Below are 55,401 nucleotides of genomic sequence, written 5' to 3' on the forward strand. Positions count from 1 at the left end.
GCTGCTGGGTCTCAGGGGGATCAGCGAAGTCGGACCGGCTGCGGCGTTTCTTGCAGAGGTAAGTGACTACCCGCTCGTGATTGCGACCCTGCACCCTGACGGTGCCGAGCAGGCCATTGTCACTCTCGAGGGATGGGAGCCACCGAGCCGTCGCGAGGAGATCCATCGCCGCATACTCCTCATTCATTACTACCAAGCCACCGGACGAATCGACGACGCCATCACGATGGCCAAGAACACCGCGACCGAGTTTGACTCCACCGCTGCTGCCCTCCTTGCCGTACAGGCGCTAATGGCCAGGCACATGATGAACCGGAGCGCCGGTCATCGTTCCGACCTGTCCAGTGCCCTCGTACTCGTTGTCGACACCCGAGCCAAGCGTCGCCGCTGGGGGCTTCAGTCCGGCCAGGCGCTCGCCACTGAGATCCGGGTCCGACGTCTCCTCGCCGATCACCGCGGCGCGCTCGACATCGCCAATGGCGTGGGCGAAGTTCCCGCGACCCCGGAGGAGCTTCGGCACCCGACGGTGATCGCGGAATCGGCGCTTGTGCATGCTCAGCGCGGTGATTTGGAGATAGCGAAACGCCTGGTCGCCGATGCCCCGGCGAGTGAGCGCCCGCACATTGAGGCGGTGATCGCTGACCGCGAAGACCGAAGCGAGGACGCCATCCTGTTCTGGCAGGCCGCTATCGACGCGAATGAGGAGTGGGGTGAGAAGGCCGACCTAGCTCTACAGCTGGCGTTCCGCGGCGTGCGATCGCCGTTCCTTGACCAGCTGCGCACATCCAACGCCGACCTGGCCGACGAGATCTCGCAAGTTGCGGATCTGTACAGTCATCAGCCGGGCGCGCTAGAGGCGTTCCGCGGGTTTGCCAACGCCGAGCATCGTGGCGCGCAGTTCCTTTACAACTACTTCCGACGTGAAGGCGATGAGGCTGCTGCCGCCGCCCTTGCTGCCGATGCCGCGCTTCGGTGGGGCGACCCAGACCTGTGGCTCGAGTCCGCCCGCTTTCAGTTGCGCCAGCGTCAGTTCGCCACCACGATCGAGCAGGTGCACGCCGCCCTCGCCGTTGCAGGCGACGGCTGGGGTGGCCGCCGCATGGCCTACGGACTGCTCGTCGAGGCCCAGACCGCCTCCGGCGATTGGCAACGTGCACTGAGCTCGGCCGCACAGATGCTGGCTGACGATGCGAGCGACACGTCCGCTGCGTGGGCGCTCCTGTATTGCCAGATCAGGCTCAACGACTACGACGCCGCCCGTGCGACCTGGCTGGCGGCCGGCGGGCCGGAACCGGAGACTGAGGTCGAGGTGTCCGCCTGGATCGAGCTGGTGCGCACATTCGGTTCGGAGGTCGGCACGGCCCGCGACGCGTTGAAAGTCGCGGCCCGCTTTCCCGACAATGAACCGATTCGCACCGCTCTCGTGGGCGCTCTGTTCACCGGCCCTCGCGAAGGTCAGCCTGTGGGTGATGAGGCGGAGGCCGGATCTGAGGCGGTCGAAGAGCTCGATCCGGATATCGAAGCTTTCCAGGAGCTGCTCGGCAACTACTTTCGCGACTTCCCGGACGGTGCCATCCGTCAGGTTGAGGTCGATCTCGAGGACCCTTTGCGATCGCTGCAGGGGGTGCTTGGGGAGGGCCGACCGCGCCCCGAGTTGGTACAGCAGATCTCTGACGGGACGCTTCCCTACGGCTTCGCCAGCGAGGTTGCAGGGAAGACCTACCTGGAGGGGCTCATCGCCCGCTCCACAGGTCCTGTCTTCACGGGACCGACGAACGCCGACGCCGAGGCCGGCGCTTTCCGGGCCGCCCACGATCGCGGCATCATTCTCGATCTCTCCGCGCTCGTCACCATCGCCCGACTGCCGGAGCCGCTTCGGGTGCTGCTCACCGGGCACTTTGCCAACGCTCGGGCGCTAACGGACCAGCAGTCTGACGCGGTCGAGGGGGCTCGCGTCATATCCCGCGACAGCGGGATGAGCTTGCACCCAGGGGAGGGCGCGGAGCTGCCGTCCGTCGAGCACCGCACGCCCGACGAGATCGCAGCTGCGGCGGCGCTTGCGGAGTCGGTCGTGCAAACCTTCAGCCTCCTCGCGCTCGACTCGCATTCGCAGCTCACCGCGATCGAGCGACTCGCCGAGCTGGACTTCCGCGGGTCGTTCCTGCTCGCCGCGGACCATGCGGTCGATACCGGTCTGCCGCTCTGGTCCGACGATCGCGCCCTGGGTGGCGTGGCGCGTCTAACCGGCGGGCACGCGTTCGATACGCCCGCCCTGATCCGGCACCTCCGCACTGAGGCGGTCATCGATGCTGAGCTGCTCGACCTCGCGGACGCCACATTGATTGCGGCTGGATACACCGGCGTCGACTTCTCGCCATCCATTTGGAACCTCGCCGTGACGCTGGCACCCAACCCTCTGGGTGTGATGCAGGCGATCAAGTTCGCCAACGGCGATGCCGTGCAGGAACGTGCCGGCTGGTCGACGACCCAAATCGACGCCAATGTCGCCGACCCTGCCGTTCTCGTCGGCTATGTTCACGCGATCGCCCAGTGGCTGATCAATATTGCCGCCGACGAAGAGACCGTCGCTTCCAACCTTCAGGTCCTTTGCCGGATCCTTGCGCGGCGAGCCTGGATGACCTCCTCCACGCTGCCGTACTGCGTCGACGCGTTCCGGGCCACCACGAGCGAGGTCGCCGTGTCAGTGCTGTTGCACCAGATCTACCTGGGGTTCGAAGCGCTCGCTGAGCGTACCGACGACGCGACTGCGGCGGCCGCGACCTTCGAGCTTGTCAGCCGACTCAACCCGCCCGATGCGTCCCGAATCCGAGCTGCCATCGTGGCGCGCAACTTCGAGTGAGCACCGTATTGGCTTGGCTCCGACGAGCGAGCTGAGCACGCAGCGACCCGCATGGCCTCAGCGACCGACGCGCCGAACGCGCAGCCCGTGCCGCGCCAAGTTCGGTCGCCACCCACGTCTTTCACCTGCAGTATTCCCGGTTCAAATCCCACCGGTACCGCCACGGTGAGGTGTCGGGACATCCTTTGTGGATGTCTCGGGACATCGACGACATGAAGTCCTACCTTCGGGAGGGCTCCTGTTGTGTGCGGGTGGATCGTGGCCGAGTCACCAGTGGAATCCACCGAAGTGACGTCCATGGTTGCTGTGGAGATGGTCGGGGTGGAGCTCCGCGATGCGGACGCGGGGTCCTCTTCGCGCATGGATGAGTGCATAGCCGGACAGGATGAGCATGACCCATGCCGGCGCCACTGCGTCGAGGCGAGCGAGCATGCTGAAGACGAGTCCGACGCCTGTGGCGGTGACGCCCAGCACAATCTGACAGAAGATGATCACCTCGGTGTCGTTCTCCTGTCCGAGGTTGTGATACATCCACGTCGACCGCGTGCTCGACGTCGCCGCCGCACCAGCTGCTGCGAAGACGATGACGACGCCGCTCAGAATCGGCAGCGCTTGAGCACCGCTGTAGTCCGCGATGAGCGCTGCAAGTGCTGCGCAGACACCGAGGGCCGCGGCCGTCAGCAGTAATCCGCGAATCGTCGCCTTGTGTCGGCTCAACATCCACAGCGCGGTGAACAGCAGACTCCCAATCGCCGTGACCGCGACGATGTAGTGAAGGGCCTCTGATTTCTGCCCATGCAGGGTGGCGCCGTGGACACTGTAGAAGCTCGTTCCCAGGGCGATGGAGAGGAAGAGCACCTGGGTGATCAGAAACTCCCGAACCCAGGGGTACTTCCGATCGGGTCGAGACCTCAACACCGTGAGAATGCCGACCGGTTCGTTCCTGGTTGCCGGACCGGACCCGGTCGGGCGCATGCGCAGCAGGGATAGCGCTGCGACAACCATCGCGGTGATTCCGATCCAGAGGAGAGCGATGTGAGCGTCCCTGCCGTTGGGGTCCAGGAAGAACGCCCCCAGGACGACCGTGATCACCAGAGTCACTACCGCGCCACCGGTGCTCTGCACGACGCCGAGAGCCGACTTCTCCGACGATGCAAGCGAAGAGGACATCACCTCCACCACGGCGATCGATGCGATGCCTGATAACAGGCCCACGACAGCGGCGACAACCCAGAGTGCGTTCAGCCACTCGGGGCTTACCAACGAGATCCCAACCCCAGTGATCGCGAACGCGGTCGCGATCAAGGCCAGAATCAGCGCGAGTGACCTCGCAACGGAACGCAGACCCAACACGCGAGGCGCCACGACCGACCCAAGCAGGTTGGCAGCGATGTAGATCGGAAAGATCAGTGCAGCTGCGAAGGCGCTCCCACCGAATGCGACACAGATGAACGGGAGGACCACCGCGGCAGCGGTCAGGTGATTCGCGACCCCGAAACTCACACTCTCGGTGGCCGCGGCGAAGAAATTCCGCCGACCACCTGGTGCGCTCATCACAGCACCAAAGTACAAGCGACCGAAAGGTCCGTGGCAACGGAATGCAACAACTGAGCGATCCGTGCCTCGTCGTGGTAGTCGCGCGACCGACCATCTGACAGCGCGAGCTGGAGAGCGAGCCGGTCGCTCGAGTCGAGCGCTGGCACCCGAATCCCGACTTCACCTACCGCGAGGGGGGCGGGCCGCTGCTCGACATGGGGCCGTACTACGTCGCCGCGCTCATCCACCTGCTCGGTCCGGTGCGATCCGTGATCGGTGCCGCAAGTCGCCTGCGTGGCGAACGCGTCATCGCGAGCGGGATGCGCGCGGGCGAGCGGATCCCCGTCGAGGTCGATACCCACGTGACCGGCATCCTAGAACACGAGAACGGTGCCCTCTCGACCCTCACTACGAGCTTCGACGGCACCGCGACGACCGCCGCGCCGATCGAGGTGCACGGCGAACGCGGCACGCTCGCCGTGCCCGATCCGAACCAGTTCGACGGCGACGTGCGGCTCGCGCCCCTCGATGGTCCGCCCGGATGGCAGACCCTCGAGCCGTCCGCGGGCTATGCCGACAGCGCCCGTGGCGTGGGGCTGCTCGACTTCGTTCGGGCCGACCCCGAGCGTCTGGCGCGGGCCGGCGCGGATGTCGCGCTGCACAGTCTCGAGATCATGACCGCGCTGCTCGACTCGGCCGCTGCTGGCCGCCGTGTGGAACTCACCACCTCGGTCGATCGACCCGTCCCGGTACCGCTCCCCTGAAGGAGGACTGGAGCACTTGAGGACCCGACTGATCATCGACAGCGACGCCAAGAACGAGGCGGGCGGCGGAGGAGCGGCCACTAGCGGTCGGACCGCTCATGTACGTATCGCCGAGTCCTGACCCGGGCGTCAGGTCGGGCCGCCGCCGAGGTCTCCGAAGAGGAACCCCGAGGATCGGGACCTCCGCTCGATCTCCATCGGGTCGAGCTCGACGGGCTCGTCGGTCGCGGGAGCGGCGACCGCGGATTCGTCGGCAGGGATGCTCACCGGCTCGGCTTCACTGCTGAGCCGCTCCTTCGCGGCGTGCTCGACGAGCACGGGGACGAAGTCGCGGATGCGGCCTTCCTCGAGGCGCGCGAATTCCTCGCCCACGACCTGCTGGACGTGGTCGCGGGTGAGGGACGGGAACCGCTGCGAGAGGCGGTCGATGACGTTCTCCATGGCGCGGTCTTCATCGAGCTCGCTCATGCGAGCATTCTCCAGCCCCGGTCCGGACCGCCGCAACCAACAGCGCTCTCCACGCCGTCAGGTGCGGGCGACATCCCGACGCGGTGCGTCAGCGACCCTCAGCGTCCTGCGGTGGCACCACAACGGTGGGGCACCGTGCATTGGTCACCAGCGCGTGGCTGACCGAGCCGAGGAACAGGCGTCGCACCGCGTCCTGCTGCCGGGAGCCGACGACGACCACCGCTCGCTCGCGTGCACGTCGCAGCAGCGCGCCAGCCGTCGAGCCGGACTCGAGATGGGATTCGACCTTGAGTTCGGGGAACTCCGCGACCACGGGGGCGATCTGGTCATCGAGGAGCTCCTGGTCGGTGCCGATGGTGTGCGATCGCGTGCCGACATGCACGGCGTGGAGCGCGTCGCCCCTCGCAGTGGCGAGCTGGGCGGCGAAGCGGCACACGTGGAGGGCGGCCGGGCTGTCGTCGACCGCGACCATGACGCCGGAGCGGGGGAGATCGTCGCCGGGCGGGACGACCGCGACGGGGCCGTGGGCAGCTCCGGCAAGGCGGGCGCCCAGTCGCGTGCTGTACCAGTACTCCTCCGTGTGACGGGTCTCACCGCCCACGACCACGAGGGCATCCGGGCCCGTCCGATCCGTGAGGACGTCTCCGACCTCACCGCGCACGACCTCCGTGCGGACGTCGAGCTCGGGGTGGTCTGCGGTGAGGCCTGCCGCGAGTGCGGCGATCTCGGCGGTCGCCGCATCGACGGCCCGCCTCTTCCCTGGCTCGTCGGCGGCGAACGCGGTGTCGTCGACGGCGCGCACGATCTGCAGGCGACGAGCGCCGACGGGTTGCGACAGCGCACGGCCCACCGCCCAGTCGATCGCGTTCGCGGCGGTCGCACTGCCGTCCCACCCGACCACAGTCGTCTCATGCATGATGCTCCTTCCCTTGTGTTTCGAGCGTGTCCCGAACACGTCGGCGGACGTGGGGCACAAGGTCCCTCCGGATCGGGGCCTTCGCCCCTCGCGCCCGGCGCTGCGTCGCACTCGGCCCCGCGTCACCAGCCGCTGCGCGTCGGCGTGTGTCCTTCGCGGGAATCCTCGGGCATGGGCATCTCGGCCCGCAGCCCGAGCAGCCGGATGGGCCGGTCCGGCTCGATCCGGGCGACCAGTTCCAGGACGCGAGCCAGTACGACCTCCCGGTCGAAGGTCTCAGCGATCTTCTTCGTGAAGACCTTCGTCATGAACGGCGCATAGCGCACCTTGAGCGTCAGCCCGATCACGGGTCGGCCCTCGGCCGCGATGTCCTCGAGCACTCTGGCGGTCAACTCTCGCACCGCCTCTTCGACCTGCGCGGGCTCCGTCAGGTCCTGCTGGTACGTCGTCTCCCGGCTGTGGCCGCGTGCCACCCAGGGCGTGTCATCGACGACGTGCGCACCTTCGCCACGACCGAGCAGGATGTACCACGGGCCCATCCTCGGCCCGAACTCCGCCATGAGGCGCGTGGGTTCGGCGGCGGCCAGCTCGCTGACGGTGGCGATGCCGAGCCCGGCGAGGCGACGGGAGATCTTCGTGCCGACGCCCCACAGGTCGATGGTCGGCCGGTCGCCCATCACCTCGAACCAGTTGTCGGCCGTGAGCCGGAACACCCCGCGCGGCTTGCCGAACCCGGTCGCGACCTTGGCCCTCACCAGAGTGTCGCCGATGCCGACCGTGCAGTGCAGGCGGGTGCGTTCGAGCACGGCCTGTTGCAGGCGGCGGGCATACGCCTCGGGGTCCTCGGTCTGCACCCCGACGAACGCCTCGTCCCAGCCCAGCACCTGTACGATCGCTCCCGGCTGTGCGCGGAGCGTGGTCATGACCTCTTCGGATGCGGTCATGTACGCCTCCCCGTCCACCGGGAGGATCACCGCCTCCGGTGCCTTGCGGGCCGCGATGCGCAACGGCATTCCCGAGCCGACCCCGAACTCGCGGGCCTCGTAGGAGGCGGTCGAGACCACGGCCCGTTCGGTCGGATCGCCGCGTCCGCCGACGATCACCGGCTTGCCCGCGAGCTCCGGATGCCGCAGCACCTCGACGGCCGCGACGAACTGGTCGAGGTCGACGTGCAGCACCCACGAGCTCCGGCGTTGGCTCACGGGACCAGTCTGCCTCCCCGGGCTTCTCCCGTGCGGGTCATCCGGTCGACGGGACCGCTCGACGATGACAGACTGCCCCCATCGACCGCGGCCTGAGCGCCGTCGGATGGACGCCGCACTCGATCGAGGAGAGACATGACCACCTGGCCCACCGCTGAACTCCATGTCCACGTGGAGGGCACCCTCGAAGCCGATCTCCTCGTCGAGCTCGCCCGCCGCAACGACGTGCGGCTGCCGAGCTACGACCCCGAAGTGCTGACGGCGCGGTATGCGTTCGCCGACCTGCAGTCGTTCCTCGACGTGTACTACTCGAACCTCTCCGTGCTGCGAACGGAGCAGGACTTCTACGACCTCGCGAGCGCATACCTGCGTCGCGCCGAGCAGGCCGGCGTGCGTCGGGCGGAGATCTTCTTCGACCCGCAGACGCACCTCGGCAACGGCGTACCGTTCGAGGCGGTCATCCGTGGGCTCGACGCGGCCATCGCGGACGCGACGCGCGGCAGCGGCCTCTCCGCCGATCTCATCCTGTGCTTCCAGCGCGACCTCGGCGCCGACGCGGCGATGCAGACGCTCGAGACGGCGCTGCCGTTCCGGGACTCTTTCATCGGCGTGGGCCTCGACTCGGCTGAGGTCGGCTACCCGCCGTCGCTGTTCACCGAGGTGTATGCACGGGCCGCGGCCGAGGGGCTGCACCGCGTGGCGCACGCCGGCGAGGAGGGCGGCCCCGAATACGTGCGGGAGGCGCTCGACATGTTGAAGGTGGAGCGCGTCGACCACGGCAATCGGGCCCTCGAGGATCCGGCGCTCGTGCAACGCCTCCGCGACGAGCGGATTCCGCTCACGGTGTGCCCGCTGTCGAACGTGGCCCTGCGGACGGCGCCGAGCGACCTCGCGCAGCATCCGCTCACGGCCATGCTGGCCGAGGGCCTGCTCGTGTCGGTCAACAGCGACGACCCCGCCTACTTCGGCGGCTATGTCGACGACAACTACCGAGCGATGGAGTCGGCGCTCTCCCTCGATGCTTCCCAGCTCGCGATGCTCGCGCGCAATTCCTTCGAGTCGACATTCGCGACGGATGCCGCGAAGGCCGCGTGGATCGCAGAGGTCGATGCCGTGCTCGCGAAGGTCTCGGGCTGAGGGGGCCGGTGACCGTGATCGGAGCCGTCAGCCACGGGACCGTGCGCCGGTGCGCCGGCGGCGGCAGGATGAACTCGAAGCCCCCGCAAGCGCACGCTTGTCGGAGGCTTCGATTCTGCTCATGCCGTCAGCAGCCGTTTGGTGCTCCCTGGCTTGTGGGCGGGCTCCACGTGCACTCGTCAGTAAGGTCTTGAGGCTCGGGGCTCTTGTTCGTGGTGTTGCCCTGCGTTTCCGCCGAGTCGGTGGTTCCGACACCTGCCTGGTTGTTTCCGGGGCCGTCGAACGTGGTACACGTCACGGTGCCTTGGTCGCGCGTACAGTTGTCGGCGAGTGGCGCTGCCGCGGCCCCCATGGCTGAGGCGCCGACCAGCAGGCCGGTGAGCGCGAATGTCGCGAGTATCTTGCGCATGATCTGTTCCTTTTGACGCGGCCCGGCGTCGCTGCCCGGCCTGCTAGGAGCGCGGGTTGCGTTCCTCTCCCCACGGCCCGAGCACACGCCTGTACTTCGCCCCCCAGGCTCACAGATCGTGCGGATGCGGTCAGAGTACGCCCGGACGTCTCGAACCAGAAGACCCCAAACGTGGGACCGTCCGACGGTGGCGTCGGACATGCTGTCCTCCCCACTCGGTCCCGTCAGTCGCGCGGACGAGCGAGATGGCCGATCACGGTGACGACGATCGTGATGACCGCGGAGAGGGCCATGCCGAGGCCGATGTGCACATTGAGCGCGAGCGCGCCGACGGCGGCGCCCGTTCCGATCAGCGCGATCGCACCGGCGCGGCGGCGCCACGGATGCGTGTCGACCCGAGCGCCGAAGACGGAGTCGGCGGCGAGGCCCGTGATCGTCGAGGTGACCACGACCGTCGTCACGTCCTTCACCGCGATGTGGCGCGCAGCGCCGGCCTGCGCGCCCATGGCGAGGCCGAGCGCCGTCGTGACCGTGAGCAGCACGGGCTCGGCGGGGTCGGCGAGCACGACCATCACGACGCCCGCCGTGAGGAGGACGAGCGCCACGATGGCGAAGACGACGGTGGTGCTGGTGCTCCATCCCGCGGCGAGGTCGCGGAGCAGGCGACCGGCCACCGCAGCCCCGACCATGAAGCCGACGAGGGCGAGCACGGGCCCCAGGATCGGCAGGCCGTCGGCGCCGGTGAGGGCCATGCCGAGGATGACGATGTTGCCGGTCATGTTGCCCGTGAAGACCCGGTCGAGGCCGAGGTAGCCGACCGCGTCGATGATGCCCGTCGAGAACGTCAACGCGAGCATGAGTCCGAGGTGGGTGCCGGCAGGGTGGCGGCGCAGGGTCGAGATCACGGGTCTCCTCGCAGGTGAAGCCCCGTATCGACGTCGTCGGCGAGCACCGGGCGGTAGGACGGTACTCTCGACCAAGGATGACATACGACGGTCACGGCTTCACGCGGACGGGTGCTGGATGGGTGGATTTCACGGGGTGCTGCAGGCGGGCTCGGGCGTCGACAGCGCAGCGACGTACCTCCCGGCCGAGCCGGCTGCGCTGAGCTGGGGACGACTGCCTGCGCGCGGCAGTTCGCCCGTGCTCACGGTCGACCCGGGCGAGGCGGTCGTCATCGATACGGTGAGCCACGAGGGCATCCTCGAGGACCAGGGTCGCGACCCGGTGGCGTACTTCGGAGGTCACCGTGTGGAGCGCGAGCACGTGCTCGACGAGGCGGTGGCGCTCGCGGCATCCGCTCACCCCCGAGACCCGGCGAAGGACGGACCCCACGTCGTCACCGGCCCGATCCGCGTGCGAGGCGCGGAGCCGGGCGACCTGCTGAAGCTCATCGTCGTCGATGTGACGCCCCGCGTGCCGTACGGCGTCATCTCGAACCGGCACGGCCGTGGTGCCCTCGCGGGGGAGTACCCGCTGCAGGCGGGCAACGTCAGCGTGTTCACGCCCATCGAGCAGGATGAGCACGGCGACTGGTTCGGCGCGCTCCCGGTCGTCGAGGGTGGAGAGCGCAGCATCCGCTTCCCGCTCGCGCCGTTCCTCGGCATCATGGGGATCGCCGTCGACGCCGACGAGCGACCCCACTCGGTGCCGCCCGGCGCGCACGGCGGCAACATCGACATCAACCTGCTCACCGAGGGGGCGTCCCTGTACCTGCCGGTGCAGGTGCCCGGAGCGCTCGCGTACGTCGGCGATCCCCACTTCGCGCAGGGCGGCGGCGAGGTCGCGCTGACCGCGCTCGAGGCGTCGCTCCGCGCGACGATCCGCTTCGAGGTGGTGCCGGCCGAGACCGCGGTGCGCGACTTCGGCGAGCTCGCAGGCCCGCTCGCCGAGACGAGCGAGTACCTCGTCCCGACGGGCCTCGACGCCGACCTCGACCTCGCGATGCAGAACTGCGTGCGCCAGGCGATCGGCCTCCTCGGGGCGCGGTACGGCATGGACCCGCATCTCGCCTACGCCTATCTCAGCGCCGCGACGGACTTCGACATCTCGCAGGTCGTCGACCTGGTGAAGGGAGTCCACGCGCGCATCCGCACGAGCGATTTCCGGGCGGTGCGAGGTGGCTGAGCGGATGCCGCAGTCTGGCGGCCACGACGTGCCGGTGCAGCTGCCCGACGGTGTGCCGGCTCCTGACGGACTCGTCGAGGCGGCGCTCGGCTACGAAGCCGCGCTCATGACAGACGACCTCGAGGCCCTCGAGGAGTACTTCGCGCCGGGACCCTCGACCATCCGTGGCGACGAGGGCGGCCTGCTCGTGGGTCGGGAGACGATCACGCGGTTCCGCGGCCGACGCGGCGGGGCGCCGAAGCGCATCATCGAGGCCCTCCACGTGCGGTCGATCGACGCCGACCATGCATGGCTCGCCGCCGTGACGGCACCCCTCACGGGCGGGCGGGGGCTGGTCAGCCAGCTCTGGGAGCGCCAGGACGGGGTGTGGCGCATCACCGCCGCGCACGTCTCCGCGCCGCCGCGCGCCCTCGACCGGCGGATCTGGCGCGTGGTCGGCGAACCGCTCGTCCGGCCGACCGCGGCCGGCCAGCTCGACGGGCACACGGTGGCCGTCAAGGACGTCTTCGCCGTCGAGGGCTTTCCGCTCGGCGCCGGGGTGCCCGCGTACCTCGCCGCCGCCGAGCCCGCGCCGCGTTCGGCGGCGAGCCTCCGCGCGTTGCAGGCCGCCGGGGCATCCGTTCGCGGCATCGCGCAGACCGACCAGTTCGCCTACAGCATCGCCGGCCGCAACTCCGCTTACGGGACGCCGCCGAACGCCGTTGTGCCCGGCGCGATCTCGGGTGGCTCGTCGAGCGGCCCGGCGGCGGCCGTCGCGATGGGTCACGCGACGATCGGACTCGCGACCGACACGGCCGGCTCGATCCGCATCCCTGCGTCGTACCAGGGACTCTGGGGCCTGCGCACGACGCACGGCGCCGTGAGCGTCGATGGGGTGCTCCCCCTCGCGCCGAGCTTCGACACGGTCGGCTGGCTCACCCGCGACGGGGAGACCCTCGCCGCCGTGACGCGTGCGAGCCTCGACACGATGGACGCGCGCACCCCGGGCGCGCGGCTCGTGACGGCGCCCGCGCTCGCAGACTCTGCGACCCCCGAGGTCGCTCGTGCCTTCGCCGTAGCGGTCGACGCCCTCGACGCCGCAGGTTCGGAGGTCGGCACGCTCGACGATCCCGCGTTCAGCACCGACGCGCTCGATGCGCTGTACGCCGCGTTCCGCACGGTGCAGGCGGCCGAGGCGTGGGCGCAGCACGGACCGTGGATCGAGGCGCACCCCGGCGCGCTCGGAGACGACATCGCCGCGCGCTTCGCGTGGGCCTCCACGATCACGGCCGAGGCGGCCGGCGAGGCGCGGGCCGCGCTCGACGGCGCCAGGGCGGCGATCGACGCGGCGCTCGGCGACACCGTGCTCGTGCTGCCCTCCGCGGCATCCGTCGCACCGTCGACCGACGCCGACGGGGCGGAGATCGAAGCCATCCGCACCGCGACGCTGCGGATGACGGCGGTCGCCGGCGCGACCGGCCGGCCCGCCGTCTCGGTGCCGGGACTCACCGCGGGCGGTGCACCGATCGGGGTGTGCTTCGTGGGGCCCCGCGCGAGCGACATCGCCCTCGTCGAACGCGCGCTCGGGTGGTCGGAGATCCTGAAACACGACTGAAACGACGGGTGCGTAAGTTGACTCCCCTGAACTCGATTCAGGAGAGTCATCATCGTCCTCGCACCGATCAATCCGCCCGCGCGTCTGCTCATGGGTCCAGGGCCCGTGAATGCCGACCCGCGCGTGCTGCGTGCGATGTCAGCCCAGCTCATCGGCCAGTACGACCCGGCGATGACCGGGTACATGAACGAGACGATGGAGCTCTATCGCGGCGTGTTCCGCACCCGTAACGCGGCGACCCTGCTCGTCGACGGCACCTCGCGGGCCGGCATCGAGGCGGCGCTGGTCTCCCTCCTCGCCCCCGGCGACCGCGTGCTCGTGCCGATCTTCGGCCGCTTCGGGCACCTGCTGGCCGAGATCGCCGCACGCGCCGGCGCCGAGGTGCACACGCGCGAGATCGAGTGGGGCGGCGTCTTCACCGCCTCCGCGATCGAGCAGGCGATCGTCGAGGTGAAGCCGGCGCTCCTCGCGGTCGTGCACGGCGACACCTCGACCACCGTGGCGCAGCCCCTCGACGAGCTCGGCGAGATCTGCGAGCGGCACGGCGTGCTGTTCTACGCGGATGTCACCGCCTCGCTCGGCGGCAACCCCTTCGAGATGGACGCCTGGGGACTGGATGCCGCGACGGCCGGGCTCCAGAAGTGCCTCGGCGGCCCGTCGGGCAGCGCACCCATCAGTCTCTCCGCGAAGGCGGTCGAGCACATCGGCGCCCGCAAGAGCATCGAGGCGGGAATCCGGGCTGAGGGCGATGCCGTGCGCGACGACCCGATCCGCTCGAACTACTTCGACCTCGCCATGATCCTCGACTACTGGGGTGAGAAGCGGCTGAACCACCACACCGAGGCGACCTCGATGCTGTACGGCGCCCGCGAGTGCGCGCGACTGCTGCTCGAGGAGGGCATGGATGCGGCGGTCGAGCGCCACCGGCTCCACGGCACGGCGATGCTCGAGGGTGTCGCAGCGATCGGGCTCGAGATCTTCGGCGACCGCGCGTATCGCATGCACAACGTCGTGGGCGTGCACATCCCCGACGGTGTCGACGGCGAGCGGGTTCGCGGTGCGTTGCTCGAGGACTTCGCGATCGAGATCGGCACGTCGTTCGGCCCGCTGCACGGCAAGATCTGGCGCATCGGCACCATGGGCTACAACGCCAGGAAGGACGCGGTGCTCACGACGCTCGCCGCGCTCGAGCAGGTGCTGCGTGCAGAGGGCCACGCACTCACGGCCGGCGCCGGCGTCGGCGCGGCCCGCGACGTCTACGCGGGGGCGATCGCATGATGCCGCGGCTCGCCCCGGAGTCGGTCGCCATTGCCGAGCGCGTGATGGACCGCTGCGACGAGCTCGGCGCGATCTCCGGGAGCCCCGACCTGCTCGAGCGCGTGCACCTTTCGCCCGAGCACCGGCGAGCGAACGACCTCGTCGCGACGTGGATGGAGGAGGCCGGCCTCGCCACGTGGCAGGACGCCGCCGGCAACCAGTGCGGCCGCCTCGAGGGTGCCGAACCCGGACTGCCGGCGCTCTTGATCGGCTCGCACCTCGACACGGTGCGCGACGCCGGCCGCTACGACGGCATGCTCGGCGTGCTGCTCGCCATCGAGGTCGCGGCACGGATCGCGCGCCGCGACGTGGCGCTCCCGTTCGCGCTCGAGGTCGTCGGATTCACCGACGAGGAGGGCACCCGGTTCGGCAACGCGCTGCTCGGCAGCCGCGCGCTCGCGGGCGGCTTCGACCCCGCCTGGTGGGACCTCAGCGACCGCGACGGCCTCAGCCTCCGCGAGGCATTCGTCGACTTCGGGCTCGACCCTGCACGCATCCACGGCGCCGCCCGGCCGCCGGACTCGCTCGTCGGCTACCTCGAGGCGCACATCGAGCAGGGGCCGTACCTCGAGGACGCGGATCGCGCCCTCGGCGTGGTCTCCTCCATCGCGGGCGCCAGGCGCTTCGAGCTCACGATGACGGGTGTCGCCGGTCACGCGGGCGGCACGCCCTACGACCGCCGACGCGATGCGCTCGTCGGCGCGAGCGACCTCGTCGTCGAGATCGAGTCCGTCGGGCGCGCCGCGGGCGTGATCGCCACCGTCGGCCGCCTCCAGGCCTTCCCCGGCGGGATCAACGTGATCCCCGGTCGGGTCGAGTTCAGCCTCGACCTCCGCGCGGAGTTCGACCGCGACCGCGATCACGCGCTCGCCGAGATCCGCAGGCGCGCGCACGAGATCGCCGAGCGCCGCGGGCTCCGCTTCGAATCGAGGGAGATCTACCGTGCCGACGCGACGCCGTGCGCCCCGTGGCTGCGGGAGGCGATCGCGAGCGGCATCCGTCGCACCGGCGACGAGGAGCCCATGATCCTCTGGAGCCGCGCCGGGCACGACGGGATGGCCGTGAGCGCCGTCACCGACATCGCGATGCTCTTCGTCCGCTGCGGCAAGGGGGGCATCAGCCACCACCCCGACGAGACGGTCGAGATGCGGGATGTCGCGTTCGCCCTCGACGCCTTCGAGGACGCCGTGTCCGCCGTCGCCGAGCGGGTGCAGGCCGAGCCCGAGCGCCTCGGCGCCGCGTGATGGAGCGGAGCCTGCGCGAGGCGATCATCCTCGACTACGCCCGCCGCCGGCCCGGCTACGGCTTCGAGGGCTTCGCGCAGGACGAGCGCGCCGCCGCCGGCGCGAGTGAAGCGACGACGACGACGCGCGCCGTGCATCGGCGCAATCCGTTGTGCGGCGACGAGGTCGAGGTACGAGTCGAGCTCGTCACTGGCGAACGCCCGGGGGTCGTGCGCCTGCGCTGGGAGGGCCGCGGATGCACCCTGTCCCAGGCCTCGGCGGCGATGCTCGCGGCACGAGCCGACGGCACGCCCGTCGCCGAGCTCCGCCGGCTCTCGCACGAGGTCCGCGAGCTCATCTCGGCTCCGGCCGGCGATGATGTCGAAGACGAGGATGTCGCAGTCGACGAGACCGAGGACGTCGCGGCGCTCGCCGGCATGGGCCGCATGCCGCTCCGCGCGCGCTGCGCTGCGCTCGCGTGGGATGCCCTCGACGAGGCGATCGCGCCTTCGGCCGGCTCGGTCAGCGATCCCGGTCGAGGCCCGCGCTGAGGTCTCCGCACTCGACCGCGACGGCACCATGCCGCAGGAGGTACGCCCCCGCCCCCGCATCGCCCGAGACGCTGCGCGCGACCGCAGGCCAGTGCGCGCGTCCGATGAGCACCGGATGCCCCTGGCGCCCGTCGAACACGGCCCGTGCGAGCGCGGCGGGCAGGTCGGGCCCCGCGCGTTCGACCACCCGGCGGCCGACGGCGGCCGGCAGTCCGGGCAGGTCGACGAGGCTGACGAGCACGGCCTCTGCGCCGGTGCCGGCGGCGAACTCCAGCCCGGCGCGCAGCGACGCCGACACTCCGTCCGCCCAGTCGGCGGCCACCACGACCCCGGCGTCGGCGGGGACGAGCGCGCGCGCCGAATCGGCCGACGCCCCGAGCACGACCACGACGTCGCCGCAGCCCGTCTCGCGGAGCATCCGGCATCCTTCAGCCACCCAGGGCACCCCCGAGTCGTCGCGCACCAACGCCTTCGGGCGGCCCATTCGCGTGCCCGCGCCCGCCGCGAGGAGCACGCCGAGCAGCCCATTCGTCATGGCTACAGTTAACCGGGAGCCGCAGGGCGCGGCAGGCGAGGAGCCGCGAGTGAGCGAGCAGACCGAGGGCAGCGAGCGATTCCGAGACGAGCTGCGGGCGTGCCTGCACGTCGCGCGCTGGGTCGAGGAAGTGGCGGATGCCGCGCCGTACGCGTCGCTCGACGACCTCCTCGCCGTGGCATCCGACGCGGCCACCCCGCTCACGCCCGCCGAGATCGACGAAGCCCTCGCGAGCCACCCGCGCATCGGCGACAAGCCCGCGGGCGAGGGCGCCGCCGCGCGGTTCTCCCGGACGGAGCAGTCCTCCGCCGACGCCGAGGACCCCGAGCTCGCCACAGCGATCGCGAGCGGCAACCGCGCCTACGAGGAGCGGTTCGGGCGCGTCTTCCTCATCCGCGCGGCCGGTCGTTCGCGGGCGGAGATCCTCGCCGAGCTCACCCGTCGGCTCGAGCTCGACGACGCGAGCGAGCTCGTCGTCGTCGGCGAGCAGCTGCGCGAGATCACGCTGCTCCGGCTCGAGCGGCTCTACGCGGACGCCGCGACGCCGATCGGAGCCGCCGCGTGAGCGCGCCGAGCCACGTCACGAGCCACGTGCTCGACGCCGCGAGCGGCCGGCCGGCCCCGGGCGTCCCCGTGCGGCTGGAGGCGCTCGCCGACGCGGGATGGTCGCCCATCGGGGCGGCCGTGACCGACGCCGACGGCCGGGCGTCGCAACTCGGGCCCGAGGCGCTCGCGGAGGGCGTCTACCGGGTCGTGTTCGACACGGGCGCGTACTTCGGCGACCGCCCGACGTTCTACCCCGAGGTCGTCATCGTGTTCGAGCTGGCCGCGGCATCCGAGCACTATCACATCCCGCTGCTGCTCAGCCCGTTCGCCTACTCGACCTATCGGGGCAGCTGAGCGGCGAGCGTGGTCGGCGCCTAGCGAGGACCACGGCGTCGCCGGGCGAAGGCGACACCCAGCAGGACCAGGCCGACGATCGCCACGATCGGTCCGAGGATCGCCCACAGGGTGACGCCGCTCATCGGCGAGCCGGGCAGGACATTGAGACCCTGCAGTGTGAAGACCACTCCGAGGAGGGTCAGCACTGCACCGAGGCCGACCATGAGCCAGTTCATCGGGTTCCTCCCATCCGAGACAGGTCCCATTCTCTCGTACTAGTAGTCGACGCGGTCGCGCTTCGCCATCCACGCCTCGAACGGGGCCGCGGCGTCGGCCGGGCGCAGCTCCTCTACCGCGGTCTCCCACGTCGCGCGATCCCGGGCGAACAGCTCGTAGAACTCCAGGTCATCGAACCCGCCGTGCGCCGCGTCCGAACGGTCGGCCGCATAGACGACGCGGTCGAGCCGCGCCCAGAGCGACGCGGAGAGGCAGAGGGGGCACGGCTCGCACGAGGTGTAGAGCGTCGCGCCCGCGAGCGAGAAGTCGCCCGTCGCGGCGCAGGCCGCACGAATCGCGCACACTTCCGCGTGCGCCGTCGGGTCGAGGTCGCGCGTGACCCGGTTCTGGCCCGTCGCGAGGAGCTCGCCGCCCCGCACGATGACGGCGCCGAACGGCCCGCCGCCTGCATCGACGTTCGCGACCGCGAGATCGATCGCGCGTTCGATCCAGGCGAGGTCGGTGTCGTGGTGGGTCATGTCGCACTCCGTTCATCGGTCGGCTCGAGGAGTCTGCCCCGCGGTTCGGCGTCGATCGACTCGCCGCGCAACCAGGTGCGCGTGACCACGCCGCTGAGCTCGACGCCCGCGAACGCGGAGACGGGGTTCTTGTGGGCCAGTGCAGACGGCACGACGGTGAAGGCGGAGCCGGGCGCGAAGGCGACGAGGTCGGCGTCGGCACCGAGCACGATGCGGCCCTTTCGAGTGAGGCCTGCGAAGTCGGCGGGCGCCGTCGACATCCAGCCGAGCACCCGCTCGAGGCCGATGCCGCGACGGGTTGCCTCGGTCCACACGTTCGCCAGGCCGAGCTGGAGTCCGGAGATCCCGCCCCATGCTCGTGCGAAGTCGCCGTCGAACCCGAGTTTCAACTCGGCCGTCGCCGGGGAGTGGTCGGAGACGACGAGATCGATGACCCCGTCGAGGAGGCCCCGCCAGAGCAACTCTCGATTGCCCTCGTCGCGGATCGGGGGGCAGCACTTGAACTGCGTGGCACCATCGGGGATGTGCTCGGCGTCGAGCGTGAGGTAGTGCGGGCAGGTCTCGACCGTGAGCCTGATGCCCTCGGACTTCGCTTCGGCGATGAGCGGCAGCGCGGCGGCCGAGGACAGGTGCAGGATGTGCGCGCGTCCGCCCGTCGCACGAATGCCGTCGATGACCCGACGGATGGCGACGAGTTCCGCCTCGGGCGGTCGGGAGTCGACGAACCGCGCGTAGCTGCGGCCGCCGTCGTTCTCGTGCGTGCTGAGTACCGAGGGGTCCTCCGCGTGCACGATGAGCAGTCCGTCGAAGGCGGCGAGCTCCTCGAGGGCGGCCGTGAGCCCGTCGGCGTCGAGATGCGGGAACTCGTCGACGCCAGACGGCGCGAGGAAGCACTTGAATCCGAAGACTCCGGCGTCATGCAGCTCTCGGAGGCCGCCGAGGTTGCCGGGCACGGCGCCGCCCCAGAATCCGACGTCGATGACGGCCTGCGACGCTGCCGAGGCGCGCTTCACCGCGAGCGCTGCGGGATCGATCGTGGGCGGGATGCTGTTCAGGGGCATGTCGACGATCGTGGTCACCCCGCCCGCCGCGGCCGCGCGGGTGGCCGAGGCGAAGCCCTCCCACGCGGTGCGACCGGGCTCGTTGACGTGCACGTGCGTGTCGACGAGGCCGGGGATCAGGCGCTCGCCGCAGTCGAGCGCGACCCGCGTCGCAGTGGCCAGCGCGGCGCCGAGCGGCTCGATCGCCGCGATCGCGCCGTCGCGGATCCCGACCGTCGCGGGCCTCCACGCCCCGTCGATGAACGCGGTGTCGGCGTCGACGACGACGTCGAAGTGATCGTCGATTCCAGTCATGCTTCCTCCGCGGGGAACATAACAGCGCCCCGTTTCCGGCTCGTTGCGGGCGGCATGACGACCCGCGCGCCCGACGTAGGATCGACAGATCGAAATCAGGGAGGGACCGTGCTCGAGCTGTCCGCGGAGATCAGCACGCGACTGGCGCGCGGTGAGCGGTTCGCGCTCGCGACGGTCACGGCGGTGTCCGGTTCGGCCCCGCGGGACCCGGGCGCCTCGATGATCGTCGATGCAGACGGGCGGGTCACCGGCAGCGTGTCGGGCGGATGCGTCGAGGGAGCCGTCTTCGAACTCTGCGAGCGTGTGCTCGCCGGATCCGGGGTGGAGCGCGGCCGGTTCGGCATCGAGGACGAGAGCGCGTTCGCGGTCGGACTCAGTTGCGGTGGCGAGATCGACGTGTTCGTCCAGCCCGCGGACCCGACGCTCCTGAGTGCCGAGCCGTTCGACCGGGCGCTGGCCGGCGCGTCGAGCGGCCTGGCGACACTCGTTGCGGGCCCGTCCCGGATGCTCGGCCGTGTCGTCGTGCCAGGTGCCCCGGACGGCTTCCGCGTCGGCGCCCTCGACGACGGCGAGCTCGCGCGAGCGGGTGTGCACGGCGTCTCAGCGGCTCGCATCGAGGCCGAACTCGACCGCCGCATCCGATCGGGCCGCTCAGGGCTCGTGCGCTTCGAGTGCGACGGCGACGATCTCGTCTTCTTCTGCGAGAGCCGGCTCGCTCCGCCGCGCATGGTGATCTTCGGCGCGGTCGCCTTCGCCCAGGCGCTCTCGGCGGCTGCGGCGCTGCTCGGCTACCGCGTGAGCGTGTGCGACCCGCGCATCCCGTTCGCCACGCCCGAGCGGTTCCCGGCCGCGCACGAGGTCGTCGCCGAGTGGCCGAGCGACTACCTCGCCCGCCTCGACGTCGACGAGCGCACGGTCGTCTGCGTGCTGGGCCACGACGCGAAGACGGATGTCCCGCTGCTCGCCCTCGCCCTCTCCCTCCCGGTCGCGTACGTCGGTGCGCTCGGCTCGCGTCGCACGCATGAGGAGCGGATCCGGATGCTCCGCGACGCAGGCGTGGGCGACGGCGGACTCTCCCGCCTCCACTCGCCCATCGGCCTCGACCTCGGCGCCGCGACCCCCGAGGAGACCGCGGTGTCGATCCTCGCCGAGGTGATCGCCGCCCGAACAGGACGCGACGCACGCCCGCTCGGCGAGACCTCCGGCCCGATCCATGCCGGCGCCGATCGCGAGGCCGCGCCCACGCCGTCGTAGGTCCGGGTACTCCGGAGCGCGCGCGACGGGCGACATGTCGTGCTCGTGTCGTCGATGTTCATCTGGGAAACATCGCTGTCATGTCGATTCGGTTCACTGGACGCCGGAAGGGGAATCGACATGGATCTCGACACGATCACCGGCTACCGGTACGCACGTTCGCGCGATGACCTCGTTCTCGGCGCGACGGAGCGGTTCGTGGCCGGCGGCACGTGGATGTTCTCCGAGCCACAGCTCGACGCGACGGGGCTCGTCGACCTCACGACCATGGACTGGCCGGCACTCGAGGTCGGCGACCACGGCCTCCGCATCGGCGCGACGTGCACGATCGCCGAACTCGCCGCGATGCCCGAGCACGAGCGCTGGACGGCGCATCCGCTCTTCTTCCAGTGCGCGACGGCCCTGCTCGCGTCGTTCAAGGTGTGGAACGTCGCCACCGTCGGCGGGAACATCTGCTGTTCGTTCGCCGCGGGTGCGATGGTCTCGCTCGCGGTCGCCCTCGACGGGGTCGCCGTCGTGTGGACGGCAGACGACGGTGAGGTCCGGATGCCGGTGGAGCAGTTCGTGACCGGCAACGGCACCAACTCGCTCGCGCCCGGCGATGTGCTGCGGGCCGTCGAGCTCCCCGACTACGCCCTGTGCGCACGCACCGGCTACCGCAAGATCGCGCTCGCCGAGCTCGGCCGTTCGGGCGCCGTGCTGACCGGGCGCGTGGACGAGGACGGCCGGTCGGTGTTCGGCATCACGGCGGCGACGTGGCGGCCGACGGTGTTGCGGTACGACGAGCTCCCGGATGCGGCGACGCTCCTGGCAGACGCGGCATCCGCAGACGGCTACTACACCGATCCGCTCGGCACCGCCGACTGGCGACGCGAGGTGAGCGGCGTGCTCCTCGAGGAGATCAGGCAGGAGCTCGCCGCATGAGGTTCAGCGTCAACGGACAGGAGCGGGAGGCCGCGCCGCGGCCCGGCCAGTGCCTGCGCACGCTCCTTCGCGAGCACGAGCACTTCGAGGTGAAGAAGGGATGCGACGCGGGCGACTGCGGCGCCTGCTCGGTGCTCGTCGACGGCACGCCGGTGCACTCGTGCATCTATCCCGCGCAGCGTGTCGAGGGACACGCCGTGACGACGGTCGCAGGTCTCGGCACCCCCGACGAGCTGCACCCCATGCAGGAGGCGTTCGTCGACCACTTCGGCTTCCAGTGCGGCTTCTGCACCGCCGGAATGGTCGTGACGGCCTCGACGCTGGGCAAGGCGCAGCTGGGCGACCTGCCCAGGCTCATGAAGGGCAACCTCTGCCGCTGCACGGGCTATCGCAGCATCCGGGACTCGATCACGGCGGGCGCGACGGCTCAGGCGCGCCCGCGCGGCGCACGCAACCTCGGGTCCACTGACTCCGAGCACCCATCGGTCTCGCTCGTGGGCCGTTCGATCGAACCGCCCGCGGCCCGCCGCGTGGTGACCGGGACCGAGCCGTACACGTTCGACACCGCGATGCCCGGCGCGCTGCACCTCCGCGTGCTCGGGTCCCCGCACGCCCACGCGCGGATCCGTGCGATCGACACGAGCGCCGCGCTCGAGGTGGAAGGCGTCGAGCTCGTGCTCACGCACGAGGACGTCCCGGCCGCCCGCTTCTCGACCGGCCGCCACCAACACCGCACGGACGACCCCGACGACACGCGGGTGCTCGACGACGTCGTGCGGTTCGTCGGCCAGCGCGTGGCGGCCGTCGCCGCGACGACGGCTGCCGCTGCCGAGGAGGCATGCCGGCGCATCCGGGTCGTCTACGACGTGCTGCCCGCGGTCTTCGACCCCGAGGAGGCCCGCACCCCCGGCGCCCCGCTCCTGCATCCCGGCCGGACACCCGAGGATCGGGTCGACGAGGCCGGCCGCAACGTGATCGCCGCGCTCCACGCCGGATTCGGCGGCGACATCGACCGGGCGCTCGCGGCGTCCGACGTCACCGTCGCGGGCACGTGGCGCACCCAGCGCATCAGCCACGCCCAGCTCGAGACGCACGGTTCGCTCGGCTGGCTGGACGAGGACGGACGCCTCGTGCTGCGGACGAGCTCGCAGGTGCCGTTCCTCACGCGCGACGAGCTCTGCCGTCTGCTCGACCTGCCGCAGGAGCGCGTGCGCGTGTTCACCGCCCGCGTCGGCGGCGGCTTCGGCGGGAAGCAGGAGCTCCTCACCGAGGATCTCGTGGCGCTCACGGTGCTCCGCACCGGCCGGCCGGCGGTGTACGAGCTGAGCCGCACCGAAGAGTTCGTGCGCACCACCGTGCGGCACCCCATGCGTGTCGCCGTCGCGCTCGGCGCATCGCGCGACGGTCGTCTCACCGCCATGAGACTCGACGTGCTGAGCGACACCGGCGCGTACGGCAACCACTCGCGGGGCGTGCTGTTCCACGGATGCTCCGAGTCCATGAGCCTCTACACGAGCCCAGTGAAGCGGATCGACGCCGAGGTCGTCTACACGAACCACACACCGTCGGGTGCGTTCCGCGGCTACGGTCTCGGCCAGGTCGGCTTCGCGGTCGAGTCGGCGATGGACGAGCTCGCCATCGAGCTCGGCTTCGACCCGTTCGAGTTGCGCCGGATCAACGCGATCGGTGCGGGCGACGTGCCCCTCGGGTGGCACGGCGAGCCCGAGGCCGACGTGACGCCCGGCAGCTACGGACTCGACCAGTGCCTCGACCTCGCCCAGGAGGCGTTGCGCCGGGGCAACGGCGTCGAGCCGCCAGCGGGTGAGCACTGGCGCGTCGGCGAGGGCATGGCGGCGTCGATGATCGCCACGATGGCGCCGCGTGGCCACATCGCGAAGACGACGGTCACCCTGGGCCCCGACGGCACCTACGTGCTCGGCGTCGGCACGAGCGAGTTCGGCAACGGCACCACGACCGTGCACACGCAGATCGTCGCCACCGATCTCGCCACGTCCGTCGGCCGCATCCGCCTGCACAACTCGGACACCGACGGCGCAGTCTACGACACCGGCGCGTTCGCGTCGGCGGGCACGACCGTCGCGGGCAAGGCGCTGCATTCGGCCGCGCTCGCGCTCCGCGGCATCCTCCTCGACACGGCCGCCGAGCTCACGGGCGCGGATGCCGCGGAATGCATGCTCGGCTCCCACGGCGTGCTCGCAGGACGGCGACTCGTGTCGTTCCGCGAGCTCATCGCCGCCGCGCCGTCGGAGTACCGCCACGGCGACGGGCTCCGGACGTTCGGCGCCGAGTTCGGCGACCGGCGATCCCTCGCGTTCAACGTGCACGCGTTCCGAGTGGCCGTCGACGAGCGCACGGGCGTGGTGCGCATCCTGCAGTCCGTGCAGAGCGCGGATGCCGGCACCGTGATGAACCCCGAGCAGTGCCGCGGCCAGGTCGAGGGCGGCGCGGCCCAGGCCATCGGCGGCGCCCTCTACGAGGAGGTCATGGTCGGCGACGACGGACGCATCCGGTCGCCGGCCTTCCGGCTCTACCGGGTGCCGCAGATGGCCGACATCCCCGACACCGAGGTGCTCTTCGCCGAGACGAGCGACGAGCTCGGCCCGTTCGGGGCCAAGTCCATGAGCGAGAGCCCGTACAACCCCGTCGCGGCCGCACTCGGCAACGCGATCCGCCGCGCCATCGGCGCGCGCCCGTACGAGACCCCCTTCTCACGTGACCGCGTGTGGCGGGTCGCGAGCGAGGCCGCGGCATCCGCCGAGCGGGTCATTGCCGCCTGATCGCGGCGCGGACGAGACCGGACAGCCAAGAGAAGGAGCAGCAGATGGCCATCATCCTCGGAGAGAACCAGTACGGAAAGGCGGAGAACCGCGTGGTGCGGATCTCCCGGGAATCGCCTCGGCACGAGATCCACGACGTGAACGTCTCCACCGCCCTTCGAGGCGACTTCGCTGCCGCGCACCTCGTCGGCGACCAGTCGAGCGTGCTGCCGACCGACACCCAGAAGCAGACGGCGTATGCCTTCGCGAAGGAGCGGGGCCTCGTCTCGATCGAGGACTACGGGCTCGAGCTCGCCCGTCATTTCGTCGACGACGTGCCGCCGGTCGACGCCGCTCGCATCGAGATCGAGGAGTACGCGTGGGAGCGGGTGCTCGTCGACGGCGCCGAGCACGACCACACGTGGGTGCGGAAGGGCCAGGAGGTGCGCACCGCCTCGGTCACCGTCGAGGGGACGGGAGACGCGCAGCGCACCTGGATCACTGGCGGACTCAAGGACCTCGTCATCCTGAAGTCCACCGGCTCGGAGTTCCACGGCTTCTACGAGGACGAGTACACGGTGCTCCAGCCCACCACGGATCGCGTGATGGCGACGTCCCTCGTCGCGAGATGGCGCTTCACGACGACCGACGCCGACTGGAACGAGATCTATGCGGGCGTGAAGGCGCTGCTCGTGCGCAGTTCGCCGTCGTGCACTCGCTCGCGCTGCAGCAGACGCTCTACGAGATGGGCAAGGCCGTGCTCGAGGCGTTCGACATCGTCGCCGAGGTGCGCCTGTCCGCGCCGAACAAGCACCACTTCGTCTACGACCTCGCGCGCTTCGGCATCGACAACGACAACGAGGTGTTCCACGCCGACGACCGGCCGTACGGACTCATCCAGGCGACCGTCACGCGTGACGACGCGCCCGATGCCGGCCCGGCGTGGCACCAGTACACCGGACTCGTCTGACCACGGTGCAGCTCGATCCGGCGAACCGCGCTGCGTCCCGACGCACCGTGATCGACGGCGCCTACGTCGCCACGGTCGACGCGCACGACACCGAGCACGCCGTCGGCCACGTGGTGATCGACGGCACGCGGATCACGGCGGTGGGCTCCGGCATGGCGCCGAGGGACGTGCTCGAGGGTGCCGCCGACCGGATCGACGGACGCGGGCACCTGCTCACGCCCGGGCTCGTCAACACCCACCATCACCTGTACCAGTGGCTCACCCGCGGCGTCGCCCAGGACTCGATCCTCTTCGACTGGCTCGTGGCGCTCTACCCCTCGTGGTCGCGGATCGACGCCGGCCTCGTCGGCGCGGGTGCCGCCGGCGCGCTCGCCGTGCTCGCCCGGTCCGGCTGCACGACCGTGGGCGACCACCACTACGTCTTCCCGCGGGGCTCGGGCGATCTCGTGGGCGCGATCGTGGAAGCGGCAGCCGACATCGGCGTGCGGCTGCACGCGACGCGCGGGTCGATGGACCTCGGTCGGAGCCGGGGCGGCCTGCCGCCGGACTTCGCGGTCGAGACGACGGATGCCGCGCTCGACGCGAGCCGCACCGCCGTCGAGGCGTACCACGACCCCTCGAGGGACTCGATGGTGCGCGTCGCGATCGCGCCGTGCTCGCCGTTCTCCGTGACGCCCGACCTCCTCCGCGAGTCCGCAGTGCTCGCGAGGACGCTCGGCGTGCGCCTGCATACGCACGGGGCCGAGACGGTGGAAGAGGAGGAGTACTGCGTCGAACGGTTCGGCCTGTCGCCCACCCGGTACCTCGAGGGCCTCGGATGGCTCGGGCGCGACGTGTGGATGGCGCACTGCGTGCACCTCGACGACGATGCGATCACGCGATTCGCGCAGACGGGAACCGGTGTGGCGCACTGTCCGTCGTCGAACGCCCGGCTCGCAGCGGGGATCGCGCCGATCGCGGCGCTCCTGCGTGCCGGTGTTCCCGTGGGCCTCGGCGTCGACGGCGCCGCCTCGAACGAATCGGGTCAGCTCGGAACGGAGATCCGACAGGCCGTGCTCCTCGGTCGGCTTCGCACGGGCGCCGATTCGCTGAGCGTCCGGCATGCGCTGAGGATGGCGACGGTCGGAGGCGCCCGAGTGCTCGGCCGGGATTCCGAGCTCGGCTCGATCGAGCCGGGCAAGCTCGCCGACCTCGCGCTCTGGCGCATCGACGGCGTCGAGCATGCCAGCATCGCCGATCCCGTCGCGGCGCTCGGGCTCGCCTCGCTGCCGCCGCTCAGCCGCCTCCTCGTCGGGGGGCGCACCGTCGTCGACGACGGCGAGGTCACCAGGGTCGATGAGCGCCTCGTCGCGGAGGCGTCGGCGCGCGCGAGTCGGGAGCTGGCCGAACGGACCTGATGCTCAGGAGGGGCGCGCCCCTGCCGGCCGGCCGGCGCCGAACCCGCGCGGCCGCTCCTTGACGACGAACAGCCGGTAGCCGCCTACCTCCGACCACCACCGGTGGCGGACCCCGCCCGCGTAGTAGACGGAGTCGCCGGTCTCGAGCAACTCGAGCCGCCCGTCGAGGTCGACGACGACCGGGCCCGAGGTCACGTAGAGGAACTCGTCCTCTGCATGCTCGTAGTATTCGCCGGGCGAATCGTTGTCGGACGTGTACTCCAGCGGGTGGAACGGCCGGTCGCTGTGGGCGAGCAGGCGCGCACTGCCCTCCGCGAAGCCTGCGACACCGGGCGCCGCATCGCCCGCGCGCCGCACCTCGACCGCCGGCGGATCTGTCGTGGGATCGGCCGTGACTTCGGCCGCCGCGACGAGCTCGATCGGGCTCGTGCCCAGCGCCACGGCGATGCGCCTGAGCGAGGAGAGGCTCGGCTGCGCGAGCCCGCGCTCGAGTTGGCTGAGGAACGGGTGCGAGAGATCGGTGCGCTCGGCGAGCTGCACGAGGGTGTCCCCCCTGCTGCGTCGGAGTCGGCGGATGTGCGTGCCGAGGCGGAGCGCTGCGGCATCCGTCTCCGACGTCGACTGTTCTCTCGTCGGCACGTCAGGCGCGCTTGTCGGGGTGCATGCCCATGCGCGCGAGCACGACGTTCTCGGCGATCTGCACGACGTTGTAGAGCACGAGCGACACCGCGGTGACCACGACGACCGACGTCCACAACGCGGAGAACTGCGCCTGGGCGATGTACCCGCCGACGGCGCCGCCGATACCCTCGCCCGTTGCGAGCCACTCCGCGAGGAGTGCGCCGGTGATGGCGCCGGGCACCGAGATGCGCACGGCGGCGAAGAACGACGGCGACGACGAGGGGAGGGCGACCTTTCGGAGCGCGGTCCACGGAGTGCCGCCGTAGACCGTGACGACGTCGTGCATCTGCGGGGAGGCCGACTTCAGGCCGAATGCGATGCTGACGAGCGCCGGGAACAGCACGACGATGCCGCCGATCACGGCCACGCTCCAGGCGTCGCGACCGAAGATCATGATGATGACCGGCGCCATCGCGACGAGGGGCACCGATCGCAGCAGCATCGCGACGGGCATGAGTGCGTGTTCGATCCCCTTCGAGAGCTGGAAGACGATCGCGCCGACGAGGGCGACCGTGAGTCCGGCGACGAACCCGATGAGGGCGTCGCCGAGCGTGACGACGAGGTTGCCGCCGATCTCCGCGCGGTTGGCCGCCGCGTCGGGGACGGTGAACAGGTAGTTCCAGACGTCCACCGGACCCTTGGCGATGTACGGCGAGACGTCGAAGACCCAGAGCACGCCGACCCACAGCACGATCACCGAGACGATCGTCACGAGGAAGGTGATGACGCTCGTGCCGAGTGCGCGGAGCACGGATCGCATCGACTCGGCGCGCACCTCCCTGCGGAGCTCGACGACGGCGTTGAGCTGGGTCATGGTGGTGACCGCCATCTCAGTCGCTCCTTCCGCGCGACCACGGCGCGACGGCACGGGCGACGAGCCCCACGAGCGCGAAGCCGAGGAGGGCGACGGCGCCGCACACGAGCGCGATGCCCCACACCCGGGCCGCGTCGAGGCCCTGCTGCGCCGCGATCATCGCCGGCCCCACGCCGAGCTCGACCTTGCCGAAGAACTCGCCGAGCACGGCGCCGAGGAATGCCGCAGGCACCGCGATCTGCAGGGCGTTCAGGATGTGCGGCAGGGCCGCGATGACCCGCACCTTCACGAGTTGCGTGAGCCGCGAGCCGCCGTAGACGGTGACGAGGTCGAGACTCGCCGTGTCCGCCGCCTTGAGGCCGAGGAGGGAGCCGACCACCGTCGTGAAGAAGACGCTGAGCGCGGCGAGGAAGACCGCGGTGCCCGAGGGCTGGCCTGCGGCGGGTGCCCCGATGATGATGAGTGCGAGCGGTCCGATCGCGACGATGGGCACGCAGTACGTGATGATCGCGAGCTGCATGACGGCTCCCTCGAGGCGCGGCACGAGCAGCACGATCGCCGTGAGGAGGAGGGCGATGCCGTTGCCCCACAGGTAGCCCTGCGCCGCCTCGACGAGCGTCACCGAGAAGTTGCGCCAGTAGAACTCGAAGCCGCTCTCGGCGAATCCGGCGATGACCTCGGGCGGCGTGGGGACAGCGCGGTTCGCACCCGCCCCCGTGTTGGAGAACACCGTGAGCGCGCTGATCCACCAGATGGCGATGAGCGCGGCGCCGCCGAGCACGCCGGTCGCCCATGGCGGCAGTCGATACGTCTTCACTCCGTGCTCCTCAGTGTTCGTCGACGGCCGCGCCGCCCTGCCCGAAGAGCAGCTCGGAGGCGTGGTCGACGTAGGCGTGGAACTCGGGGGTGCGCTGCATCTCGGGCGTGCGCGGGCGGGGAAGGTCGATGTCGATGACCTCCTTCACCCGGCCAGGTCGCGGACTCATGACCGCGACCTGGTCGGAGAGGAAGATCGCCTCGGAGATGCCGTGCGTGACGAGCAGCGTCGTCGCCGGCTTCTCGGTCCAGATGCGCAGCAGCTCGAGGTTCAGCTTCTGGCGCGTCATGTCGTCGAGTGCCCCGAACGGCTCGTCGAACAGCAGGACCGAGGGCTTGAGGATCAGGGAACGGGCGATCGAGGCTCGCTGGCGCATGCCGCCGGACAGCTGAGCCGGCTTCGCCTTCTCGAACCCCTTGAGCCCGACGAGATCGATCATCTCCCGCACGTAGTCGTGGTCGACCGGCACGCCGGCCACCTCGAACGGCAGGCGTATGTTGGCGAGCACGCTTCGCCACGGCAGGAGCGCCGAGTCCTGGAACGCGATGCCGAGCTCGTTGGCCGCGCGCAGCTCCTTCGGGTTCTTGCCGTCGACACGCGTCGTGCCGCTCGACGGGTCTTCGAGTCCGGCGAGGATCCGCAGGATGGTCGATTTGCCGCACCCGGACGGACCCAGCAGCGACAGGAAGCTCCCCTGCTCGGTGTGCAGGTTCGCGTCCTGGAGCGCGACGACGCTGCGCCGTCCCATCGTGAACACCTTGTTCAGGCCGGTGATCTGCAGGCCGGTGCCCAGGGACTGCTCCTGGACACCGGCCGTCTGCTCGTACGTCACGTTCCCGTGTTCCTCACGTGTTCCGTTCGACTACTTCATGTACTCGATGAGCTCGGGGTGCTCCTCGTACACCTCGGCCAGGAGGCTGAGGTCGAAGAGGTCGTCGACGCTCACGTCGATGCCGGCACCCGCGAGGCTGTCGATCGTCTCGGACTGGAGCGCGTCGGAGATGGTGAAGAGCCCGTTCGCGACGGTGTCGTCGGAGACGACGAGCTCCTCCGCCTGCTTCACCGCACCGGCGATCGAGTTCTCGGGGTTCAGGTCCAGGTCCTTGCCGTACTCCTCGACGGCGAGCCGCGAACCCTCCTCGGGGTCGTTCACCGCGTCGGTCCAGCCGAGGATCTCGGCGTAGAGGAACGCCTTGAGCTTCTCGCGGTCGCTCGCGATCGCCTCGTCGGTGACCGTGAACGTCTCCGCGACGAAGGGGAGGCCGTTGTCGGCGAACGGCAGGTCGACCGTCTCGTTCCCCGCGGCGGCGACCGTGATCGACTCGTTCGTGAGGTAGGCGACGAATCCGTCGACCTCGCCGTTCGTGAGCGGCGCGGGGTCGTACTGCACGGGCACGATGGTGAGCTCGGATTCGTCGATGCCGTTCGCAGCGAGGAGCGCCAGGAACAGGCTGGTGTTCGAGTCCTGCACGCCGATCTTCTTGCCCTTGAGGTCCTCGGGCGTGGCGATGTTGCCACCGTCCTTCAGGGAGAGGATGGTGAAGGGGTTCTTCTGGTAGGTGGTTCCGATGATCTTCACCGGGGCCTGCTCGTTCGCGACCGCGGCGCCGGTCGAGACGGCATCGCTCAAGGCGACATCGGCACTGCCCGACACGAGCTCGGCCACGCCGGTCGACGGACCTGGCACGAGGTTCACCGACGAGAACCCGGCTTCCTCGAAATAGCCCTCGGAGTCGGCGAAGAACTCGCCCGAGAACTCCTCGTTCTTGATCCATGACAGCTGCAGCGTGAGCTCGCCGAGGTCGGCGCTCGCCGCATCACCCTCTGCGGCGGACGAGCCGCCGGAGGCGCAGGCGGCAAGGGTCACGGCCGCGGCGGCGGCGAGGGCGGCGGCGCCGATGCGGCGGGCGCGTCGGGTGCCGGGGGATCGGAATGACATGTGATCGGTCTCCACTCTTCGGATGAGGTGGCGGAGCGCCGTCGAACCGGCTGCGGTGCGGATCCGGTTCGCGCAGCGCAGCGCAGGAAGGGGTGCTTCCCCGCGACCATAGGAGATGTAGATTTCACGAACATGCCGCCACGTTTCACCCGCGTGAACGAAATGCGCGGAGGGGGCCCGCATCGCCGTGACCGACCTCATGCGGCAGGGCGCGAATACCGGGCGCGGCAAGGGGTTGCGGCGATCACTCAGGCATGGTTTCGTGAGGCACCCCAATTCGAAGGAGCGCGCATGGGTTTCATCGCATTTCTCATCCTCGGGCTGCTCGCCGGCGTGATCGCCAAGCTGATCCTGCCCGGCAAGCAGGGCGGTGGGTGGTTCGTCACGCTGCTGCTCGGCGTCGTCGGCGCACTGCTCGGCGGCTGGATCGGCAGCCTGCTGTTCAACGTCGGACTCGATCAGTTCTGGGACCTGAGCACCTGGCTGCTCGCCATCGGCGGCTCGATCATCGTGCTGCTCATCTGGGGTCTCATCACGCGGGGCAGCCGTCGAAGCACCACCTGAACCAACGCAACGCATCGAGCGGATGGCGCGACGTCGCGTCATCCGCTCGATCGCGTTCAGGGCGCGGTGCTAGCGTGAGCCTGTCGACCGGTAGCGAGCGAAGGGAGCGGACGTGTTCGAGCCGTTCATCGCCCTGCTCCGCTTCGTGCAGGCGGCCCTCGAGCTCGCGGTCGCCGCCGACGCGCAGGTGGGCGTGCTCCTCGTCGCGGCGCTCGGCGCCGCGGCCGTCGCCATCGTCGTGACGACGTGGCGTGCCGTCCCGGTGCTGGTCGCCGCCGATCGGAGCGGCGCGTCCACGCGGCTGCGGCAGACCGCCGACCCGGGGCGGCTCCTCGCGCAGAGCGACCCCGACGCGGCCGGACGCCCGCGGCCGAGGGCACCCGGACGCGGCATCCCGGCCGCGTAGCGACTCGCGACCCGACGGCACTCGACGCCTCGCACGACGAGGCGTGCCGGTCGACGGTTGCGCCCTTCGCGGCCAGACGGATCCCGCATCCCTCGACCGCAAGGACACGCTCATGGACCTCTATGCTTTCCCACCCCTCGCCGCCCTGCTCGACGGCGCGCACGCCCTGCTCATGGGGCTCGCCGACGTGCTCCAACCGCTCGCCGGCACATCGAGCGCCGCCGCGGCCGTCGTACTCGTCACGCTGCTCGTGCGTACCGCGCTCATCCCCGTCGGCATCTCCCAGGCGAAGGCCGAGCGCACCAGGGCCCGGCTCGCCCCACGGCTCGCCGAGCTCCGCCGACGCCACGCGAACGACCCGGAGCGCCTCCAGCGCGAGACGATGGCGCTGTATGCCGCCGACGGCACCTCGCCGTTCGCCGGATGCCTGCCGCTCCTGATCCAGGCGCCGATCGTCGGCGTGATCTACGCCCTCTTCATCCTGCCCACCATCGCGGGGCACCCGAACGCGCTCCTCGAGCAGACCCTGTTCGGCGTGCCGCTCGGGTCGAGCCTCGCAGGGTCGATCGCGGCGGGCACGCTCACGCCCGGTGCGCTCGCGGTGTTCGGCGTGGTGATCGTGTCGATCGCGCTCGTCGGCGAGCTCACGCGGCGGGCGTTCCGGCCGCGGCCGGCCGGCGATGCTGCGCCCGCGTCGGCGGCGACTCGTTCGGCGGATGCCGCGAAGTCGCCGGATCCCGCCGCGCTCCTCGGCTCCGCCGCGATGGTGCGCATGCTCGGCCTCCTGCAGTTCCTCACCGCGGTGGTCGCCGTGTTCGTGCCGCTCGCCGCCGCGCTGTACCTGCTCGTGACCGTCGCGTGGACCCTCGGGCAGCGTCTCGTGCTCCGGCGCACGTTTCCGCTGCCGCCGGCGTTGCCCGCGTGAGCGTGCCCGCCGGGCCGCGCCGGCCGCGCCGGGCCGCGCGGCTCAGGCGTCGGCGAGCTCGGCGAAGCGCCGAAGCATCCGCTGCGGCTCCGTGACGGATGCCGCGGCGAGCCGCTCGCTCACCGCGTGCAGCTCGCTCGCCGGGAAGTACCCGTGGTGTCGGTACACCTCCGCGCGGGCGATGAAGTCGCTCGCGGACACCTCGGGGTGGAATTGCGTCGCATACACGTGGCGGCCGATGCGGTACACCTGCACGGGGCATCGGGCGGATGACGCGAGCAGCACGGCGTCGACCGGCAGCCGCTCGGTCGCCTCCTTGTGGCCGACGAGCGCGTCGAAGCGCTCGGGCAGCACGCCCACGAGCGGGTCGGCGACGCCGTCGGCGGTGAGGGTGATCTCGACCGCGGCGGTCGGCTCGCCGCACCGCGTGCCGACCGTGCCGCCGAGCACGCGGGTGAGCACGCCGATGCCGTAGCACGTGAAGAGCAGCGGGTGGTCGCGCTCGACGGCTGCCTCGGCCAGCCGGGCGAGGTCGGCCTCGACCCGGCGCTGCACCGGGTGCTTCTGGTCCTCGGGCGTGACGACGTTGTACGGGCTGCCGCCCACGACCACTCCGGCCACGTCCTCGAGTCGCAGGTCGTCGAGCGGCTCCACGTCGAGCCGCACGTGCTCGAGGCGCGCGGCGTCGACGCCGAGGGCGCGGCGCACCGACTCGTACTCGGGTCCGACCGCCTCGACCTCGGGCCGCGCCGAGAGGAACAGGAACGGCTTCATCGGGCGCGTCCGCCGCGCTTGCGGGTCGTTCGACCCGTTCGAGCGGATGCCCCGCGCCCCGCGCCGCGGCCTCGGCCGCCGGCCTTCGTGCCCTTTCCGCCCGCGGCGCTCTTCGCACTCTTCGAAGCGGGTGCCGCCTTCGCCGCCGCCTCTGCCTCTGCCTCCGCCGCCTCCCCGCGCGAGCTCCGGGTCGTGCGGCCTCGCACGACACCCACGAACTCCTGGATGTCGGCATCGTCGCGGTCGACGCGCCAGACGAGCGCGATGCGGGTGGTCGGGGCATCCGTCAGCGGGATCGCGACGACGTCGCGACGGTGATGCAGTCGGGCGACGCCGTGCGGCAGGATCGCGTAGCCGGTGCCCGCGGCGACCAGCTCGACCGTCACGGCCGCGTCGGGTTGCAGCGGCGCCATCGGCGCACCGGCGAGGTCGGCGAGCGTGAGCGACTCCGCCTCGGCGAGCGCGTGGTCCTTCGACAGCACGGCCACGGCCACCTCCTCCCAGAGCGGGATCTCGTGAAGGCCGTCGGCGTCGACGGGCAGGCGCACGAACGCGACATCCGCCCCGCCGTCGAGCAGCTCGGCGAGCTGCTCGACCTGCTCGACGCGTGCCGCCTCGATGGGCAGGTCGGGCCGGCGTTCGGCCCAGACGCGCAGCCACTTCGCGGGACTCACCCCCGCGACATAGCGGAGCCTCAGCGTCACGGCGCCCCCGTCCCAGTTGCGGCCGCTCGCGGCCTCCCCACAGCCTAGCGACGGCGGCGGCTGGGACCCGTGCGCGGACGCCGCACAAGCGGGCTACGGTGTGAGGGTGAGCCAGTCCCAGTCGATGAAACCCGAGACCGCCGCCAAGAAGCTCGGCATCCTGCTCGAGGCGGCGCCCGAGGACTTCCGGGAGGGCGTCGTGACCCGGGACGAGCTGAACGCGCTGCTGGCGGACCCGCCCGAGTGGCTGCAGGTGCTGCGCCGCGAGGGCCCCCACCCCCGCACCGTCGTCGCCGCGAAGCTCGGCGTGTCGAACTCGGGGCTCGCCCGGGGCGGGGTCACCGAGCCGCTCACGACCGCCGAGATCAAGGCGTTGCTCGTGGCGCCGCCGCAGTGGCTCGTGCAGGAACGTGCGACCCAGGCCGCGGTACGCGCCGAGAAGCGCCGTGTCGCCGAGCGCGACGCCGAGCGGGCGGCGCGCCATGCGGGTGGCGGCGGAGGCGGCGCGGGCGTCTGACCCGCGGCATCCGACGACCGTTCGCCAGGCCGTCGTCGCGCTCGCGCGACCTCAGGCGGCGGGCGCGAATCGCGCCCGGATGAACGCCGAGACGTCGGCGAGCTCGCGGTCGGACACCGAGTGCCCGATGCCCTCGTAGATGCGCTCGTCGAGCGTCGAGTGCGCGGGCAGCCACATCTGGGTCTGCTCGACCATGCGGGCCGGCACGACCTCGTCGGCCGCGCCGCGGCCCCAGAACACCGGCGGGGCGAGCTGCGACATCCGCTCATCGCCCTCGCGCTCCCCGCCGAGCGCGAACCCGGCGAGGTTCACGACGAAGGCGAACCGCTCCGGTGCGCGGCGCAGGAGCTCGAGCGCCATCGCCGCCCCCTGCGAGAAGCCGAGGAGCCCGACTGGGCTGGCATCGGGAGCGACGCGGTCGAGCCATGCCAGGATCGCGTCGGCCGTGTCGACCGCGCCCTCGAACCCGACGTCGCCCGTGTCGTGGTCGACGACGCGGGGGAACCACGCATAGCCGTAGTCGGAGGCGATCGGCGCGCGCAGCGATGCGATCGCGGGCTCCAGCGGCAGGTAGGGCGCGAGGCCGAACAGGTCGCCCTCGTTCGAGTTGTAGCCGTGCAGGAGCAGCAGCAGCGGTCGACCCTCGCGGTCGGTCGCGGAGGCCGACCAGAGCACGGCTTCGTCGTCGACGCGCACTTCGGGCATGGGTCCTCCGCTCGGGGCTGCAGATGCCGCGAGCCGGCCGGTCCCGCACGCCCGCCTTCGAGCGTACCCGCCTGTGCACGGGCGACTTCGTGAGGCAGAATCAAGGCATGAGCGTTCGCACCCCGGACCCGGACTGGAATCCCGACGACCAGCCCGCCGTGCGTCCGCCGACGAACCCGGGCTGGCTCACCGACCTCGAGCTCGCGGAGATCCGCGGCCGCCTGCCGTTGCTCTACGTCGAGGCGGTGCCGGTGCGGGTCGACGGGCTCGGGCAGGTGACCGAGGTGGGGATGCTCCTGCGCGCGAACGCCGTGGGCGAGATGACCCGCACGCTCGTCTCGGGGCGGGTCATGTACGGCGAGACCATCCGCGACGCCCTGTTCCGGCATCTCGAGAAGGACCTCGGGCCGATGGCGTTCCCGCTGCTGCCTGCGAGCCCGGTGCCGTTCACGGTCGCAGAGTACTTCCCGCTGCCGGGCCTCTCGCCGTTCACCGACGAGCGCCAGCACGCGGTGTCGCTCGCGTACGTCGTGCCCGTCACGGGCACGTGCGAGCCGCGCCAGGACGCCCTCGAGGTGACCTGGATGACGCCCGACGAAGCGGTCACCGAGAGCATCGCCGCCGAGATGGAGGGCGGCCGCGGCGTGCTGCTCAGGCAGGCACTGGCGTCGGTGGGTGCGCTCCACTAGTCGACCGGGCCCGCAGGCGGCGCCGCTGCCGTCCCCTCGACTGGCCTCGATCGTCCACGTCTGCACCTGCCATCGATCGAGCGGGTTTCTCTCCGCAGCATCGGTCGACCTGTCGACCTGTCGACCTGTCGACTTGTCGACTTGTCGACTTGTCGACTTGTCGATTTGTCGAGTGCCTACTATTCGACCGATGCTGCGGAGAGGCATCCATCCCCAAGGCGGCTCGAGCCGGAAGGAAGCCGGCACGCGTGCCGTGCGGCTCATCGGCCACTGCCCGCGGTCGGACACGCCCACGCCTAGGCGCGAGCCCCGAGCGTGTCGAGGAACAGGCGCGCGATGCGTTCGGCGTCGACGGCGAGCGCGACCTCGACGTTCGTCCAGCCGTCGGCGAGGCCATGTGCGTCGTCCCGGCCGGGGGAGAAACGCAGGTCGACGAGCGTCTGCCCGCGCCCGTAGCCGGCGAGTTCGATACGCACGGGCCGCACCTCGGTGCGGAGCGCGAGCGGGTCGACGATGGAGCACACGGCACCGGCATCGCCGATGAGCCCGGTGTACTCGGCGAGTTCGTCCTCTGAAAGAGCCACGCGATGGCCGAGCAGCGCCCCGACGACCCGGGCGAGCGGGTCGTCGCCGTGCTCGAGCGCCACCGCGACATCGTGGTCGACCGCCACGCGGTTGAACACGTCGAGCCCGTACATATAGGTGGGCACGTTCGCGTCGAGCACGATCGTGGCCGCCTCGGGGTCGTGCCACACGTTGAACTCGGCGACGGCGGTGGCGTTTCCGACGCTCGCAGAGCCGCCCATGAACACGATGCGCTCGAGGTTGCCCGCGACCTCTGGATGGGTGCGCAGCAGCAGGGCGAGGTTGGTCTGCGGTGCGAGCGCCACGAGCGTCACCGGCCGGTCGTGCTCGAGGATGAGCCGGCGCATGAGCTCCACGGCGCCTGCCTGCTCCGCCCGGCGCCGGGTGGGCGGCAGGGCGATGCCGCCGAGTCCGTCGGCGCCGTGCACGTGCCGAGCGGCACGTGCAGGCTCGAGCAGCGGGCGAACGGCGCCGGCGGCGACGGGGATCGCGGGTGCGCCCGCCGCGTCGAGGATGCGGAGGGTGTTGTCGACGACCTGGGCGAGCGGAGCGTTGCCCGCCACGCACGAGATGCCGAGCACGTCGACACCCGGATGCCGCACCGCGAACAGGATGGCGAGTGCGTCGTCGACGCCCGTGTCGACGTCCAGGATCACGGGAACGCTCATCGGATCACCGTAGCGCGCCACCGCGGCGCGGCCGCGCTCACGTGAAGTCGCGGTTGCCGCGGAAGCGAGCCTCGGGGTCGACCGTGGCCTTGACGTTCGCGGCGCGCGCCACGTCGGACTCGGCGTACGCGCCCGAGTACCCCACGTGCGGTGCCAGGAAGGTGCAGAACGTGCGGTCGGATGCCGCGCGCCCGAGCGCCGCCCGAAGCGTCGCATATCCCTGGCGCACGGCCTCGGCGGCCGCGGGCACGCCGATCGCGTGCCCGCTCACGACGTGCGGTTCTGCGACGGCGCCCGCGATGCCGGGGCGAACGGGCGCCGCGGCGAGGGCTCCGCCGAGCACCCGCATCGACAGGCCCATGATCGGCTGCGCGGCGGGCGACTCCCACGCGGCGAACAGCCGGTCGAGCGCGGCGTCGTCGAGGGCGGCGAACACCGACCAGCTGAACCCGGGCGAGGGGTCGGTGGGTTCCTCGGCGATGCCGCCGAGGTCTTCGACCGCCACCGGACCGACCGTGTCGGCCACGACGGTGCCGGCGCCGCGGATGCCGTCGAGGATCGCGCGCACCTCGTCGGAGGCGCCGAGCTCGGCGAACTCGGCTGTCACGATGGTCTGCCCGCGCAGCTCGGGCGGCGCCTGCTCGACATCGGGGATGCGCACGACACCCGCCTGCAGCGCCAGGGTGTCGGGTGCGCCGCGACCGGCTTCCATGACCGCGTGGAACACCGCGGCGGCATCCGTCGGGGCGAAGACGATGCGGCCGCCGGTGATGACCGGCGCCGGGTGCAGGTCGATCTCGATGGCCGTGACGATGCCCAAGGCGCCGCCCGCGCCGCGCATCGCCCACAGCAGCTCGGGGTCGTCGGCGTCGCGGAGCCAGCGGTGGTGCCCGTCGGCCGTCAACAGCTCCACGGCGCGCAGCGAGCTCGACGCGAAGCCGAACGCCCGGCTGAACCACGAGTGTCCGCCGGCGAGCGTTAAGGCGGTGGCGTTCACCACGACGCTCGAGCCTGTCATCGCGATGAGGTCCGTGCCGGCGAGCGCGTCGAGCACCCGGCCCCACTCGAGGCCCGCGGCGACGCGGGCGACCCTCGCCGCGACGTCCACCTCGATGCGGTCGAAGGCCGCAGTACGGACGAGCACCGTGCCGTCGAGCGTGCCGGATGCCCCGTGCCCGCTCGGCTGCACGGCGAGCTCGAGCCCGTCGGCGCGCGCGGCCGCGAGCAGCGCCTGCAGTTCAGCGACGTCGGCGGGCGCCGCGACGGCAGCCGGGTGCTGGTCGATCACGAGGTTCCACGGCGAGCGCACCGCGTCCCATCGGGCATCGCCCGGGAACGTGAGCCGGTCGCCGAGGCTGGCGGCGAGGGCGTCGAGTGCGGGGTGCGCAGCGGCGTCGGTCATCGGAGATCCTCCCGTGGCATCCGTCGGCGAACGACGCCGACTCGCCTCACGCTAGCGACGACCGCCGACGACCGGAACCCCGGATCCGGGTCGGTCCTCAGCGGACCAGGCGCACCTCGTGGATCTCCTCGCCGAGGAACGGCTGCACCTGCTCGGCGCCGTCCGCGGTGAAGCCGTTGCGCTCGTAGAAGCGATGCGCGCGGGGGTTGTCGGAGGCGACCCAGAGATACACGGGGTCGCTGCCGACCGCGGCGTCGAAGAGCTTCTGTCCGATGCCGGTGCCGTGGTAGGCGTCGAGGAGGTAGATGAAGAAGAGCTCGCGTTCGCGCGGCGGATTCTCGTCGCGCGCGGGCCCCGACCCGACGAAGCCGACGATCTCGCCGTCGACGAGGGCCGCGAACTGGTTGTACTCCTCGCCGCGGGCGGCCATGTGGGTCCAGAGCTCCGCCATGCGACGCGGGGAGAGGTGCTCGAATGCGGCTGCGCTGATCAAGTGGTCGTACGTCTCGTGCCAGCAGGTCGCGTGGACCCGGCCGAGGGCCTCGACGTCGGAATCGCGGATGGGACGGACGACGACTTCGGCAACAACATCGGTGCTCATGTTCCGAGGCTAAGCCAGCGCGCGCGCGACACGAAATCGAGCGCCGGGCGATCCTTCCCGCTCGGCGCGAGCGCCTGCAAGGGCCCAGTGATGCCGAACCGGCCGGACTCGGCCCATCATGGCAGCGCCGGGGAGCGCACGACACGTGCCCGCGGGAACGCGTCGGTCGACGAGGGTGCGCGTACGCGAACGGCCCCGATGAGCGAGCTCATCGGGGCCGTTCGACGCGGGGGTCAGCCCTGCGCGCGACGGTTCGTGCGGGTGCTCCGCGACGGCGACACGAGGCTGCCGACGCGGAGCGGCTGCTTCGCGGTCGAGCGAGCGGATGCCCCGCGCTGCGCGCCCGAGGTCTGCGCGCCGCGGCTGTGGCCCGCGCCGTGCTTCGGGGCGTGCGCCTTCGCCTCGGCCGGACGGCCGGAGCGGTCGCGGCGAGGCGTCGCGGGGGCGACATCCGACTGGCCGCGGCCGCGACTGCGACCCTGGCCCTGACGTGCCTCGCCGCCGAGGCCGGCACCGGCCTGCTGGCCATCGCGCGCGGCGCGCTTGCGCTGGGCGTTCGCGCCCTGCGACCGTCCACCGCCGCCCTGCTGCTGCTCGCGCGGCACGGGCTTGACGTACGGCGCGACGTCGCCGACGAGCGTCGTCACCGACGGCGACGCCGCGGTCACGCGCTCGGGCGTCACGGTGATGGCGGCCTTCCGGAGGAGCGTCTTCAGGTCCTGCTTCTGCGCGGGCAGGCACACGGTGACTACGTCGCCCTCGCTGCCGGCGCGGGCGGTGCGGCCCGAGCGGTGCAGGTACGCCTTGTGCTCCGTGGGCGGGTCGACGTGGATCACGAGCTCGACGTCGTCGACGTGCACGCCGCGCGCCGCGACATCCGTGGCCACCAGCACCTTGACCGAGCCGTCGCCGAAGGCGGCGAGGTTGCGGTCGCGCTGCGGCTGCGACAGGTTGCCGTGCAGGTCGACCGAGGGGATGCCCTGCTCGGTGAGCTTCTTCGCGAGCTTCTTCGCGTGGTGCTTGGTGCGCATGAACAGGATTCGGCGGCCCGTGCCCGACGCGAGGGTCTTCACGAGCTCGTTCTTGGCGTCGACGTCGTCGACCTCGAACACGTGGTGGGTCATCGCGGCGACGTGCGAGGTGGCCTCGTCGACCGAGTGCAGCACCTCGTTCTGCAGGAAGCGGTTGACGAGCTTGTCCACGCCGTTGTCGAGCGTCGCCGAGAACAGCAGGCGCTGGCCGCCCTGGGGCGTCTTGGCCATGATGCGGGTGACGACGGGGAGGAATCCGAGGTCGGCCATATGGTCGGCCTCGTCGAGCACCGTGATCTCGACGGCGTCGAGGGTCACGTGGCCCTGCTGCATGAGGTCCTCGAGGCGACCGGGGCAGGCGACGACGATGTCGACGCCGGCGCGCAGCGCGTCGACCTGGCGCTTCTGGCTGATGCCGCCGAAGATCGTGGTGGTCTTCATGCCGTAGGCGGCGGCGAGCGGTGCGAGCACCGCGTCGATCTGCGTGGCGAGCTCGCGGGTGGGCGCGAGCACGAGGCCGAGCGGGCGGCCGGGGCGGCGCTTCCCACCGGCAAGCGCGCCGCCGAGGCGGGCGGCCATGGGGATGGAGAAGGCGAGGGTCTTGCCCGAGCCGGTCTTGCCGCGGCCGAGCACGTCGCGCCCGGCGAGCGTGTCGGGCAGGGTGTCGACCTGGATCGGGAACGGGGAGGTCTTGCCGTCGGCGGCGAGAGCCGCGACGAGCGGAGCGGGCACGCCGAGCGTGCTGAAGGTGGTGTCGGTCACTGGTGCCTTTCAGGCAGGGAACCATCGCTGGTCGAGACGACGCGCTGCGGCGATCTCGGGACCCGGCGGTGGGAATGGGCGAAGGCGCCGGTCGGCGCATCCGTTCGCCGTATGAGAGTCAACGGGCCCCTGCAGCAAGCACAGTGCCCGGAAGCGTTTCTACGACGCAGGCGGGCGCGTTCGTCGCGCTCGCCATGGGCCAGCATAGCGGATGCCGCTGCACGGTCCCTGCGTGCAGGGTGAGGAGGCGCGAAGCGCCGTCTCGGAACCGTGCTCAGCGCGGCATCCGCTCGCCCACCGGGATCTCCTCCCGCAGCGTGTCGCCCGGCTGCGCGAGCGGGCACGACCACGACGGGTCGTAGGCGCACGACGGGTTGTAGGCGAAGTTGAAGTCGATCACGAGGCTGTCGCCGTCGGCGCCCGGCCCGAGGTCGGCGCCCTTCACGGTGTCGATGAGATAGCGCCCGCCGCCGTACGTGCCGCCGGGCGCGCCGGCGAGGCCGTCCTTCACGGGCACGAACAGGCCGCCGCCGTACCCGGTGAGGCGCCACACGTCGAGCGTGCCGAGGTACGGGACGCGCACCGTGCCCACGAGGGAGAACGGGATGGGGCCGTCCGTGGCGCTGTCGATCGTGATGCGCACGGGTTCCTCGGTTCGGCGCACCTCGAGCTCGAACCGCCAATCGGGGTCGTAGCGCGGAACCCTGAGGCCCGTGAACCTCGCCCGGTCGTCGGGCAGGAGCGGGGACTGCGGATGCCCCGCGAAGAGCTCGTCGCGTCCCGACTTCCAGAGCTCGTGGCCCGCCGCGGGGTCGTGGATGCACAGTTGCCGCACGCCCGCGTAGAGCCCGAACACGCGGCGGCGCCAGTCCGCGAGCTGGAGGGCGCCGATGGAGTCGCTCATACGGGCACCCCCGCGGCGTGGCCTGCTGCGTGTGCGGAGGCCGCGGCATCCGCGGTCCCGGGCGGGTCGTACGACCAGCCGGGGGCCAGGCGCCGGAGCCGCATGCCCCGCCACTGCCAGAACGCCCACGTCGGATACCACGCGACGAGGTCGACGGCGCCCGCACGGGCGAGCAGCTGGTCGCGGTAGAGCGTGCGGCCGTCCGGCAGCTCCGAGATCGCCATGCGGTGGTCCCACCGCTCGAACACGGCGAGCGGGCCGGTGAGCGCGCCGCCGCCGTCGCGCAGCATCCGCACGCCCGTCGGCAGGCCGCCGGGGTAGCTCACGTCGACGAGCTCGTCGCCCGCCGGGAAGCGGCGGAACGCGAGGGCGCGCACGCGGTGCTGCCCCTCCGGCCACGTCGTAGGCAGGCCGCCGTCTTCGAGGGAGGAGAAGTCAAGCCACGGGGCGACCACCTCGCGCAGCACCGCCGGGCTCCGGAGCGCGCGCCACGCGGCATCCGGCGTGCAATCGAGCGTGAGTTTCAGCAGGACCCGCATGAGCCGAGAGTAGGACGCGTGGCAGCGACTGCCAAGGACCTCCGGTGGATTCATGGCGCCCGTGCGGCGTCGCCGAGCCTCGCGGGGATGGACCCGAATGCCCAGCCGCAACGCACCGGCACGTCCTAGACTCCGGCACATGGCCGACGGATTCTGGTGGTTGCCCTCCCTCGTCGTCTTCGGCGCCACGGCCATGGCGGTCGTCGTCGGCGTCGTCGGGTTCCGCCGCGTCGGGGTGCGACGGGAGCGCGCCGCGCTCGACGAGGGCCGTGCGCTCGAGGTGCGCGCCAAGGGCCTGATCGTGCAGGCCGACACCGCCGTGCGCGAGGCGGATCGCGAGGTCGCGTTCGCCGAGGCGCAGTTCGGTGCCGTGGTCGCACGCGACGTGCGCGACGCGCTCGAGACGGCGCGGGCGCGGCTTCGCGAGGCGTTCCTGCTGCAGCAGCGGCTCGACGACGCCGAGCACCATACGGCGGCCGAACGCCGCAGTTGGAGCGCGCGCATCGTCGATCTCTGCGAGTCGGCGCTCCGGGCGATCGGCGAGGCGGAGGCTGCGCTCACCGCACGTCGGCGGGTCGAACGCGACGCGAGCGAGGGTGTTCCCGCGCTCCGCGAGGATGCGGCTCGGCTCGCACGTCGTCGGGATGCCGCCGCCGCGGCGCTCGACCGCCTCGCCACCCGCTTCTCGCCCTCGGCGCTCGGCCAGGCGCACGGGGCATCCTCGCGCCTGGACGCCGCGCTGGCCGGAGCGGCGGCGTCGCTCGATGAGGTGGAGCGACGCCTCGCCCGGTCGGAGCCCGCGGCCGAGCTGCTCGGCGACGCGGCCGACCTGTTCGGGAGGGCGTCGCGCGACCTCGCCCAGGTGGAGGGAGCCGAGCTGGAGCTGGCCGCCGCGCAGGCCGGTGCCGCCGAGGCGGCCGCCGCGCTCGACGGCGAGCTCGTGGCTGCCCGGCAGGAACGCGACAGGCAGGAGGACGCGGCGGCGCAGGCGGCCCTGGGTGCTGCGATCGGCGAGGCGTCGGCGATCTTGGCGGCTCGTGCGGATGCCGCGGCCGATCCGTTCGCCGACCGGGACCGGCTGCGCGCGGCACGCGATCGGCTGGAGGTGGCCCGCGCCACCGCACGGAATGCCCAGGGGCGACTCGACGGCGCGCGCGGCGCGCTCGGCGGGGCGATCGCGATCGCGGAGAGCCAGGCACGCGTCGCCCGCGCCGCGATCGAACGGGGTGGCGCCCGCATCGGCGCCGACGCGCGCACACGACTCGCCGAGGCCGAACGGCAGCTCGTGATCGCCCGCCAGGAGCCCGACCCCGTGGCCGCGCTCGACGCCGCCCGCCGGGCCGCGTCCCGGGCCAGCGACGCCGAGGCGCTCGCCTCCTTCGACACGATGGGCGGCGGCAGGTAGCGGATCCGCACCTGCCGCACCACCGGGCCGCGGGCGCGCCCGGCTGCGGGCCACACGGCCGAATGCAGGAACTTCCGCGCGACACGCGTCTCCCACACGGGTGGTGTGAGCGGCGTGTTGGGCGGAAGTTCCTGCAGACGCCGCCGAGGGGCCGCAGGGATTCGACCTTTGCGGGCTCGGGCGGCGGGTTAGCCTGTCGCGGTGAGCGATTCGAGCACGCCGTTCGGCCAGGCGAAGTACCAGGTCCGACTCGACTGGGGCGCCGAGGGTGCCGAGCGCATCCTGCCGAGAGCGCACGTCGTCGTGATCGTCGACGTGCTGCCGTCGCCAGACGGCGAGGCGATCGCCACGACGCTCGCCGCCCGCGACCTCGTCGTGCTGGCGGCATCGCTGCGTAATCGCACCGCGGTGGCCCGGCGCGTCCGCGCTCTGCAGGAGGAGCGCGGGGAGCGGATGATGGTCGCGATCGTCGCCGCCGGCGAGGACACCGGCGGCGGGCTCCGCTTCGCTATCGAGGACCAGCTCGGCGCGGGCGCCGTCGTCGACGCGCTCATCGCACTCGGGATCGACCACACGTCGCCCGAGGCCGCCGTCGCGTGCGCGGCGTTCGAGGGCCTCCGGCACGCCGCCACCCACCTGATCGGCGCATCGGGAAGCGCGGTCGAACTCGTCGGAGCGGGCCGACGCCCCGAGGTGCGGTCCGCGACCGGGGTCGACGCCTCCGAGGAGGTGCCCGAGTTCCGCGACGGCATGTTCCGGGTCTAACGCCCGGGCTGGCCGGGGCCGTCCGATCGCGATGACCGCTGCCGGGCTCAGGCCACGGCCTGCCCGGCCCTGCGGGCCCGGTGCGCACGCACCTTCGCCCTGTTGCCGCAGCGCTGCATCGAGCACCACCGGCGGGTCGCCGCCCGCGACGTGTCGAGGTAGACCATGGTGCAGTCGCCGCCGTTGCACTCCCGGATCCGCTCGGCGTTGGCGGGGTCGAATAGGTCGACCGTGTCGCGGGCGATGGTGGACAGCGCCTGGCCGACGGTCTGCACCGAACGGCCTGCCTGGCGGGAGCCCCCTGCGAGTGCCGGCGGGATGTCGGGCGTCGCAGCGTAGAGGTTCACGAGGTCGATGTCGGCCGAACGCGCGGGCTCGCCGTGGGCGGCGGACTGCGCCATCCGCCCGATTGCGCCGCGCAACGAGGTCGCGTCGAAGAGGTCGCGCGAGCGGGCGGCGCCGACGGCCACCGGAAAGCGTTCGCGAAGCCACGCGGTGAGGTCGTCGGGCGCGTGCAGGCGCTCCGACGCAGCGCCGTCGCCGATGCCGCCGAGCGCGCCGGTGTATGCGAAGTCGAGGGCGAACGAGCCCGAGTCGAACCACCAGCGCGTGCCCTCCACCGAGGTGAACCACTGCCCGACGGGGATGGACACGGTGGATACGGGCATGCAACCATCCTAGCTGGTTACGGATGCCGCATCCGCACGCCTGGGCAGCGCATGCGCGGGCGGGCATGCGTTCCGGCCGCCCGGCCGAGGCGGCGCTTCAGCCGGCGGCCGCGCTCGCGGCCCGCCGCCGCACCACCGGCGTGATCTCGCGATGACGCCAGACGATGAGGTTCGCCCGGTCGAATCCACGACGGCACAGGCCGCAGCTCAGGGGGCGCTGGGGTTCACGGTAGCGGAAATGCTCGTGGCCCGCGGGACACCGGCCCACCCACGGCGCGAGCTCGTGCGCGACGTCGCCGTCGTGGGTGCGGCGACCGACGTAGCCGAGGTCCATTGCGATGGTCGCCCACTTCGGTCCGTGCCCGGCTCGCGGCCCCGCCATGGCATGCGCGACCTCGTGCAGCAGGATCTGGTGGATCTCGTCGTCGTCGTACCGGACGGCGAGGTACCGCGACACCGAGATGTGCTTCGCGGTGTAGTTGCAGAGACCGGCGCGCTTCTTCGCGTTGTCGAAGCCGAAGCTCCACACTCGCGGATCGAGGTGCAGCACGATGAGCGCCTCGGCCCACCGTCGCACGCGCTCGAGATCCGCCATGGGATGAGGATAGACCCGGCTGTGGGCCCGCGGGCGGAGGCGGTGACCCCCGAACGGGGAGCGTTTTTTCGCGGTCCCGATCCGCAGTGCGACGCGCCGGTCGCGGCGGTGATCGCTAGGTCGGCGCGAGCCGCACGCGGAACAGCTTGTCGTCGCCGGGGGAGGGCACGCCGCGCCCGTCGGTGTTGTTGCCGATGAACCAGAGCTCGCCGTCGGGGCCCGCCGTGACGTCGCGCAGGCGCCCGAGCTCCCCGACGAACCACGGCGTCGACGAGAGGGCGGCCCCCGAGGTGGCCGGGGCGATCGACCACAGCCGCTCGCCGCGCAGCGCCGCGAGGAACAGCGTGTCGCCCACGATCGCGAGCCCGCTCGGGCTGGCCTCGGCCGTCGACCACTGCATCACCGGGTCGACGAACCGCGGGTCGCCGGCCTGGCCCTCCACGAGCGGCCAGCCGTAGTTCGCGCCCGGGGTGATCCGGTTCAGCTCGTCCCAGGTGTTCTGGCCGAACTCGGCCGCCCACATCTCGCCCGCGGCATCCCAGGCCAGGCCCTGCGAGTTGCGGTGGCCGAACGACCACGTGTAGTTGCCGAACGGATTGCCGGGAGCGGGTCGGCCGGTTGGCGTCATCCGCAGGATCTTGCCCGAGAGCGAGTTCGGGTCCTGTGCGGCGGCGCTGTTGCCTGCGTCGCCCGCGGTCGCGTAGAGGAAGCCGTCCGGCCCGAACGCGATCCTGCCTCCGTTGTGGTTGCCGGCCTTCGGGATGCCCGTGAGGACGTCTTCGGGGGCGCCGAGGCCGAGCGAGCCGGGCGCGCCGGTGAGCGGCATCCGCACGATGCGATTGTCGGATGCCGCGGTGAAGTACGTGTACACGTATGCGGGTCGCTCGCCGTTGCCGAGGAGGAAGGCGAGCCCGAGCAGGCCGCCCTCGCCGCCCGGCACGACGCCGGGCACGGTCGCGGCGACCCGGAGCGAGCCGTCGCCCAAGACCTCGACGACGTTCGCAGTGTCGCGCTCGCTCACGAGCACGCCTCCGGAGGGCAGCCGCAGGATGGACCACGGCGCCTGCAGGCCCTGGGCCACGACCTCCACGCCGCCCGACGGCTGCAGCACCGGCGGCGGACCCGTGTGCGTCGGCGTCGCCGGCGGCATCGACGGGGTCGGCGTGCCGGGGGGCGTCGACGGCAGGGTGCTGCGCTCGGGCGCGGGCGCGAGGCATCCGGCGAGGGCGAGGCAGAGCGCGGCGGCGGTCGTGACCATTGCGGCGCGGACGGCGGCGCGTGTGGCCGTGTGCGTGCGCGGGTGGTCGTGCGTGCGCGGGTGGTCGTGCGTGCGCGGGTGGTCGTGCGTACGCAGGCGACCCGGTTCGCGCGGCCGGCCGGCCTCGCGCTCGGTGCATGCCGCGTTCCGCATCCGACCTCCCCGTCCCAGTGTGCGCGATGCTTCGGCAGAATGGGAGGATGCAGCCGGTGATCGACCTGAACAGCGACCTCGGCGAGTCCTTCGGGGCGTGGCGGGTCGGCGACGACGAGGCGATGTTCGCCATCGTGTCGAGCGCGAATGTCGCGTGCGGCTTCCACGCCGGCGACCCGCTCACGATGGCCGAGAGCGCCGGGCGCGCCGCACGGCACGGCGTGGCGCTCGGCGCGCATCCCGGTTACCGCGACCTCGTCGGCTTCGGCCGTCGCGCGCTCGACACGAGCCCGGCCGAGATCGCCGCAGAGCTCCTCGTGCAGCTCGGCGCCCTCGACGGGGTCGCCCGCGGCGCCGGCATCCGCGTGCGCTACGTCAAGGCGCACGGTGCGCTCTACCACCGCCTCGCGGCCGACGAGCCCGCCGCGCACGCGTTCGCCGAGGCGATCGCGCGGTACGACGCCACCCTGCCGGTGCTCGGACCTCCATCGAGCGCGCTCGAGCGGGCAGCGGATGCCGCGGGCCTCCGCTTCGCCCGTGAGGCGTTCGTCGACCGGGGTTACGTCGCCGACGGCTCGCTCGTGCCGCGTGGCGAGCCCGGCGCGGTCGTAGACGACCCGGCGGCCGCGGCCGACCGTGCCCTCGAGCTCGCCGAGACCGGCGGGATCACGGCCGACGATGGGAGCCGGGTCGAGCTGGCCCCCGACTCGCTCTGCCTGCACGGCGACACCCCGGGCGCCGTGGGGATGGCGCGCGCGGTGCGCGACGCGCTCGAGGCGGCCGGCGTCGAGATCCGGGCGTTCGCATGAGCCGGCGGCTCCTGCCCAGCGGCGACTCCGCGCTGCTCGTCGAGTGCGACTCCCTCGAGGAGGTGCTCGCGCTGCACGACGCGCTCGCCGCGGACCCGCGGCCCGGCGTCCTCGAGCTCGTGCCCGCGGCCCGCACGATCCTCGTGTCCGTCGATCCCGCGCGCATCCCGCTCGAGTCCGCGGCGACCTGGGTGCGGCGCATCCCCGCAGAGGCCGTGTCGCGCGTCGCCGGTGCGGTCGCCGACCCTGTCACCATCCCGGTCGCGTACGACGGCGACGACCTCGCGGCCACGGCCGCGGCGCTTGCGGTCTCGCCCGAGGCGCTCGTCGCGCGGCACACCGGGATCCAGTGGCGGGTCGCGTTCATCGGCTTCGCCCCCGGGTTCGGCTACCTCGTCAGCGACGACTGGCCGTTCGAGGTGCCCAGGCTCGCCGCGCCGCGCACGCGCGTGCCGGCCGGGTCGGTCGCGCTCGCGGGGGCATTCAGCGGCGTGTACCCGCGGCAGAGCCCCGGCGGCTGGCGGCTCATCGGCCGCACCGACGCGACCCTGTGGGATCCCGAGGCACCCGAGCCGGCCCTGCTCGAACCCGGCCGTCGCGTGCGGTTCGAGGCGATCGGCGCGGGATGACCCGCCTGCACGTCGAGCACCCCGGCGCGTCGGCGCTCGTGGAGGATCTCGGACGACCCGGCCTCGCCCACCTCGGTGTCGCGGCATCCGGTGCGCTCGACCGCGGCGCCCTGGCGCTCGCGAACCGGCTCGTCGGCAACCCCGACGGCGCCGCCGCCCTCGAGCTCCTCGTGGGCGGGTTCCGTGCTCGGTTCGAGGGCGAGGCGTGGTTCGCGGTGACGGGGGCGTGGGGCCCGGTGATGCTCGACGGGCGGCCGGTGCCGCCGTACACGGCCGCGCGGGCGCACGACGGCGCGGTGCTCGAGCTCGGCACGGCGGCGCGCGGCATCCGCTACCTGCTCGCGGTGCGCGGAGGGCTCGACGTGCCCGCCGTGCTCGGGTCGCGTTCGCGCGACACGCTCGCCGCCCTCGGACCGGAACCGATGGTCGCCGGGCAGGCGCTCGAGATCGGCGCGGAGCCCGCGGCATCCGTGCCCGTGGTCGACCAGGACGTCGCGTTCCCTCCCGCGCAGGGCTCGGTGACGCTCGCCGTGCTGCCCGGCCCGCGCGCCGACTGGTTCACGGATGCCGCGGGCACGGCGCTCTTCGAACGCCCGTGGCGGCTCTCGGAGCACGCCGACCGCATCGGCGCCCGGCTCGTCGGCCCCCCGCTCGGGCGACGCCGCACCGGAGAGCTCGCGAGCGAGGCGACCGTGCCGGGATCGATGCAGGTCGCCGGCGACGGACAGCCGACGATCCTGCTCGCCGACCGCCCCGTGACCGGCGGCTACCCGGTGATCGCGATCGTCGCGCCGGGCTCGCTCGACGCCGTCGCCCAGCTCCGCCCGGGCCAGGAGGTGCGCTTCCGTCACGCCTGAGCGCGCGTCAGCGGCCGGGCTTCGAAAGGAACACCGAGCGCGCGGGCGGCGGCGACGGCACCGCCGTGGCATCCGTGACGACGGGCGCGCCCGCGATGAAGCGACGGAGTTCGTCGCCGTCGACGAGCTTCGCGGGGGACGGATCGCTCGCGAGGCGTCGCGGGAGGCCGGCGAACGGCAGCTCGTCGTGCGAGGCGTACATCACGACGTTGCCGAACCGGCGACCCTTCAGCATCGACGTGTCGGCGGCGATCGCGAGGTGCGGGAAGACGTGCGCGAGCGTCGCGGCCTGCGACCGGGCGAACGCGAGGCCGGCGCCGTCGGCGACGTTCACGGCCACGATGCCGCCCGGCGCGAGCCGCGGTGAGATGAGGCCGTAGAACTCCGCGCTCGTGACGTGCGCGGGCGTGCGCGCGCCCGAGAAGATGTCGACGACGGCGATGTCGACCGCGCCGTCGAGGCCCGACGGCAGCTTCTGCAGCACCTCCCGAGCGTCGCCGTGCCGCACCCGCACCTGTGCGCCACGCGGGAGCGGGAGGTGCTCCCGCACGAGGTCGACGAGGTCGCTCTCGAGCTCGACGACCTGCTGGCGGGATCCCGGCCGCGTGGCCGCGACGTAGCGCGGCAGGGTGAGCGCGCCCCCGCCGAGGTGCAGCGCCGTGATCGGCTCGCCCTCTGGACGCACGAGGTCGATCGCGTGGCCGATACGCCGCACGTACTCGAACCCGAGCCAGTCGGGGCGCTCCAGCTCGACATGGGACTGCGGGGTGCCGTCGACGTACAGCGTCCACGATCCCGGCACCGAGCGCGACTCCTCCAGACGGGCGACGTGGCCGCTCACGGCGAGGCGGCGTTCGAGCTCTGGCACGGATGCCACGCTACCCGCCCTGGATGCCGGCATGCCGCGAGGAGCCCGACGCCCACAGGCCCGCATCCGCTCAGCACGGCCCCCAGAGCGCGGCGTCGAGCCGGTGTCCGGCGAGCACGGCCGAGGGGAACGGCCCTGCGCTGGCGAGTCGCTCGGCGACCCCGTCGGGGAGTCCGTCGGGTGCCGCGACGAGGATCGCGTTGCCCTCCTCCGCGCCCGAGACCACGCCGGGGTCGCCCGCGACGAGCAGCTCCGCGCCGGGGTCGGCCCGGGCGAATGCCCGAGCCTGCGCGCGCAGCCGCGTGAGCCCTGGCGCGTCGGCCACGTTCACGACCACGAGCCCCCCGGGTGCGAGGAGCCCGAGGCATCCGCCCATGAATGAAGGCTCGTCGACGAACGACGGCGCCTCGAGCCGCGCGTAGAGGTCGACGACGACGGCATCGAACCGTGGGCCGCCGGTGGACCGGCCGAGCACGTCGAGGGCGTCACGTGCATCGGCGAGGCGGAGGTCGACGTCGGCGTCGTCGGGCAACGGCAGGCGCGCGAGCACCACCGCGACGAGGTCCGCGTCGTGCTCGACGACGACCTGCGCCGAGCCGGGTCGCGTCGCGGCCACGTAGCGGGGGAGCGTGAGGGCGCCGCCGCCGAGGTGCAGCGCGCGGATCGGTTCGCCCGCGGGGCGCACCGCGTCCAGCACGTGGCCGATGCGCCGCACGTACTCGAAGAACAGCCTCGTCGGATCGTCGGGGTCGACGTGCGACTGCGCGGTGCCGTCGACGAGGAGCGTGATCCCGGTGGGCGAGAACACGTCGGCCTCGAACTCGATGCGGGGCTGCGCCATGCCTGCATCGTGCCACGATCGCGGCCGGCGCGCGGAGTGAGCAATCGTTGCTCAGGCGCGGGGCTCGCGGCATCCGCGACCCTAGGATCAGGACCACGACGAGGAGGCGACATGACCGAGATCTACGACCAGCTCGGCGGTCCCGACGGGCTGCGCACCGCGGTGACGGTGTTCTACAACCGCATCACGGCCGACGAGGAGCTCGGTCCCTGGTTCGAGGGCGTCGACCTCGACCGACTCAAGGCGCACCAGCGCGCGTTCCTCACGGCGGCCTTCGGCGGTCCGCAGGTCTTCTCCGGCCGCGGACTGCGCGAGGCGCACGCCGACCTCGCGATCACGGATGCCGCGTTCGACGGCATGGTGACCACGCTCCTCAGGAGCCTCGCCGACCTGGGTGTGCCGAAGGAGGCCGTCGGCGCCGTCGGAGAGCGCCTCGAGGGGGCGCGCGCGGACATCGTCACCGCCTGATCGCGCATCGCGGGGGCATGACCGCCAAGGGGCGTCCGCCCGGCTCAGGCCTGCAGCTCGTGGCGTCCCCGGATGCCGAGCTTCGCGTACGTGGACTGCAGGTGGTTGTTCACCGTGCGCGGTGAGAGGAACAGCCGGGTCGCGATCTCGTTCGAGCTGAGCCCCTGCGCGGCGAGCGATGCGATCTCGCGTTCGCGCGGCGTGAGCGGCTCCGTGCCCTCGGAGAACCGCAGCAACGGCGTGCGAGCGCCCTCGCAGGCAGCGGCGAGGGACGCGGCCCGCTGCAGGTCGGCCGTGGCCTCGCGACCGCGGCCGTCGGCGCGTGCCGCCTGCCCTGCCGACGCGAACGCCTCTGCCGCGTAGAGCAGGTGGCCGATCGACTCCCACTCGGCGCCCACCGTGCGCAGGGCTGCGGCATCGGCGTCGGCTTCCGCGCGCGCGTGGGCGAGCCGGCGTCGCACCGCGGGGGAGTCGGATGCCGCGACGAGGCGCTCGAGCCGGCCGGCGGCGGTGCGGGCGTGCGTCCTCGCGCCGAACCTCGCGAGCTGGTGCAGGAGCCCCGCCGCGACGCTCACCGCACCGCGCGGCTCGATCACGTCGACGCGCGCGAGGATCGTCGCGGCGGCGGCATCCGGCCGGCCCTCGCCGACGGCGATCCACGCATCGGCGAGGGCCGTGACGGAGTTGTCGACGTCGAGGCCCTCGATGACCCGGGCGCGGAAGCCTCGCGCGAGCCCGAGGTCGCCCTGCTCCGCCGCGAGGATCGCGAGGAAGCAGATCGCGAACTCGCGAAGCGACTTGGGCCCATGCAGCTCGGCGCCGCCCTGCGTGTCGCGGAACCAACGGGCAGCCGTGTCGAGGCGCCCGAGCTGCCAGAAGATGCGCCCCATCAAGAACTCGTCGAGCCGCGCCGTCAGTTCGTCGTCGTGCCGGATCGCGTCGTGCAGCGACTCGATCACGGTGGATCGGGCGTCGTCGAGCCGGTCGGCCGCGATGAGCGCGTGCGCGTGCACGATCTCTGCGCGACGCTGCGGGATGACGGAATGCTCGCCCTTCGCGAAGGCGACCGCGTGCTCGGCCGCGGCGACCGCCTCGTCGCTCCGGCCGAGCGTCGCGAGGGGCATCGCACGCGAGAGTTGAAGCACCGCCTGCTCGAACTCGCTGTCGCCCGAGACGGCCGCAGCGGATTCCACGTGCGCGAGCGCCTCGTGCGCGTACTCGAGGTTCACGAGGAGCACGGCCTTGCTGAGCGCGATCGTCGCCGACTGGCCGGGAAGGGTGCGCTCGAGCGACTCGAGCAGCTCGAGGCCGCGGGCGCTGCCGAGCGGGTCGCCGCCGAAGACGTCGGCACGGGCCGCGCCGATCGCGGCGAGGAGCTCCTCGGGGCCACCGTCGGCGCGTGCGCGCTCCTCGGCGCGCGCGAGCGTCGCGAGGGCGTCCTCCGCGCGACCGAGCGACCAGAGCAGCTCACCGTGCAGGAGCAGGGTTCCCGCGTCGTCGGCGCCTGCGGCCACGGCGGCGGCCGCGAGGCGCTCCGCGGTGCGGCGGTCGTGCGCCATCCGGGCGAGCGCCGCCGTCCGTGCGAGGAGCTCCGCGTCCGACGGGCGGCCGGCGTCGAGCCGCCAGATCGCCACCCGCAGCTCATCGCCGGGGCTCATCGGCCGCGACGCCACCACGTCGGCCTGCTCGAGCAGCAGCGACACCGCGCGCAAGCGCGGGATGCTGTCACGCACGGCCGAGGCGTAATGCGGGTGCGCGAGCCCGACGCGCATCCGCGCGCCCGATTCGTCGACCCGGATCAGGCCGCGCAGCTCGAGCTTCGCGAGCGCCTCGGGCGCCCCCGGGCGGGCGAACTCGTCGAACGCGAGCGGTTCGCAGAGGGCGAGCCGCTCGACGGTGTCGCGCTCGTCGTCGCCGAGCACCCTGAGCCGCGCCCGGATCAGGTCCCGTAGCGCGGGCGTGCCCACCGGCACGCCGACGAGCTGCCAGAGCCCGTCGGCGGCGACGAGCGAGCCGGCCTCGGCGGCCCCGATCGCGAGTTCGCGCAGGAACAGCGGGTTGCCGTGCGAGACGCGGTGCAGCTCCACGGCGTCGCGGTGGGCGATGGGGCCGCCGAGCACGCGGGTGAGGAGCTCGCTCACCTCGTCGACGTCGAGCGGCGCGAGGTCGAGTCGCACGGCATCGCCCGACGCCGCGAGGGAGAGGAGGCCGTCGGGCACGGGGTCGGACTCGCGCACGGTCGCGATGAGCCGCAGCATCCCGGTCTCGACGAGCTGGGCGATGAGCGCGACCGAGACCGAGTCGACCGCCGACACGTCGTCGACCGTGAGGATCGTGCGACGCCCGCCGGCGATGCCGCGCACGGCGGCGCTCGCCGCGGCGAACAGCGCCACCGGCTCGTCGGCCGCGGTGATCATCGCGACGGGGTCCCCGGCGAGCACCGGAGCGAGAGCGCCCAGCGGAACGGCGCTCAGGGCCGTGTTGCCGCTCGCGGCGAGCACGCACCATGCGTCGTCGGCCAGCCGCTCGGCGACGGTGTGCATGACCCTGCTCTTGCCGATGCCGGACGCGCCGTAGACGAGCACGCTGCGCGATGGCCCATTGAGCGCGGCCGTCGCGCGTTCGATCACGGCGTCCCTGCCGACGAGCGGCCACGCCTCGTCGAGCCCTCGCGGCGCCTCCGCGGGTTCCCCAGGTCCCAACGACACCCTCACGCCTTTCGGTCTCCGGCGAGCCCGGTGGATTCACTGTACGGCGCGGTCGCGATCGGGGCACGGCGACGGATGCCCCCCGAACGGGTGAAGCCCTGAGCAATCGCAGGCCGCGTGTGAGCAACGGATGCCGCGTCGTGAGCAACGGATGCCGCGGAATGAGCAGGCGCTGCCCATCCGGCGGCACGGTGCTCCCCCCGATGCTGATCTACGGCAGCCAGCCGCTGCCCAGCGGACCGGATCGGCGCCGCGACCCAGGACCTCCAGGAGGAGACTCCGATGCGATTCCCGTCGCCGACCACAGACCCGGATGCCGCGGCACGTGCGACCCCGAACGTCGTGCCGCGGCATCCGGCCCACCCGGCCTTGGGCCGGCGGGCCAACCCGACCCGAC

The 55,401-nt window shown here is 72.0% G+C and carries 56 protein-coding genes and 1 pseudogene (1 of these 57 only partly in view); 26 read left to right on the forward strand and 31 right to left on the reverse strand.

Going from position 1 to position 55,401, the window contains the following annotated elements; genetic code table 11:
- A protein-coding gene (locus tag ASG80_RS21935) for a hypothetical protein (protein WP_056734772.1) crosses the window boundary here: on the forward strand, positions 1–2,860 show its 3' portion. 755 nt of this gene lie to the left of the window's left edge; 2,860 of the gene's 3,615 nt are visible here — the last part of the coding sequence; its start codon lies off the left edge, out of view; the stop codon is at positions 2,858–2,860.
- Positions 2,861–3,127: 267 nt separating this feature from the next.
- Here ASG80_RS21935 and ASG80_RS21940 read toward each other — a convergent pair whose 3' ends face one another.
- Together ASG80_RS21940 and ASG80_RS24275 are read right to left on the reverse strand one after the other, a co-directional pair.
- A complete protein-coding gene (locus ASG80_RS21940; RefSeq protein ID WP_156402022.1) occupies positions 3,128–4,414 on the reverse strand; it encodes a hypothetical protein in 1,287 nt (428 codons plus the stop codon).
- A complete protein-coding gene (locus ASG80_RS24275; protein WP_200952661.1) occupies positions 4,414–4,758 on the reverse strand; it encodes a hypothetical protein in 345 nt (114 codons plus the stop codon). The genes ASG80_RS21940 and ASG80_RS24275 overlap by 1 nt, the downstream gene beginning before the upstream one ends.
- Between ASG80_RS24275 and ASG80_RS21945 the strand changes: the two genes are divergently transcribed.
- Complete coding sequence (locus tag ASG80_RS21945; protein WP_235508450.1) at positions 4,645–5,160, forward strand: hypothetical protein; 516 nt, start codon at positions 4,645–4,647, stop codon at positions 5,158–5,160. The genes ASG80_RS24275 and ASG80_RS21945 overlap by 114 nt on opposite strands.
- A 129-nt stretch (positions 5,161–5,289) precedes the next feature.
- Here the strand turns inward: ASG80_RS21945 and ASG80_RS24280 are convergent, their stop codons facing one another.
- The 3 genes from ASG80_RS24280 to ASG80_RS21960 form a co-directional block, all read right to left on the reverse strand.
- The gene (locus tag ASG80_RS24280) at positions 5,290–5,628 is read right to left on the reverse strand and encodes a three-helix bundle dimerization domain-containing protein (RefSeq protein WP_200952663.1); all 339 of its coding nucleotides are present in this window, start codon (positions 5,626–5,628) and stop codon (positions 5,290–5,292) included.
- Positions 5,629–5,716: 88 nt separating this feature from the next.
- Positions 5,717–6,544: a universal stress protein gene (locus tag ASG80_RS21955; protein WP_056734776.1), complete on the reverse strand. Its 828-nt coding sequence runs from the start codon at positions 6,542–6,544 to the stop codon at positions 5,717–5,719.
- Between the two features lie 122 nt (positions 6,545–6,666).
- Complete coding sequence (locus tag ASG80_RS21960; protein WP_056734777.1) at positions 6,667–7,722, reverse strand: DNA polymerase IV; 1,056 nt, start codon at positions 7,720–7,722, stop codon at positions 6,667–6,669.
- Between the two features lie 159 nt (positions 7,723–7,881).
- On the opposite strand from ASG80_RS21960, the gene ASG80_RS21965 reads away from it, so the two are divergent.
- Complete coding sequence (locus tag ASG80_RS21965; RefSeq protein ID WP_056734780.1) at positions 7,882–8,883, forward strand: adenosine deaminase; 1,002 nt, start codon at positions 7,882–7,884, stop codon at positions 8,881–8,883.
- Between the two features lie 127 nt (positions 8,884–9,010).
- Here the strand turns inward: ASG80_RS21965 and ASG80_RS23830 are convergent, their stop codons facing one another.
- Together ASG80_RS23830 and ASG80_RS21970 are read right to left on the reverse strand one after the other, a co-directional pair.
- On the reverse strand, positions 9,011–9,292 hold the full coding sequence (locus ASG80_RS23830) for a hypothetical protein (protein ID WP_156402023.1): 282 nt from the start codon (positions 9,290–9,292) through the stop codon (positions 9,011–9,013).
- Positions 9,293–9,516: 224 nt separating this feature from the next.
- On the reverse strand, positions 9,517–10,197 hold the full coding sequence (locus tag ASG80_RS21970) for a YoaK family protein (protein ID WP_235508444.1): 681 nt from the start codon (positions 10,195–10,197) through the stop codon (positions 9,517–9,519).
- A gap of 118 nt (positions 10,198–10,315) precedes the next feature.
- Here ASG80_RS21970 and ASG80_RS21975 point away from each other — a divergent pair, with 118 nt between their 5' ends.
- The 5 genes from ASG80_RS21975 to ASG80_RS21995 all read left to right on the forward strand — a co-directional run bounded on the left by ASG80_RS21975 (position 10,316) and on the right by ASG80_RS21995 (position 16,104).
- Positions 10,316–11,419: an acetamidase/formamidase family protein gene (locus tag ASG80_RS21975; protein ID WP_056734782.1), complete on the forward strand. Its 1,104-nt coding sequence runs from the start codon at positions 10,316–10,318 to the stop codon at positions 11,417–11,419.
- Positions 11,420–11,423: 4 nt separating this feature from the next.
- On the forward strand, positions 11,424–13,013 hold the full coding sequence (locus ASG80_RS21980; RefSeq protein ID WP_056734784.1) for an AtzH-like domain-containing protein: 1,590 nt from the start codon (positions 11,424–11,426) through the stop codon (positions 13,011–13,013).
- Between the two features lie 90 nt (positions 13,014–13,103).
- Entirely contained in the window at positions 13,104–14,291 is a 1,188-nt protein-coding gene (locus tag ASG80_RS21985) for an alanine--glyoxylate aminotransferase family protein (protein WP_082590880.1), read from the forward strand.
- Positions 14,291–15,574, forward strand: coding sequence for an allantoate amidohydrolase (locus ASG80_RS21990; RefSeq protein WP_235508445.1), 1,284 nt, complete (start codon positions 14,291–14,293; stop codon positions 15,572–15,574). Before ASG80_RS21985 ends, ASG80_RS21990 begins: the two co-directional genes overlap by 1 nt.
- Entirely contained in the window at positions 15,574–16,104 is a 531-nt protein-coding gene (locus ASG80_RS21995; RefSeq protein WP_056734790.1) for an iron-sulfur cluster assembly scaffold protein, read from the forward strand. Before ASG80_RS21990 ends, ASG80_RS21995 begins: the two co-directional genes overlap by 1 nt.
- Here ASG80_RS21995 and ASG80_RS22000 read toward each other — a convergent pair.
- The gene (locus ASG80_RS22000; RefSeq protein ID WP_056734792.1) at positions 16,076–16,639 is read right to left on the reverse strand and encodes an NTP transferase domain-containing protein; all 564 of its coding nucleotides are present in this window, start codon (positions 16,637–16,639) and stop codon (positions 16,076–16,078) included. The genes ASG80_RS21995 and ASG80_RS22000 overlap by 29 nt on opposite strands.
- A gap of 49 nt (positions 16,640–16,688) precedes the next feature.
- Here ASG80_RS22000 and uraD point away from each other — a divergent pair, with 49 nt between their 5' ends.
- Both uraD and uraH read left to right on the forward strand, forming a co-directional pair.
- Complete coding sequence (gene uraD, locus ASG80_RS22005; protein ID WP_056734794.1) at positions 16,689–17,204, forward strand: 2-oxo-4-hydroxy-4-carboxy-5-ureidoimidazoline decarboxylase; 516 nt, start codon at positions 16,689–16,691, stop codon at positions 17,202–17,204.
- The gene (gene uraH, locus ASG80_RS22010) at positions 17,201–17,539 is read left to right on the forward strand and encodes a hydroxyisourate hydrolase (RefSeq protein ID WP_056734796.1); all 339 of its coding nucleotides are present in this window, start codon (positions 17,201–17,203) and stop codon (positions 17,537–17,539) included. Before uraD ends, uraH begins: the two co-directional genes overlap by 4 nt.
- A 20-nt stretch (positions 17,540–17,559) precedes the next feature.
- Here the strand turns inward: uraH and ASG80_RS22015 are convergent, their stop codons facing one another.
- Genes ASG80_RS22015 through allB form a run of 3 tightly spaced genes read right to left on the reverse strand, consistent with a single transcriptional unit; the run spans position 17,560 to position 19,631 of the window.
- The gene (locus tag ASG80_RS22015; RefSeq protein WP_056734799.1) at positions 17,560–17,757 is read right to left on the reverse strand and encodes a hypothetical protein; all 198 of its coding nucleotides are present in this window, start codon (positions 17,755–17,757) and stop codon (positions 17,560–17,562) included.
- A 39-nt stretch (positions 17,758–17,796) separates the two neighbouring features.
- The gene (locus ASG80_RS22020) at positions 17,797–18,276 is read right to left on the reverse strand and encodes a nucleoside deaminase (RefSeq protein ID WP_056734801.1); all 480 of its coding nucleotides are present in this window, start codon (positions 18,274–18,276) and stop codon (positions 17,797–17,799) included.
- Positions 18,273–19,631: an allantoinase AllB gene (allB, locus tag ASG80_RS22025; RefSeq protein WP_056734803.1), complete on the reverse strand. Its 1,359-nt coding sequence runs from the start codon at positions 19,629–19,631 to the stop codon at positions 18,273–18,275. Before allB ends, ASG80_RS22020 begins: the two co-directional genes overlap by 4 nt.
- Before the next feature lie 108 nt (positions 19,632–19,739).
- Between allB and ASG80_RS22030 the strand changes: the two genes are divergently transcribed.
- The 5 genes and pseudogenes from ASG80_RS22030 to ASG80_RS22050 all read left to right on the forward strand — a co-directional run bounded on the left by ASG80_RS22030 (position 19,740) and on the right by ASG80_RS22050 (position 26,953).
- A complete protein-coding gene (locus ASG80_RS22030) occupies positions 19,740–20,885 on the forward strand; it encodes an XdhC family protein (RefSeq protein ID WP_056734806.1) in 1,146 nt (381 codons plus the stop codon).
- 120 nt (positions 20,886–21,005) lie between these two features.
- The gene (locus ASG80_RS22035) at positions 21,006–21,809 is read left to right on the forward strand and encodes an FAD binding domain-containing protein (protein ID WP_056734807.1); all 804 of its coding nucleotides are present in this window, start codon (positions 21,006–21,008) and stop codon (positions 21,807–21,809) included.
- Positions 21,806–24,607, forward strand: a complete 2,802-nt coding sequence (locus ASG80_RS22040) for a molybdopterin-dependent oxidoreductase (protein ID WP_056734809.1) — start codon at positions 21,806–21,808, stop codon at positions 24,605–24,607. Before ASG80_RS22035 ends, ASG80_RS22040 begins: the two co-directional genes overlap by 4 nt.
- Positions 24,608–24,651: 44 nt before the next feature.
- Positions 24,652–25,556: pseudogene (pucL, locus tag ASG80_RS22045) on the forward strand (factor-independent urate hydroxylase).
- A 5-nt stretch (positions 25,557–25,561) separates the two neighbouring features.
- A complete protein-coding gene (locus tag ASG80_RS22050; protein WP_056734811.1) occupies positions 25,562–26,953 on the forward strand; it encodes an 8-oxoguanine deaminase in 1,392 nt (463 codons plus the stop codon).
- A 3-nt stretch (positions 26,954–26,956) separates the two neighbouring features.
- Here ASG80_RS22050 and ASG80_RS22055 read toward each other — a convergent pair whose 3' ends face one another.
- The 5 genes from ASG80_RS22055 to ASG80_RS22075 form a co-directional block, all read right to left on the reverse strand.
- Positions 26,957–27,592, reverse strand: coding sequence for a helix-turn-helix domain-containing protein (locus ASG80_RS22055; RefSeq protein ID WP_056734813.1), 636 nt, complete (start codon positions 27,590–27,592; stop codon positions 26,957–26,959).
- 1 nt (position 27,593) lies between these two features.
- Entirely contained in the window at positions 27,594–28,463 is an 870-nt protein-coding gene (locus ASG80_RS22060) for an ABC transporter permease (protein ID WP_235508446.1), read from the reverse strand.
- Between the two features lies 1 nt (position 28,464).
- The gene (locus ASG80_RS22065; RefSeq protein WP_056734816.1) at positions 28,465–29,265 is read right to left on the reverse strand and encodes an ABC transporter permease; all 801 of its coding nucleotides are present in this window, start codon (positions 29,263–29,265) and stop codon (positions 28,465–28,467) included.
- Between the two features lie 10 nt (positions 29,266–29,275).
- Positions 29,276–30,013, reverse strand: coding sequence for an ABC transporter ATP-binding protein (locus ASG80_RS22070; RefSeq protein ID WP_082590920.1), 738 nt, complete (start codon positions 30,011–30,013; stop codon positions 29,276–29,278).
- Positions 30,014–30,127: 114 nt separating this feature from the next.
- Positions 30,128–31,204 carry an ABC transporter substrate-binding protein gene (locus ASG80_RS22075; protein WP_056735034.1) on the reverse strand — a complete coding sequence of 359 codons (1,077 nt, stop codon included), beginning with the start codon at positions 31,202–31,204 and terminating at the stop codon, positions 30,128–30,130.
- Positions 31,205–31,495: 291 nt separating this feature from the next.
- Between ASG80_RS22075 and ASG80_RS22080 the strand changes: the two genes are divergently transcribed.
- The 3 genes from ASG80_RS22080 (at position 31,496) to ASG80_RS22090 (ending at position 33,099) form a co-directional block, all read left to right on the forward strand.
- Complete coding sequence (locus tag ASG80_RS22080; protein WP_056734820.1) at positions 31,496–31,768, forward strand: GlsB/YeaQ/YmgE family stress response membrane protein; 273 nt, start codon at positions 31,496–31,498, stop codon at positions 31,766–31,768.
- Positions 31,769–31,880: 112 nt separating this feature from the next.
- The gene (locus ASG80_RS22085; RefSeq protein ID WP_056734823.1) at positions 31,881–32,174 is read left to right on the forward strand and encodes a DUF6412 domain-containing protein; all 294 of its coding nucleotides are present in this window, start codon (positions 31,881–31,883) and stop codon (positions 32,172–32,174) included.
- A 112-nt stretch (positions 32,175–32,286) separates the two neighbouring features.
- Positions 32,287–33,099, forward strand: a complete 813-nt coding sequence (locus ASG80_RS22090) for a membrane protein insertase YidC (protein WP_056735036.1) — start codon at positions 32,287–32,289, stop codon at positions 33,097–33,099.
- A gap of 42 nt (positions 33,100–33,141) precedes the next feature.
- Here the strand turns inward: ASG80_RS22090 and ASG80_RS22095 are convergent, their stop codons facing one another.
- Both ASG80_RS22095 and ASG80_RS22100 read right to left on the reverse strand, forming a co-directional pair.
- Positions 33,142–33,873, reverse strand: coding sequence for a glutamine amidotransferase (locus ASG80_RS22095; RefSeq protein WP_056734825.1), 732 nt, complete (start codon positions 33,871–33,873; stop codon positions 33,142–33,144).
- A complete protein-coding gene (locus tag ASG80_RS22100) occupies positions 33,870–34,577 on the reverse strand; it encodes a LysR family transcriptional regulator substrate-binding protein (RefSeq protein WP_056734827.1) in 708 nt (235 codons plus the stop codon). Before ASG80_RS22100 ends, ASG80_RS22095 begins: the two co-directional genes overlap by 4 nt.
- Before the next feature lie 124 nt (positions 34,578–34,701).
- Here ASG80_RS22100 and ASG80_RS22105 point away from each other — a divergent pair, with 124 nt between their 5' ends.
- Complete coding sequence (locus tag ASG80_RS22105; RefSeq protein ID WP_056734829.1) at positions 34,702–35,094, forward strand: DUF5997 family protein; 393 nt, start codon at positions 34,702–34,704, stop codon at positions 35,092–35,094.
- Positions 35,095–35,145: 51 nt separating this feature from the next.
- Here ASG80_RS22105 and ASG80_RS22110 read toward each other — a convergent pair whose 3' ends face one another.
- Positions 35,146–35,799: an alpha/beta hydrolase gene (locus ASG80_RS22110; RefSeq protein ID WP_056734831.1), complete on the reverse strand. Its 654-nt coding sequence runs from the start codon at positions 35,797–35,799 to the stop codon at positions 35,146–35,148.
- Positions 35,800–35,906: 107 nt separating this feature from the next.
- On the opposite strand from ASG80_RS22110, the gene ASG80_RS22115 reads away from it, so the two are divergent.
- Positions 35,907–36,488 (forward strand): NUDIX hydrolase family protein, encoded by a 582-nt coding sequence (locus ASG80_RS22115; protein WP_056734833.1) that lies wholly within the window; start codon positions 35,907–35,909, stop codon positions 36,486–36,488.
- Between the two features lie 296 nt (positions 36,489–36,784).
- Here ASG80_RS22115 and ASG80_RS22120 read toward each other — a convergent pair whose 3' ends face one another.
- The 6 genes from ASG80_RS22120 to ASG80_RS22145 form a co-directional block, all read right to left on the reverse strand.
- On the reverse strand, positions 36,785–37,741 hold the full coding sequence (locus tag ASG80_RS22120) for a nucleoside hydrolase (protein WP_056735038.1): 957 nt from the start codon (positions 37,739–37,741) through the stop codon (positions 36,785–36,787).
- A gap of 37 nt (positions 37,742–37,778) precedes the next feature.
- Positions 37,779–39,143 (reverse strand): FAD-binding oxidoreductase, encoded by a 1,365-nt coding sequence (locus ASG80_RS22125; RefSeq protein ID WP_056734835.1) that lies wholly within the window; start codon positions 39,141–39,143, stop codon positions 37,779–37,781.
- A gap of 97 nt (positions 39,144–39,240) precedes the next feature.
- The gene (locus ASG80_RS22130; RefSeq protein ID WP_056734837.1) at positions 39,241–39,744 is read right to left on the reverse strand and encodes a GNAT family N-acetyltransferase; all 504 of its coding nucleotides are present in this window, start codon (positions 39,742–39,744) and stop codon (positions 39,241–39,243) included.
- Between the two features lie 233 nt (positions 39,745–39,977).
- Positions 39,978–41,537, reverse strand: a complete 1,560-nt coding sequence (locus ASG80_RS22135) for a DEAD/DEAH box helicase (RefSeq protein ID WP_056734839.1) — start codon at positions 41,535–41,537, stop codon at positions 39,978–39,980.
- Between the two features lie 274 nt (positions 41,538–41,811).
- Entirely contained in the window at positions 41,812–42,441 is a 630-nt protein-coding gene (locus ASG80_RS22140; protein WP_056734841.1) for a DUF1684 domain-containing protein, read from the reverse strand.
- Positions 42,438–42,980, reverse strand: coding sequence for a hypothetical protein (locus ASG80_RS22145; protein WP_056734843.1), 543 nt, complete (start codon positions 42,978–42,980; stop codon positions 42,438–42,440). The genes ASG80_RS22140 and ASG80_RS22145 overlap by 4 nt, the downstream gene beginning before the upstream one ends.
- A gap of 139 nt (positions 42,981–43,119) precedes the next feature.
- Here ASG80_RS22145 and ASG80_RS22150 point away from each other — a divergent pair, with 139 nt between their 5' ends.
- Together ASG80_RS22150 and ASG80_RS22155 are read left to right on the forward strand one after the other, a co-directional pair.
- Positions 43,120–44,385: a hypothetical protein gene (locus ASG80_RS22150; protein WP_056734846.1), complete on the forward strand. Its 1,266-nt coding sequence runs from the start codon at positions 43,120–43,122 to the stop codon at positions 44,383–44,385.
- A 201-nt stretch (positions 44,386–44,586) separates the two neighbouring features.
- Positions 44,587–45,150, forward strand: coding sequence for a 2-phosphosulfolactate phosphatase (locus tag ASG80_RS22155; protein ID WP_056734847.1), 564 nt, complete (start codon positions 44,587–44,589; stop codon positions 45,148–45,150).
- 47 nt (positions 45,151–45,197) lie between these two features.
- On the opposite strand, the gene ASG80_RS22160 is transcribed toward ASG80_RS22155, so the two are convergent.
- From ASG80_RS22160 to ASG80_RS22170, 3 genes are all read right to left on the reverse strand, one after another.
- On the reverse strand, positions 45,198–45,818 hold the full coding sequence (locus ASG80_RS22160; protein ID WP_056734849.1) for an ABATE domain-containing protein: 621 nt from the start codon (positions 45,816–45,818) through the stop codon (positions 45,198–45,200).
- A gap of 97 nt (positions 45,819–45,915) precedes the next feature.
- Complete coding sequence (locus ASG80_RS22165) at positions 45,916–46,413, reverse strand: SprT-like domain-containing protein (RefSeq protein WP_056734852.1); 498 nt, start codon at positions 46,411–46,413, stop codon at positions 45,916–45,918.
- A 115-nt stretch (positions 46,414–46,528) separates the two neighbouring features.
- Positions 46,529–47,824: a sorbosone dehydrogenase family protein gene (locus ASG80_RS22170; RefSeq protein ID WP_082590884.1), complete on the reverse strand. Its 1,296-nt coding sequence runs from the start codon at positions 47,822–47,824 to the stop codon at positions 46,529–46,531.
- A 47-nt stretch (positions 47,825–47,871) separates the two neighbouring features.
- Between ASG80_RS22170 and ASG80_RS22175 the strand changes: the two genes are divergently transcribed.
- The 3 genes from ASG80_RS22175 to ASG80_RS24055 are packed head-to-tail and all read left to right on the forward strand — an operon-like array spanning position 47,872 to position 50,119.
- Positions 47,872–48,633: a LamB/YcsF family protein gene (locus ASG80_RS22175; RefSeq protein WP_056734853.1), complete on the forward strand. Its 762-nt coding sequence runs from the start codon at positions 47,872–47,874 to the stop codon at positions 48,631–48,633.
- Positions 48,630–49,262, forward strand: coding sequence for an allophanate hydrolase subunit 1 (locus ASG80_RS24050; RefSeq protein WP_056734856.1), 633 nt, complete (start codon positions 48,630–48,632; stop codon positions 49,260–49,262). Before ASG80_RS22175 ends, ASG80_RS24050 begins: the two co-directional genes overlap by 4 nt.
- Positions 49,259–50,119 (forward strand): biotin-dependent carboxyltransferase family protein, encoded by an 861-nt coding sequence (locus tag ASG80_RS24055; RefSeq protein WP_056734858.1) that lies wholly within the window; start codon positions 49,259–49,261, stop codon positions 50,117–50,119. The genes ASG80_RS24050 and ASG80_RS24055 overlap by 4 nt, the downstream gene beginning before the upstream one ends.
- Positions 50,120–50,126: 7 nt before the next feature.
- Here ASG80_RS24055 and ASG80_RS22190 read toward each other — a convergent pair whose 3' ends face one another.
- Together ASG80_RS22190 and ASG80_RS22195 are read right to left on the reverse strand one after the other, a co-directional pair.
- Entirely contained in the window at positions 50,127–50,987 is an 861-nt protein-coding gene (locus tag ASG80_RS22190; protein ID WP_235508447.1) for a spermidine synthase, read from the reverse strand.
- A gap of 70 nt (positions 50,988–51,057) precedes the next feature.
- On the reverse strand, positions 51,058–51,828 hold the full coding sequence (locus ASG80_RS22195; RefSeq protein WP_056734862.1) for a spermidine synthase: 771 nt from the start codon (positions 51,826–51,828) through the stop codon (positions 51,058–51,060).
- 111 nt (positions 51,829–51,939) lie between these two features.
- Between ASG80_RS22195 and ASG80_RS22200 the strand changes: the two genes are divergently transcribed.
- Positions 51,940–52,296: a group 1 truncated hemoglobin gene (locus tag ASG80_RS22200; RefSeq protein ID WP_056734864.1), complete on the forward strand. Its 357-nt coding sequence runs from the start codon at positions 51,940–51,942 to the stop codon at positions 52,294–52,296.
- A 44-nt stretch (positions 52,297–52,340) separates the two neighbouring features.
- Here the strand turns inward: ASG80_RS22200 and ASG80_RS22205 are convergent, their stop codons facing one another.
- A complete protein-coding gene (locus ASG80_RS22205) occupies positions 52,341–55,004 on the reverse strand; it encodes a LuxR family transcriptional regulator (RefSeq protein WP_056734866.1) in 2,664 nt (887 codons plus the stop codon).
- Positions 55,005–55,401: the final 397 nt, after the last annotated feature.

Origin of the sequence: Agromyces sp. Soil535 (genome assembly GCF_001428255.1) — a bacterium.
Classification (GTDB): Bacteria; Actinomycetota; Actinomycetes; order Actinomycetales; family Microbacteriaceae; genus Agromyces.

Excerpts from the sequence above, each read along its gene's own strand:
- ASG80_RS21940 (WP_156402022.1), bottom strand. The coding sequence starts at position 4,414 with ATGAGCGCACCAGGTGGTCGGCGGAATTTCTTCGCCGCGGCCACCGAG.
- ASG80_RS24280 (WP_200952663.1), bottom strand. The coding sequence starts at position 5,628 with ATGAGCGAGCTCGATGAAGACCGCGCCATGGAGAACGTCATCGACCGC.
- ASG80_RS21955 (WP_056734776.1), bottom strand. The coding sequence starts at position 6,544 with ATGCATGAGACGACTGTGGTCGGGTGGGACGGCAGTGCGACCGCCGCG.
- ASG80_RS21965 (WP_056734780.1), top strand. The coding sequence starts at position 7,882 with ATGACCACCTGGCCCACCGCTGAACTCCATGTCCACGTGGAGGGCACC.
- ASG80_RS23830 (WP_156402023.1), bottom strand. The coding sequence starts at position 9,292 with ATGCGCAAGATACTCGCGACATTCGCGCTCACCGGCCTGCTGGTCGGC.
- ASG80_RS21975 (WP_056734782.1), top strand. The coding sequence starts at position 10,316 with ATGGGTGGATTTCACGGGGTGCTGCAGGCGGGCTCGGGCGTCGACAGC.
- ASG80_RS21980 (WP_056734784.1), top strand. The coding sequence starts at position 11,424 with ATGCCGCAGTCTGGCGGCCACGACGTGCCGGTGCAGCTGCCCGACGGT.
- ASG80_RS21985 (WP_082590880.1), top strand. The coding sequence starts at position 13,104 with ATGGGTCCAGGGCCCGTGAATGCCGACCCGCGCGTGCTGCGTGCGATG.
- ASG80_RS21990 (WP_235508445.1), top strand. The coding sequence starts at position 14,291 with ATGCCGCGGCTCGCCCCGGAGTCGGTCGCCATTGCCGAGCGCGTGATG.
- ASG80_RS21995 (WP_056734790.1), top strand. The coding sequence starts at position 15,574 with ATGGAGCGGAGCCTGCGCGAGGCGATCATCCTCGACTACGCCCGCCGC.
- ASG80_RS22000 (WP_056734792.1), bottom strand. The coding sequence starts at position 16,639 with ATGACGAATGGGCTGCTCGGCGTGCTCCTCGCGGCGGGCGCGGGCACG.
- ASG80_RS22015 (WP_056734799.1), bottom strand. The coding sequence starts at position 17,757 with ATGAACTGGCTCATGGTCGGCCTCGGTGCAGTGCTGACCCTCCTCGGA.
- ASG80_RS22020 (WP_056734801.1), bottom strand. The coding sequence starts at position 18,276 with ATGACCCACCACGACACCGACCTCGCCTGGATCGAACGCGCGATCGAT.
- allB (WP_056734803.1), bottom strand. The coding sequence starts at position 19,631 with ATGACTGGAATCGACGATCACTTCGACGTCGTCGTCGACGCCGACACC.
- ASG80_RS22035 (WP_056734807.1), top strand. The coding sequence starts at position 21,006 with ATGGATCTCGACACGATCACCGGCTACCGGTACGCACGTTCGCGCGAT.
- ASG80_RS22040 (WP_056734809.1), top strand. The coding sequence starts at position 21,806 with ATGAGGTTCAGCGTCAACGGACAGGAGCGGGAGGCCGCGCCGCGGCCC.
- ASG80_RS22060 (WP_235508446.1), bottom strand. The coding sequence starts at position 28,463 with ATGGCGGTCACCACCATGACCCAGCTCAACGCCGTCGTCGAGCTCCGC.
- ASG80_RS22070 (WP_082590920.1), bottom strand. The coding sequence starts at position 30,013 with ATGGGACGGCGCAGCGTCGTCGCGCTCCAGGACGCGAACCTGCACACC.
- ASG80_RS22075 (WP_056735034.1), bottom strand. The coding sequence starts at position 31,204 with ATGTCATTCCGATCCCCCGGCACCCGACGCGCCCGCCGCATCGGCGCC.
- ASG80_RS22080 (WP_056734820.1), top strand. The coding sequence starts at position 31,496 with ATGGGTTTCATCGCATTTCTCATCCTCGGGCTGCTCGCCGGCGTGATC.
- ASG80_RS22090 (WP_056735036.1), top strand. The coding sequence starts at position 32,287 with ATGGACCTCTATGCTTTCCCACCCCTCGCCGCCCTGCTCGACGGCGCG.
- ASG80_RS22095 (WP_056734825.1), bottom strand. The coding sequence starts at position 33,873 with ATGAAGCCGTTCCTGTTCCTCTCGGCGCGGCCCGAGGTCGAGGCGGTC.
- ASG80_RS22105 (WP_056734829.1), top strand. The coding sequence starts at position 34,702 with ATGAAACCCGAGACCGCCGCCAAGAAGCTCGGCATCCTGCTCGAGGCG.
- ASG80_RS22110 (WP_056734831.1), bottom strand. The coding sequence starts at position 35,799 with ATGCCCGAAGTGCGCGTCGACGACGAAGCCGTGCTCTGGTCGGCCTCC.
- ASG80_RS22115 (WP_056734833.1), top strand. The coding sequence starts at position 35,907 with ATGAGCGTTCGCACCCCGGACCCGGACTGGAATCCCGACGACCAGCCC.
- ASG80_RS22120 (WP_056735038.1), bottom strand. The coding sequence starts at position 37,741 with ATGAGCGTTCCCGTGATCCTGGACGTCGACACGGGCGTCGACGACGCA.
- ASG80_RS22125 (WP_056734835.1), bottom strand. The coding sequence starts at position 39,143 with ATGACCGACGCCGCTGCGCACCCCGCACTCGACGCCCTCGCCGCCAGC.
- ASG80_RS22130 (WP_056734837.1), bottom strand. The coding sequence starts at position 39,744 with ATGAGCACCGATGTTGTTGCCGAAGTCGTCGTCCGTCCCATCCGCGAT.
- ASG80_RS22140 (WP_056734841.1), bottom strand. The coding sequence starts at position 42,441 with ATGAGCGACTCCATCGGCGCCCTCCAGCTCGCGGACTGGCGCCGCCGC.
- ASG80_RS22145 (WP_056734843.1), bottom strand. The coding sequence starts at position 42,980 with ATGCGGGTCCTGCTGAAACTCACGCTCGATTGCACGCCGGATGCCGCG.
- ASG80_RS22150 (WP_056734846.1), top strand. The coding sequence starts at position 43,120 with ATGGCCGACGGATTCTGGTGGTTGCCCTCCCTCGTCGTCTTCGGCGCC.
- ASG80_RS22160 (WP_056734849.1), bottom strand. The coding sequence starts at position 45,818 with ATGCCCGTATCCACCGTGTCCATCCCCGTCGGGCAGTGGTTCACCTCG.
- ASG80_RS22165 (WP_056734852.1), bottom strand. The coding sequence starts at position 46,413 with ATGGCGGATCTCGAGCGCGTGCGACGGTGGGCCGAGGCGCTCATCGTG.
- ASG80_RS22170 (WP_082590884.1), bottom strand. The coding sequence starts at position 47,824 with ATGCGGAACGCGGCATGCACCGAGCGCGAGGCCGGCCGGCCGCGCGAA.
- ASG80_RS22175 (WP_056734853.1), top strand. The coding sequence starts at position 47,872 with ATGCAGCCGGTGATCGACCTGAACAGCGACCTCGGCGAGTCCTTCGGG.
- ASG80_RS24050 (WP_056734856.1), top strand. The coding sequence starts at position 48,630 with ATGAGCCGGCGGCTCCTGCCCAGCGGCGACTCCGCGCTGCTCGTCGAG.
- ASG80_RS24055 (WP_056734858.1), top strand. The coding sequence starts at position 49,259 with ATGACCCGCCTGCACGTCGAGCACCCCGGCGCGTCGGCGCTCGTGGAG.
- ASG80_RS22195 (WP_056734862.1), bottom strand. The coding sequence starts at position 51,828 with ATGGCGCAGCCCCGCATCGAGTTCGAGGCCGACGTGTTCTCGCCCACC.
- ASG80_RS22200 (WP_056734864.1), top strand. The coding sequence starts at position 51,940 with ATGACCGAGATCTACGACCAGCTCGGCGGTCCCGACGGGCTGCGCACC.